General features: G+C 72.8%; 43 protein-coding genes (1 of these 43 running past the window's edge). 25 read left to right on the top strand and 18 right to left on the bottom strand.

Features of this window, described 5'->3' with window-relative positions; genetic code table 11:
• Window positions 1-1,066: the 5' portion of an oligopeptide:H+ symporter gene (locus ABZY13_RS09345; RefSeq protein WP_356628423.1), read on the bottom strand. Its footprint begins 431 nt before the window's first position; the window shows 1,066 of its 1,497 coding nt (coding positions 1-1,066); it begins with the start codon at window positions 1,064-1,066; its stop codon lies beyond the left edge, outside the window.
• Window positions 1,067-1,462: 396 nt separating this feature from the next.
• Between ABZY13_RS09345 and ABZY13_RS09350 the strand changes: the two genes are divergently transcribed.
• Entirely contained in the window at window positions 1,463-2,140 is a 678-nt protein-coding gene (locus ABZY13_RS09350; protein WP_356628425.1) for a response regulator transcription factor, read from the top strand.
• 26 nt (window positions 2,141-2,166) lie between these two features.
• Window positions 2,167-3,441, top strand: a complete 1,275-nt coding sequence (locus tag ABZY13_RS09355; RefSeq protein WP_356628427.1) for an ATP-binding protein — start codon at window positions 2,167-2,169, stop codon at window positions 3,439-3,441.
• Window positions 3,442-3,523: 82 nt separating this feature from the next.
• On the opposite strand, the gene ABZY13_RS09360 is transcribed toward ABZY13_RS09355, so the two are convergent.
• A complete protein-coding gene (locus ABZY13_RS09360) occupies window positions 3,524-4,138 on the bottom strand; it encodes a GtrA family protein (protein WP_356628429.1) in 615 nt (204 codons plus the stop codon).
• 142 nt (window positions 4,139-4,280) lie between these two features.
• Between ABZY13_RS09360 and ABZY13_RS09365 the strand changes: the two genes are divergently transcribed.
• From ABZY13_RS09365 to ABZY13_RS09380, 4 genes are all read left to right on the top strand, one after another.
• Window positions 4,281-5,420, top strand: a complete 1,140-nt coding sequence (locus tag ABZY13_RS09365) for a 5-(carboxyamino)imidazole ribonucleotide synthase (RefSeq protein WP_356628431.1) — start codon at window positions 4,281-4,283, stop codon at window positions 5,418-5,420.
• Window positions 5,417-5,941: a 5-(carboxyamino)imidazole ribonucleotide mutase gene (gene purE / locus ABZY13_RS09370; protein ID WP_356628433.1), complete on the top strand. Its 525-nt coding sequence runs from the start codon at window positions 5,417-5,419 to the stop codon at window positions 5,939-5,941. The genes ABZY13_RS09365 and purE overlap by 4 nt, the downstream gene beginning before the upstream one ends.
• 78 nt (window positions 5,942-6,019) lie before the next feature.
• Window positions 6,020-7,198 (top strand): dipeptidase, encoded by a 1,179-nt coding sequence (locus tag ABZY13_RS09375; protein ID WP_356628435.1) that lies wholly within the window; start codon window positions 6,020-6,022, stop codon window positions 7,196-7,198.
• Between the two features lie 168 nt (window positions 7,199-7,366).
• Complete coding sequence (locus ABZY13_RS09380) at window positions 7,367-8,641, top strand: membrane dipeptidase (RefSeq protein WP_356628437.1); 1,275 nt, start codon at window positions 7,367-7,369, stop codon at window positions 8,639-8,641.
• 81 nt (window positions 8,642-8,722) lie between these two features.
• On the opposite strand, the gene ABZY13_RS09385 is transcribed toward ABZY13_RS09380, so the two are convergent.
• Together ABZY13_RS09385 and ABZY13_RS09390 are read right to left on the bottom strand one after the other, a co-directional pair.
• Complete coding sequence (locus tag ABZY13_RS09385) at window positions 8,723-9,109, bottom strand: VOC family protein (protein ID WP_356628439.1); 387 nt, start codon at window positions 9,107-9,109, stop codon at window positions 8,723-8,725.
• Window positions 9,110-9,125: 16 nt separating this feature from the next.
• The gene (locus ABZY13_RS09390) at window positions 9,126-9,485 is read right to left on the bottom strand and encodes a VOC family protein (protein WP_356628441.1); all 360 of its coding nucleotides are present in this window, start codon (window positions 9,483-9,485) and stop codon (window positions 9,126-9,128) included.
• Window positions 9,486-9,580: 95 nt separating this feature from the next.
• On the opposite strand from ABZY13_RS09390, the gene ABZY13_RS09395 reads away from it, so the two are divergent.
• Window positions 9,581-10,087 carry a CGNR zinc finger domain-containing protein gene (locus ABZY13_RS09395; RefSeq protein WP_356628443.1) on the top strand — a complete coding sequence of 169 codons (507 nt, stop codon included), beginning with the start codon at window positions 9,581-9,583 and terminating at the stop codon, window positions 10,085-10,087.
• Between the two features lie 304 nt (window positions 10,088-10,391).
• On the opposite strand, the gene ABZY13_RS09400 is transcribed toward ABZY13_RS09395, so the two are convergent.
• Window positions 10,392-11,735, bottom strand: coding sequence for a UDP-glucose/GDP-mannose dehydrogenase family protein (locus ABZY13_RS09400; RefSeq protein WP_356628445.1), 1,344 nt, complete (start codon window positions 11,733-11,735; stop codon window positions 10,392-10,394).
• 174 nt (window positions 11,736-11,909) lie between these two features.
• On the opposite strand from ABZY13_RS09400, the gene ABZY13_RS09405 reads away from it, so the two are divergent.
• Window positions 11,910-13,067: an acyl-CoA dehydrogenase gene (locus ABZY13_RS09405; RefSeq protein WP_356628447.1), complete on the top strand. Its 1,158-nt coding sequence runs from the start codon at window positions 11,910-11,912 to the stop codon at window positions 13,065-13,067.
• 95 nt (window positions 13,068-13,162) lie between these two features.
• Window positions 13,163-13,525 (top strand): four-helix bundle copper-binding protein, encoded by a 363-nt coding sequence (locus ABZY13_RS09410; protein ID WP_356628449.1) that lies wholly within the window; start codon window positions 13,163-13,165, stop codon window positions 13,523-13,525.
• Window positions 13,526-13,607: 82 nt separating this feature from the next.
• Here ABZY13_RS09410 and ABZY13_RS09415 read toward each other — a convergent pair whose 3' ends face one another.
• Window positions 13,608-14,873: an LCP family protein gene (locus tag ABZY13_RS09415; protein WP_356628451.1), complete on the bottom strand. Its 1,266-nt coding sequence runs from the start codon at window positions 14,871-14,873 to the stop codon at window positions 13,608-13,610.
• Between the two features lie 119 nt (window positions 14,874-14,992).
• Between ABZY13_RS09415 and ABZY13_RS09420 the strand changes: the two genes are divergently transcribed.
• Window positions 14,993-15,559 carry an acyl-CoA thioesterase gene (locus tag ABZY13_RS09420; protein ID WP_356628453.1) on the top strand — a complete coding sequence of 189 codons (567 nt, stop codon included), beginning with the start codon at window positions 14,993-14,995 and terminating at the stop codon, window positions 15,557-15,559.
• Window positions 15,560-15,599: 40 nt separating this feature from the next.
• Here ABZY13_RS09420 and ABZY13_RS09425 read toward each other — a convergent pair whose 3' ends face one another.
• Entirely contained in the window at window positions 15,600-17,051 is a 1,452-nt protein-coding gene (locus ABZY13_RS09425) for an LCP family protein (RefSeq protein ID WP_356628455.1), read from the bottom strand.
• Window positions 17,052-17,191: 140 nt separating this feature from the next.
• On the opposite strand from ABZY13_RS09425, the gene ABZY13_RS09430 reads away from it, so the two are divergent.
• Window positions 17,192-18,235 carry a glycosyltransferase family 2 protein gene (locus tag ABZY13_RS09430; RefSeq protein WP_356628457.1) on the top strand — a complete coding sequence of 348 codons (1,044 nt, stop codon included), beginning with the start codon at window positions 17,192-17,194 and terminating at the stop codon, window positions 18,233-18,235.
• A 15-nt stretch (window positions 18,236-18,250) separates the two neighbouring features.
• Here the strand turns inward: ABZY13_RS09430 and ABZY13_RS09435 are convergent, their stop codons facing one another.
• The 4 genes from ABZY13_RS09435 to ABZY13_RS09450 all read right to left on the bottom strand — a co-directional run bounded on the left by ABZY13_RS09435 (window position 18,251) and on the right by ABZY13_RS09450 (window position 24,210).
• Window positions 18,251-19,861, bottom strand: coding sequence for an LCP family protein (locus ABZY13_RS09435; protein ID WP_356628459.1), 1,611 nt, complete (start codon window positions 19,859-19,861; stop codon window positions 18,251-18,253).
• A 139-nt stretch (window positions 19,862-20,000) separates the two neighbouring features.
• The gene (locus tag ABZY13_RS09440; RefSeq protein WP_356628461.1) at window positions 20,001-21,743 is read right to left on the bottom strand and encodes an LCP family protein; all 1,743 of its coding nucleotides are present in this window, start codon (window positions 21,741-21,743) and stop codon (window positions 20,001-20,003) included.
• Between the two features lie 248 nt (window positions 21,744-21,991).
• Complete coding sequence (locus ABZY13_RS09445; protein WP_356628527.1) at window positions 21,992-23,131, bottom strand: LCP family protein; 1,140 nt, start codon at window positions 23,129-23,131, stop codon at window positions 21,992-21,994.
• A 323-nt stretch (window positions 23,132-23,454) separates the two neighbouring features.
• Entirely contained in the window at window positions 23,455-24,210 is a 756-nt protein-coding gene (locus ABZY13_RS09450; protein ID WP_356628463.1) for a TIGR03089 family protein, read from the bottom strand.
• 130 nt (window positions 24,211-24,340) lie between these two features.
• Here ABZY13_RS09450 and ABZY13_RS09455 point away from each other — a divergent pair, with 130 nt between their 5' ends.
• Both ABZY13_RS09455 and ABZY13_RS09460 read left to right on the top strand, forming a co-directional pair.
• On the top strand, window positions 24,341-25,882 hold the full coding sequence (locus ABZY13_RS09455) for a peptidoglycan recognition protein (RefSeq protein ID WP_356628465.1): 1,542 nt from the start codon (window positions 24,341-24,343) through the stop codon (window positions 25,880-25,882).
• Between the two features lie 76 nt (window positions 25,883-25,958).
• Entirely contained in the window at window positions 25,959-27,041 is a 1,083-nt protein-coding gene (locus tag ABZY13_RS09460) for an NDP-sugar synthase (RefSeq protein WP_356628467.1), read from the top strand.
• Window positions 27,042-27,337: 296 nt separating this feature from the next.
• On the opposite strand, the gene ABZY13_RS09465 is transcribed toward ABZY13_RS09460, so the two are convergent.
• The 4 genes from ABZY13_RS09465 to ABZY13_RS09480 all read right to left on the bottom strand — a co-directional run bounded on the left by ABZY13_RS09465 (window position 27,338) and on the right by ABZY13_RS09480 (window position 31,512).
• A complete protein-coding gene (locus ABZY13_RS09465) occupies window positions 27,338-28,342 on the bottom strand; it encodes a DNA-3-methyladenine glycosylase 2 family protein (RefSeq protein WP_356628469.1) in 1,005 nt (334 codons plus the stop codon).
• A gap of 117 nt (window positions 28,343-28,459) precedes the next feature.
• On the bottom strand, window positions 28,460-30,004 hold the full coding sequence (locus ABZY13_RS09470; protein ID WP_356628471.1) for a coenzyme F420-0:L-glutamate ligase: 1,545 nt from the start codon (window positions 30,002-30,004) through the stop codon (window positions 28,460-28,462).
• Window positions 30,001-30,960: a 2-phospho-L-lactate transferase gene (gene cofD / locus ABZY13_RS09475; RefSeq protein WP_356628473.1), complete on the bottom strand. Its 960-nt coding sequence runs from the start codon at window positions 30,958-30,960 to the stop codon at window positions 30,001-30,003. Before cofD ends, ABZY13_RS09470 begins: the two co-directional genes overlap by 4 nt.
• Window positions 30,961-30,993: 33 nt before the next feature.
• Entirely contained in the window at window positions 30,994-31,512 is a 519-nt protein-coding gene (locus tag ABZY13_RS09480) for a cysteine dioxygenase family protein (RefSeq protein ID WP_356628475.1), read from the bottom strand.
• 717 nt (window positions 31,513-32,229) lie between these two features.
• Here ABZY13_RS09480 and ABZY13_RS09485 point away from each other — a divergent pair.
• The 3 genes from ABZY13_RS09485 (at window position 32,230) to ABZY13_RS09495 (ending at window position 37,846) form a co-directional block, all read left to right on the top strand.
• A complete protein-coding gene (locus tag ABZY13_RS09485) occupies window positions 32,230-32,493 on the top strand; it encodes a WhiB family transcriptional regulator (protein ID WP_003975777.1) in 264 nt (87 codons plus the stop codon).
• A 182-nt stretch (window positions 32,494-32,675) separates the two neighbouring features.
• Window positions 32,676-36,347 carry a glycosyltransferase gene (locus tag ABZY13_RS09490; RefSeq protein ID WP_356628477.1) on the top strand — a complete coding sequence of 1,224 codons (3,672 nt, stop codon included), beginning with the start codon at window positions 32,676-32,678 and terminating at the stop codon, window positions 36,345-36,347.
• Window positions 36,344-37,846: a DUF5719 family protein gene (locus ABZY13_RS09495; protein WP_356628479.1), complete on the top strand. Its 1,503-nt coding sequence runs from the start codon at window positions 36,344-36,346 to the stop codon at window positions 37,844-37,846. Before ABZY13_RS09490 ends, ABZY13_RS09495 begins: the two co-directional genes overlap by 4 nt.
• 238 nt (window positions 37,847-38,084) lie before the next feature.
• On the opposite strand, the gene ABZY13_RS09500 is transcribed toward ABZY13_RS09495, so the two are convergent.
• A complete protein-coding gene (locus ABZY13_RS09500) occupies window positions 38,085-38,534 on the bottom strand; it encodes a metallopeptidase family protein (protein WP_356628529.1) in 450 nt (149 codons plus the stop codon).
• A 339-nt stretch (window positions 38,535-38,873) separates the two neighbouring features.
• On the opposite strand from ABZY13_RS09500, the gene ABZY13_RS09505 reads away from it, so the two are divergent.
• From ABZY13_RS09505 to ABZY13_RS09530, 6 genes are all read left to right on the top strand, one after another.
• On the top strand, window positions 38,874-39,248 hold the full coding sequence (locus ABZY13_RS09505) for a DUF3499 domain-containing protein (RefSeq protein WP_356628481.1): 375 nt from the start codon (window positions 38,874-38,876) through the stop codon (window positions 39,246-39,248).
• Between the two features lie 162 nt (window positions 39,249-39,410).
• Entirely contained in the window at window positions 39,411-40,772 is a 1,362-nt protein-coding gene (locus ABZY13_RS09510) for a phosphomannomutase/phosphoglucomutase (RefSeq protein ID WP_356628483.1), read from the top strand.
• 242 nt (window positions 40,773-41,014) lie between these two features.
• Entirely contained in the window at window positions 41,015-41,185 is a 171-nt protein-coding gene (locus ABZY13_RS09515) for a Trm112 family protein (protein ID WP_079163527.1), read from the top strand.
• A 58-nt stretch (window positions 41,186-41,243) separates the two neighbouring features.
• Complete coding sequence (locus ABZY13_RS09520; RefSeq protein WP_356628485.1) at window positions 41,244-42,371, top strand: SIS domain-containing protein; 1,128 nt, start codon at window positions 41,244-41,246, stop codon at window positions 42,369-42,371.
• A 41-nt stretch (window positions 42,372-42,412) separates the two neighbouring features.
• Complete coding sequence (gene manA / locus ABZY13_RS09525; protein ID WP_356628487.1) at window positions 42,413-43,564, top strand: mannose-6-phosphate isomerase, class I; 1,152 nt, start codon at window positions 42,413-42,415, stop codon at window positions 43,562-43,564.
• Between the two features lie 108 nt (window positions 43,565-43,672).
• Window positions 43,673-44,653: a cation diffusion facilitator family transporter gene (locus ABZY13_RS09530; protein WP_356628489.1), complete on the top strand. Its 981-nt coding sequence runs from the start codon at window positions 43,673-43,675 to the stop codon at window positions 44,651-44,653.
• A 56-nt stretch (window positions 44,654-44,709) separates the two neighbouring features.
• Here the strand turns inward: ABZY13_RS09530 and lepB are convergent, their stop codons facing one another.
• On the bottom strand, window positions 44,710-45,375 hold the full coding sequence (gene lepB, locus ABZY13_RS09535; RefSeq protein ID WP_356628491.1) for a signal peptidase I: 666 nt from the start codon (window positions 45,373-45,375) through the stop codon (window positions 44,710-44,712).
• Window positions 45,376-45,732: 357 nt separating this feature from the next.
• Here lepB and ahcY point away from each other — a divergent pair, with 357 nt between their 5' ends.
• Both ahcY and ABZY13_RS09545 read left to right on the top strand, forming a co-directional pair.
• A complete protein-coding gene (gene ahcY, locus ABZY13_RS09540) occupies window positions 45,733-47,190 on the top strand; it encodes an adenosylhomocysteinase (protein WP_356628493.1) in 1,458 nt (485 codons plus the stop codon).
• Window positions 47,191-47,317: 127 nt separating this feature from the next.
• Window positions 47,318-47,932: a hypothetical protein gene (locus ABZY13_RS09545; RefSeq protein ID WP_356628495.1), complete on the top strand. Its 615-nt coding sequence runs from the start codon at window positions 47,318-47,320 to the stop codon at window positions 47,930-47,932.
• 4 nt (window positions 47,933-47,936) lie between these two features.
• Here the strand turns inward: ABZY13_RS09545 and ABZY13_RS09550 are convergent, their stop codons facing one another.
• Window positions 47,937-48,944 (bottom strand): RDD family protein, encoded by a 1,008-nt coding sequence (locus tag ABZY13_RS09550; RefSeq protein ID WP_356628497.1) that lies wholly within the window; start codon window positions 48,942-48,944, stop codon window positions 47,937-47,939.
• Window positions 48,945-49,084: 140 nt separating this feature from the next.
• On the opposite strand from ABZY13_RS09550, the gene ABZY13_RS09555 reads away from it, so the two are divergent.
• On the top strand, window positions 49,085-50,092 hold the full coding sequence (locus ABZY13_RS09555) for a stage II sporulation protein M (RefSeq protein WP_356628499.1): 1,008 nt from the start codon (window positions 49,085-49,087) through the stop codon (window positions 50,090-50,092).
• The last annotated feature ends 415 nt before the right edge of the window (window positions 50,093-50,507 follow it).

The following is a 50,507-nucleotide window of genomic DNA, read 5'->3' on the forward strand; positions in this document are numbered from 1 at the left end:
AGAACCAGGCGAAGACCGGGGCCAGCGCCATGATCAGGACCGGGTTGACCGACTGGTACCAGGAGACCGGGAACTCCCAGCCGAGGACGGTGTTGTCGGCGGAGGACTCGGCGAAGATCGACAGGGTCGAGCCGCCCTGGTCGTAGATCATCCAGAAGACGGCCGCGGCCACGAAGAACCAGATGTACGCGGACATCCTCGACTGCTCGGCGCGGTCGAGCTCCTTGTCGCGCTTGATGTTGACCAGCACCATCACCGGGATGATCACGCCGAGCAGGGTCAGCGGGACCAGGATCCAGTTCAGCGTGTAGACGCCGGACAGGCCCACGATCGCGTAGAAGACGACGGCGATGCCGGCCCAGACGGCGGCCTTGCGCAGGGTGGAGGTCTTCTCGGCGGCGGACAGCGGCTTCGGCACGACGCTGGAGCGGTCGGCCAGGTGTCGGCTGCCGAACAGGAACTGGCCGAGGCCCAGCGCCATGCCGAGCGCGGCGAGCGCGAAGCCCAGGTGCCAGTTGACGTTCTCGCCGACGGTGCCGATGATCAGCGGCGCGGCGAAGGCGCCCAGGTTGATGCCCATGTAGAAGACCGTGAAGCCGCCGTCGCGGCGCGGGTCGTCGGGGCCGTCGTACAGGTGGCCGACCATCGTGGAGATGTTGGCCTTCAGCAGGCCGGAGCCGATCGCGACCAGACCGAGACCCGCGTAGAAGGTGCCGGACATCGGCAGGGCCAGCGTCAGGTGGCCCAGCATGATGACCGCGCCGGCGACCGCGACGGTCTTGCGGGGGCCCCAGACCCGGTCGCCGAACCAGCCGCCGGGCATCGCCAGCAGGTAGACCAGCGACACGTACACGGAGTAGATCGCCGTCGCCGTCGCGGCGTTCAGGTGCAGGCCGCCCGGAGCGACGAGGTACAGCGGGAGCAGAGCCCTCATGCCGTAGTAGGAGAAGCGCTCCCACATCTCGGTCATGAAGAGGGTGGCCAGTCCGCGGGGGTGGCCGAAGAAGGTCTTCTCGGACCCGGGGATGCCCGGGGTGACCGAGTCCTTCGTCAGGCTGGACGCCATGGTCGATCCTTGCTGGTCGGGACGCGCTCCCAGATGCGAATGCGCGCCCGGTGGGGGACGGCCGGCGGCGGGGAGTACGCCCCGCCCGGCCGCGGTCGTTCCTTGTCGGGGCCGGCCTCGGCCGGCCCGCACACGCAAAAAGACCCTCGGCATCCAACTGTCGCCAAAGGTCCCCGCGGCGCTAAAGGCGTCCATCACCATACGTCAAGACACTGACGGAAATGGAAGGACTTGAGAGATGGATCACAGGTCACAGTGGAACCGGAGGCGGTCAATCGAAGGTCTTACCACTTTCTCACCCTGCATCCACAGGTTCGCGCCCATGCGTCCAAAGGTAAGAACCGCCGCCCCCGCATCGCGCCCCGGCGTAAGACCCCGGCGGACTACCATCACCCCATGACCCGTGTACTGCTCGCCGAGGACGACGCGTCCATCTCGGAGCCGCTGGCACGCGCACTGCGCCGCGAGGGCTACGAGGTCGAGGTACGTGAGGACGGACCCGCCGCACTGGACGCGGGCATGCAGGGCGGCGTCGACCTGGTCGTGCTGGACCTCGGACTGCCCGGCATGGACGGCCTGGAGGTCGCCCGCCGGCTGCGCGCCGAGGGCCACACCGTGCCGATCCTGATCCTCACCGCACGGGCCGACGAGGTCGACACCGTGGTGGGCCTGGACGCGGGCGCCGACGACTACGTCACCAAGCCGTTCCGCCTCGCCGAGCTGCTCGCCCGGGTCCGGGCTCTGCTGCGGCGCGGCTCCGCCGAACCCCTGCAGCCGCCCGCCACCCACGGCGTGCGCATCGACGTCGAGTCGCACCGCGCCTGGATGGGCGACGAGGAGCTGCAGCTCACGGCGAAGGAGTTCGACCTGCTGCGGGTGCTGGTGCGCGACGCCGGCCGGGTCGTCACCCGCGACCAGCTGATGCGCGAGGTGTGGGACACCACCTGGTGGTCGTCCACCAAGACGCTGGACATGCACATCTCCTGGCTGCGCAAGAAGCTGGGCGACGACGCGGCCAACCCCCGGTACATCGCGACCGTGCGCGGCGTGGGGTTCCGCTTCGAGAAGAGCTAGGCCGAAACCGGAACCGGTAAGAGGACATGCGCCGCCGACTGATCCAGTCCACGCTCGCCGTGGTGCTCGTCGTGATCGCCGTCTTCGGCGTCTCCCTGGTCGTGGTCGAGACCCGGACGATCAGCGCCAGCGCCCAGGAGCGCGTGGCGTCCGAGGCGGTGCGGCTGGCCAGCATCGTGGACAGCCGGATCCTCGGCGCCGAGAAGATCACCGCCGACATCCTCGCCGACCAGGTGGGCGACGACCGGTACGCCGTGGTCCGCATCCCCGGCCGGGCGCCCATAGAGGTCGGCGAAAAGCCGTCCGGCGACGTCATCGAGTCGTCGCGGGTCGGCGAGGAGGGCGAGACGGTCACCGTCCAGGAGGCCCGCTCGGCGGTGACCCGGGAGGTGGGCCGCACCCTGCTGATCATCGGCGCGGTGGCGCTGCTGGCCGTGATCGCCGCCGTACTGCTCGCACTGCGCCAGGCGAACCGCCTCGCCTCGCCCCTCACCGACCTCGCCGAGACCGCCGAGCGGCTCGGCTCCGGCGACCCCCGCCCGCGCCGCAAGCGCTACGGCGTCCCGGAGCTGGACCGGGTCGCCGACGTGCTGGACGCCTCCGCCGAGCGGATCGCCCGGATGCTCACCGCCGAACGCCGACTGGCCGCCGACGCCTCCCACCAGCTGCGCACCCCGCTCACCGCGCTGTCGATGCGGCTGGAGGAGATCACCCTCACCGACGACCCGGAGACGGTGAAGGAGGAGGCGACCATCGCGCTCACGCAGGTGGAGCGGCTCACGGACGTGGTGCAGCGGCTGCTGACCAACTCCCGCGACCCGCGCACCGGCTCCGCCGTCACCTTCGACCTGGACGAGGTCATCCAGCAGCAGCTCGCCGAGTGGCGCCCCGCCTACCGCAGCGCCGGGCGGGCCATCGTCAGCTCCGGCAAGCGGCACCTGGAGGCGGTGGGCACGCCGGGCGCGGTCGCCCAGGTGCTGGCGGCGCTGATCGAGAACTCCCTGATGCACGGCGGCGGCACGGTCGCCCTGCGCACCCGGGTCACCGGCAACCAGGCCGTCATCGAGGTCACCGACGAGGGCCCCGGAGTCCCCGCGGACCTGGGCGCCCGGATCTTCGAGCGGACGATCAGCGGACGCAACTCCACGGGCATCGGCCTGGCCGTCGCCCGCGACCTCGCGGAGGCCGACGGCGGCCGGCTGGAGATGCTCCAGGCCAAGCCGCCGGTCTTCGGCCTGTTCCTGTCCCGCAACCCGACGAAGCGGTCCGCCAAGGACGACGACAACCGCACGGTGCGCTGACGCAGCGCACGCTGCGCCGACCGGGGTCGCATCGGCCGCACCGGTCGCCTCGCGCCGGCGTCCCGCGGGGCCGGCCGCGGGGTCAGACGCGCGCCTTGTCCCTCGGCCTGCGCTGCGGCCCGACCCGCTCGGACTCCCGCACCGCCCCGGCGGCGTCCGGCTCCGGCGGCGCCCCGGCGGCGTCCGGTTCCCGCACCGCCCCGGTGGCCTCCGGCGGGGTCAGGGCGGCCGGCAGCGCGCGGAACACCCAGGTGCGGTACGACCAGAAGCGGAACAGCGTGGCCACGCCGATGCCGACGAACTTGAAGACGTTGCTCTGCAGCGGGCCGTCCCAGCCGAAACCGTAGGTCGCCGTGTACAGGACGCCGTTCTCGATGACCAGCCCGACCGCGCTGAACAGCACGAACAGGGTCATCTCGCGGGTGCGGCGGGTCTTGTCGCGGTCGCGGTAGGTGAAGTAGCGGAAACCGAGGTAGTTGGAGCCGATCGCCACCACCGTCGCGATCACGCTGGCCCGCACCACCTGGAGGTCGGTCGTGTGCCGCACCAGGTTGAACACGAGCAGGTTGACCAGCAGTCCCACCCCGCCCACGGCGCCGAACTTGGCCACCTCGCGCACCAGCCGCTCCAGACGCCGGCGCAGTACGCCGGGGGGTGAGGGGGGCGCCGAGCGGAGCCCCGATGAACCACGTCCCATGGTCGAGCAGGCCTCCGTCGGTCGGATGCGTCAACCCAGCCATGCTAACCATCGCCCCTTCGTGATCGCCCGCGACCGAGTGACGCCGGTCGCGGAAAGAGCCGGAATCAGGCCGTCCGGGCGCGCCGGATACCCTGGGGGAGTGACGTTTCCGGTAGTCGGCATGGTCGGCGGTGGCCAGCTCGCTCGTATGACACACGAGGCGGGCATCCCGCTCGGCATCAGGTTCAAGCTCCTCAGTGACACTCCGCAGGATTCCGCGGCGCAGGTGGTCGGCGACGTCGTCGTCGGCGACTACCGCGACCTGGAGACGCTGCGGTCCTTCGCGCGCGGCTGCGACGTGATCACCTTCGATCACGAGCACGTGCCCACCGAGCACCTCCGGGCCCTGGAGGCGGACGGCATCCCCGTGCGCCCCGGCCCGGACGCGCTGGTGCACGCCCAGGACAAGGGGGTGATGCGGGCGAAACTCGACGCGATCGGCATCCCCTGCCCCCGGCACCGGATCGTGAGCGACCCGGCCGACGTGGCCGCCTTCGCCGCGGAGGGCGACGGCTTCCCGGTGGTGCTCAAGACCGTGCGCGGCGGCTACGACGGCAAGGGCGTGTGGGTCGTGGACTCCGTCGAGGAGGCGGCCGAGCCGTTCAGGGCCGGGGTGCCCGTCCTCGCCGAGGAGAAGGTCGACTACGTCCGCGAGCTGGCCGCCAACGTGGTCCGCTCCCCGCACGGCCAGGCCGTGGCCTACCCGGTCGTCGAGTCGCGGCAGGTCGACGGCGTCTGCGACACCGTCATCGCGCCCGCCCCCGGCCTCGACGAGGACCTCGCCCTGAAGGCCGAGCGGCTCGCGCTGACCGTCGCCAAGGAACTCGGCGTCGTGGGCCATCTCGCCGTCGAGCTGTTCCAGACCCGCGACGGCCGCATCCTCGTCAACGAACTGGCGATGCGCCCCCACAACTCCGGCCACTGGTCCATGGACGGCGCCATCACCAGCCAGTTCGCCAACCACGTCCGCGCCGTCCTCGACCTGCCGCTGGGCGACCCCCGCCCGCGCGCCAAGTGGACGGTCATGGTCAACGTCCTCGGCGGCGACTACCCGGACATGTACTCCGCGTACCTGCACTGCATGGCCCGCGACCCCCAGCTGAAGATCCACATGTACGGCAAGGACGTGAAGCCCGGACGCAAGGTCGGCCACGTCAACACCTACGGCGACGACCTGGACGACGTGCTGGAGCGCGCCCGTCACGCAGCCGGCTACCTGAGAGGCACGATCACCGAATGAGCCCCCTCGTTGGCATCGTCATGGGGTCCGACTCGGACTGGCCCGTCATGGAGGCCGCCGCCAAGGCCCTGGACGAGTTCGAGATCGACTACGAGGTCGACGTCGTCTCCGCGCACCGCATGCCCCGCGAGATGATCGCGTACGGCGAGCAGGCCGCCGACCGCGGACTCAAGGCGATCATCGCGGGCGCCGGCGGCGCGGCACACCTGCCGGGCATGCTCGCCTCCGTCACCCCGCTGCCCGTCATCGGCGTCCCGGTGCCGCTGAAGTACCTGGACGGCATGGACTCGCTGCTGTCCATCGTGCAGATGCCGGCCGGCGTCCCCGTCGCCACCGTCTCCGTCGCCGGCGCCCGCAACGCCGGGCTGCTCGCCGCCCGCATCCTCGCCGCGCACGACGAGGAACTCCTCGCCCGGATGCGGGAGTTCCAGCAGGAGCTGAACGACCAGGCCACCGAGAAGGGCAAGCGGCTGCGCGCCAAGGCCGAGGGCGCCGGCAACGGCTTCGGGTTCGGCAAGTAGACGAGCGGACAGGTAGACCGGCAGACACACCGACGAGCAGGCAGACGGACGAGCAGACGAGCGAGACGGGGGACGGCGATGACCGCGATGGACGAGGCGACCGCGCTGCTGCGCGAGTTCCCGGTGGCGGACGGACACAACGACCTGCCCTGGGCGCTGCGCGAGAAGGCCCGCTACGACCTCGACGCCCTGGACATCGCCGTCCACCAGGGCGGCCGGCTGCACACCGACATCCCCCGGCTGCGGGCCGGCGGGGTCGGGGCGCAGTTCTGGTCGGTGTACGTCCGCTCGGACCTGCCCGACCCGGTCCCGGCGACGCTGGAGCAGATCGACTGCGTACGGCAGCTGCTCGACCGCCACCCCCGCGACCTGGCGCCCGCCGCGACGGCCGCGGACATGGAGGCGGCGCGCGCCGAGGGCCGTATCGCCTCCCTGATGGGCGCCGAGGGCGGCCACTCCATCGCCAACTCGCTGGCCACGCTGCGGGCCCTGTACGCGCTCGGCGTGCGCTACCTGACCCTCACCCACAACGACAACGTCGACTGGGCGGACTCCGCGACGGACGCGCCCGGCGTCGGCGGCCTGTCCGCCTTCGGCCGCGCCGTCGTCCGCGAGATGAACCGGGAGGGGATGCTGGTCGACCTCTCCCACGTGGCCCCGTCGACCATGCGGGACGCCCTGGACACCTCCGCCGCTCCGGTGATCTTCTCCCATTCCTCCGCGCGGGCCGTGTGCGACCACCCCCGCAACATCCCGGACGACGTGCTGGAGCGGCTGCCCGCCAACGGGGGAGTGGCGATGGTGACCTTCGTGCCGAAGTTCGTCCTCCAGGCCGCCGTCGACTGGACGGCCGACGCCGACGACAACATGCGCGCCCACGGCTTCCACCCCCTCGACACCACCCCCGAGGCGATGCGGGTCCACCGCGCGTTCGAGGAGCGCCGCCCGCGCCCCGTCGCCACCGTGGCCACCGTCGCCGACCACCTCGACCACATGCGCGAGGTCGCCGGCGTCGACCACCTCGGCATCGGCGGCGACTACGACGGCACCGCCTTCACCCCCGACGGACTCGCCGACGTCTCCTCCTACCCGAACCTCGTCGCCGAACTGCTGGAACGCGGCTGGTCCCGGCCCGACCTGGCCAAGCTGACCTGGCAGAACGCGGTCCGGGTGCTCGGCGACGCCGAGGACGTCGCCCGCGACCTGCGCGTCCGGCGCGGGCCGTCCAACGCCACGATCGAGGACCTCGACGGCTGAACAGGGGTCGCGGCCGTCCCACCGGCCCGGGCGGCACCGACGAACCCGCGCCTGGCCGGACCGGGGGACCGCGACCGTACCCCCGAACGCCCCGTCCACCAGGAGACGCCTGCCGGGGCGTGCGACGGTGACCGTACAGCGAACGCCGCGCAGGTACGGAGCCCCGCCATGGCAGACCTCCAGGAAGACGACCTGACCACGACGGCCGAGGCCGGCGCACTCGAGGTGTCGGCCCGGCTGACGGAGCCGTCCGGGCTGACGGAGCCGACTGGGCCGGTGGAGCCGACTGGGCCGGTGGAGCCGACTGGGCCGGTGGAGCCGACTGGGCCGGTGGAGCCGACTGGGCCGGTGGAGCCGTCCGCGCGCACCGAGCCGCCGGATCCCCCGCCCCCGGCGGTCCGCCCGGCGCACCCCTGCGGCCCGCCCGCCCCCGCGGACGACGCCGACCTGGAACGCGCCCGCGTCCTGCTCGCCGCCCACCCCGTCGCCGACGGCTACAGCGGCCTGGCCCAGGTGCTGGGCCGACTGCCCTGGTACGACCTGGAGGAGGGCGTCAGCGACATCGACACGGACGTGCCGCGGCTGCGCGAGGGCCACGTCGGCGCGCTGTTCTGCGCCCTTCAGCTCCCCGAGGGCCCGCCCGGCCGGGCGCTGTCCGCCACCCTGGAGCAGCTGGACCTGATCGGCTCGGTCGTCGGCGACCACCCCGAAGGGCTGCGCCCCGCCCGCACCGCCGGCGAGGTCCTCGACGCCGGCGCCTGCGGACGCACGGCCGTCCTCCTCGGGCCCGCCTCCGCCGTCGCCGTCGACGACTCCCTCGCCCTGCTGCGGGTCCTGCACACCCTCGGCGTGCGCGTGCTCACCCTGGCCGGCACCTCCTGGGCGGGCGAGGCGGGACTGACCCGCTTCGGCGAGGAGGTTGTCCGTGAGATGAACCGCCTGGGCGTGCTCGCCGACCTCTCCGGCGCCTCCGAGGCGACCGCGCACCGCGTGCTGGCCACCTCCAAGGCGCCGGTGCTCTGGGCCCGTTCCGGCGCGCGCGCCCTGCGCCCCCACCCCGCCAACCTCCCCGACGACCTGCTCGCCGCGCTGGGCGCCGCCAAGGGCCTGTGCATGGTGCCGCTCACCGCCGAGCAGACCGGCCCGACGGTCCGGGACGTCGCCGATCACCTCGACCACGTGCGCGCCCTGGCGGGGGCCGAGTGCGTCGGCCTGTCCGGCACCTTCGACGCCGACTGCGCCCACCCCAGGGAGCTGACCGACGTCTCCCGCTACCCGTACCTCGTCGCCGAGTTGCTCGGGCGGGGCTGGAGCGACGCCGACGTGGCCCTGCTGACCTGGGGGAACGCCCAGCGGATGCTGCGCAGCGCCGACTTCGCGGCCCGCGCCGCCCAGGAGCGGCGCGGGCCGTCGACGGCGCGGATCACCGACCTGGACGGATAGGCGGCCGGGTCGGGAACGGCGGCCGGGTCAGGGCCGGTAGCCAGGCGGGACCGAGGGCTCGATCCGGCGCAGGGCGGCCTGCTACGGATGCTCGATCCGGCACAGGCAGAACGGGTGCCCCGCCGGGTCGGCGTACACCCGGAAGTCGTCGTCGTCGACCGCCTCCAGGGCCTTGGCGCCCAGCTCCAGCACCCGCTTCTCGGCCGCGTCCACCTCCTCCCAGGTGGAGCCGGCGTCGAAGTCGATGTGGAACTGCTGGGAGTTGCGGTCGGCGCGCGGCCACTCCGGCGGGGTGAACCCCTCGGCCCGCTGGAAGGACAGCCGCGGGCCGCCGGGGACCTGGAGCACCACCCAGTCGGGGTCCTCCTCGGCCGGGACGCCCCCGACGACGCCGGCGTAGAAGCGGGCGAGGGCACGGGGGTCGGGGCAGTCGAGCACGATCGAGCGGAACCGGGCCGCGGAAGTCATCGGGAATCTCCTCCGGTCAGCAGGCGCACAGACAGAACGGGTGTCCCGCCGGGTCCGCGTAAACCCGGAAGGAGCGTGAGCGGTCGTCGGCGTCGAGCACCTTGGCGCCGAGCGCGAGCACGGCCTCCTCGGCCGCGTCCAGGTCCTTGACGAGCAGGTCCAGGTGGAACTGCTGGGAGTGCTCGGCGGACGGCCACTTCGGCGGCACGAAGCCCGGGGCGGCCTGGAACGCCAGGTCCCTGCCGCCGGGGACCTTCAGGTCGGTCCACTCGTCGTCGCCCTCCGCGGTGGCGCCGAGCACCTCGGCGTAGAAGCCGGCGAGTGCGCGCGGATCGGGGCAGTCCAGAACGACGGGGCCGAGTTCGGCGATGGCCATGGCTCTCCTCCTCATCGAGGGTCCGGTTACCTATAGATGCCGGGTAACCGGTAACGGTTACCTCATGCTCCCCCATGGGGGGTAACGTCGCAACCATGAATGACAGAGCGCCCGCGCCCGGCGGCCTCGCCCTGGTGGAGGCCCTGGTCAACACCGTCGACCTGGAGTCCGGACGGGACGCGCTCGACACACCGGAGGGCCGGGCGCGCTTCGGCGTACGGGAAGAGGACCTGCCGGACGTGCGGGAGCTGCGCGAGTCCCTGCGCGCGGCCTGCCTCGCGCACGCCGGGCACCCCCCGCACCGCGAGGTGACGCCGCTGGGTCGGCTGCTGGAGCGGGCGCCGCTGTACGTCGCCGTGGACGAACGGGACGGCTCGGCGAGCCTCGCCCCCCTGGACACGGGCCCCCTGCTGTCACGGGTGGCCGCCGCCGTGGCCGAGGCGCTCACGGCGGGCACCTGGCAGCGGCTCAAGGCCTGTGAGATGCCCAGCTGCCTGTGGGCCTACTACGACCGCAGCCCCGCCGGACGGGGCCGCTGGTGCTCCATGTCGGTGTGCGGGGCACGCGCGAAGATGCGCAGGTACCGCGCGAAGGCGCCCTGAGCGCCCGGCGCGTGGTGCAGAATGCGTGAAGACGCCGGTTCGGCCGACTGAGCCTCGGCCGAACCGGCGTCACTTGTCTTCGCACTTTTCGATCGCGCCGAGAAAACCGGCCGGAGACGCCTCGATCACGTCGGGAACCCGGCCGGGGACGCCTCGATCACGTCGGGAACCCGGCCGGGGACGCCTCGATCACGTCGGGAACCCGGCCGGGGACGCCTCGATCACGCCGGGAAGCCCGCCCAGGACTCCCCGGTCCGGCCGGGAGAACCGGCCCGAACCCTCCGGCCGGGCCGGGAGAGCCCGCTCAGGCGGTCGGACGCCCCATCGCCCGGTACGTCCACCCCGCCCGCCGCCACAGCTCCGGGTCCAGGGCGTTGCGCCCGTCGAGGATCACGCGGTCCTTCACGACCTCGCCCAGCGCCGCCGGGTCCAGCTCCCGGAACTCCCGCCACTCGGTCAGGTGCAGCACCACGTCGGCTCCCCGCGCGGCCTCCGCGGGCGAGTCGGCGTAGCCCAGCGTCGGGAACAGCCGGCGGGCGTTGTCCATGCCCTTCGGGTCGTACACCGTCACCTGCCCGCCCTGGAGGTGGATCTGTCCGGCGACGTTCAGCGCCGGCGAGTCGCGCACGTCGTCCGAGTCGGGCTTGAAGGTCGCGCCGAGCACCGCGACCCGCCGGCCCAGGAACGCCCCGCCGCCCAGCGCCTCCCGGGCCATCTCCACCATCTGGCCGCGCCGGCGCATGTTGATCGAGTCGATCTCGCGCAGGAACGTCAGCGCCTGGTCCGCGCCCAGCTCACCGGCGCGCGCCATGAACGCCCGGATGTCCTTGGGCAGACAGCCGCCGCCGAAACCGATGCCGGCACGCAGGAACTTGCGGCCGATCCGGTCGTCGTACCCGATGGCCTCCGCCAGCCTGGCCACGTCGCCGCCGGCGGCCTCGCAGACCTCCGCCATCGCGTTGATGAAGGAGATCTTCGTGGCCAGGAAGGAGTTGGCGGCGGTCTTCACCAGCTCGGCGGTCGGGAAGTCGGTGACGACGAACGGCGAACCCTCGGCGACCGGGGTGGCGTACACCTCGCGCAGCAGCTTCTCGGCGCGCTCGCTGCGTACGCCGACGACGATCCGGTCCGGGCGCAGGGTGTCCTGCACGGCGAAGCCCTCGCGCAGGAACTCCGGGTTCCAGGCCAGCTCCGCGTCCGCGCCGGCCGGGGCGTGCTCGGCCAGGTAGGCGGCGAGGCGGTCGGCGGAGCCGACGGGCACCGTGGACTTGCCGACGACGAGGGCGGGCCCGGTCAGGTGCGGGGCGAGCGAGGCGAACGCGGCGTCCACGTAGCTCATGTCGCAGGCGTACTCGCCGTGCTTCTGCGGGGTGTTCACACAGACGAAGTGCACGTCGCCGAACGCGGCGGCCTCGGCGTAGTCGGTGGTGAACCGCAGCCGCCCGCTGGACCCCTCGATCCCCGCGACGTGCTTGCGCAGCAGTTCCTCGAGACCCGGCTCGTACATCGGGACCTCGCCGCGCCGCAGGGTCTCGATCTTCTCCGGGACGACGTCCAGGCCCAGCACTTCGAAGCCCAGTTCGGCCATGGCCGCGGCGTGCGTGGCGCCGAGATAGCCGGTGCCGATCACAGTGATCTTGAGGGCCATGCGGTACTCCCGGGTGGACGTCGTCGGTGCGCTGCCTGAGCATAGTCGGGGCATGTCGGAGCCCCTCCGCGGGCAAGGTTTCCCCTGTCGCCAAGCTCACCTGTCACTCCTGTGGGCGGGCCCCTAAACTTTGTATTACTTAACGGTAATTAGCGTCCTTGGAGCGTGAGAGTCTTGGCGGGTTCGCCTGATTTCGACCTGTACCGCCCGTCCGAGGAGCACCAGATGCTCCGCGACGCCGTCCGCTCGCTGTCGGAGGCGAAGATCGCCCCGTACGCCGCCGCGGTGGACGAGGAGGCCCGCTTCCCGCAGGAGGCGCTGGACGCGCTGGTCGCGAACGACCTGCACGCCGTGCACGTACCGGAGTCGTACGGCGGCGCGGGCGCCGACGCGCTGGCCACGGTGATCGTCATCGAGGAGGTGGCCCGCGTCTGCGCGTCCTCCTCCCTGATCCCGGCGGTGAACAAGCTGGGCTCCCTGCCGGTGATCCTCTCCGGCTCCGAGGAGCTGAAGAAGAAGTACATGACGCCGCTCGCCAAGGGCGACGCGATGTTCTCCTACTGCCTCTCCGAGCCGGACGCGGGCTCCGACGCGGCCGGCATGAAGACGAAGGCCGTCCGCGACGGCGACCACTACGTGCTCAACGGCGTCAAGCGCTGGATCACCAACGCGGGCGTCTCCGAGTACTACACGGTGATGGCCGTGACCGACCCCGAGAAGCGCTCCAAGGGCATCTCGGCGTTCGTCGTGGAGAAGTCGGACCCGGGCGTCTCCTTCGGCGCCCCCGAGAAGAAGCTCGGCATCAAGGGCTCCCCGACCCGCGAGGTCTACCTCGACAACGTCCGCATCCCCGCCGACCGCATGATCGGCGCGGAGGGCACCGGCTTCGCCACGGCGATGAAGACGCTGGACCACACCCGCATCACCATCGCCGCCCAGGCCCTCGGCATCGCCCAGGGCGCCCTCGACTACGCCAAGGGCTACGTCAAGGAGCGCAAGCAGTTCGGCAAGCCGATCGCCGACTTCCAGGGCATCCAGTTCATGCTGGCCGACATGGCCATGAAGATCGAGGCCGCCCGCCAGCTCACCTACGCCGCCGCGGCCAAGTCCGAGCGCGGCGACGCCGACCTCACCTTCCAGGGCGCCGCCGCCAAGTGCTTCGCCTCGGACGTGGCGATGGAGGTCACCACGGACGCGGTCCAGCTCCTCGGCGGCTACGGGTACACCCGTGACTACCCGGTCGAGCGCATGATGCGCGACGCCAAGATCACGCAGATCTACGAGGGCACGAACCAGGTCCAGCGCATCGTCATGGCCCGCAACCTGCCCTGACGGCTTCCCCGAATGGCGTACGGGTGAGTACGGGCGTACGACGGAAGGGCGGCGGTCCGGGTCTGCCGGGCCGCCTCCCGTCCCGAGGAGGAGCCATGACCCAGCCCGGAACCATGACGCCGATGAGCCAGGAGATGCAGGACTGCGTGCGGGCCTGCATGGAGTGTCACAGCGTGTGCGAGGAGACGATGAGCTCCTGTATGCAGCGGGGCGGCCAGGCCCAGATGCAGGTCATGCGCGCGCTGATGGACTGCGCCGACACCACCCGCATGTGCGCGGACATGATGATGCGCCGCTCGTCGATGTCCGGCGAGATGTGCGCCATGTGCGCGACGGCCTGCGACAGGTGCGCGGAGGCCTGCATGGCCATGCCGGACGATCCGCAGATGATGCGGTGCGCCGAGGCGTGCCGCCGCTGTGCGGAGTCGTGCCGCGCGATGGCGGGCGCCGCGATGTGAGGCGCCGGACGTGAGGCGCCGGACGTGAAGGAGGGCGCGCCCCCTGCGGGGCGCGCCCTCCTCATGCCTCGTTCACGTCGCGTCAGTTCGCGGAGACGGTGACCTTCTCGTCGTTCTTGAGCTGGTTCACCAGCGTCTTCACCTTGGTCATGTCCCAGGCGAGGTTGCCGTTGGGGGCGTTGCCCGCGATCGGCATGTTCATGGACTTGCCGTCGCCGCCGCTGACGCCCTTCATCGCCCAGAACATGGACGCCAGGTCCCACAGGCCCATGTCCTTGTCGACGACGAGCGAGTCCAGGCCGGCGCCCATCGTCGGGTAGAGCTTGAAGGGATTGAGGACCGTGCTCGGGGTGGCCACCTGGTTGGCGAGGGCGGAGAGGAACTTCTGCTGGTTCTTGGTGCGGTCCAGGTCGGAGCCGGCGAGGGCGTAGCGGGTGCGGACGAAGGCGAGGGCCTCCTCGCCGTTCAGCGTCTGCTTGCCCTTCTTGAAGTCGGCGCCGGACTTGGAGTCCTTGATGTCCTGCGGGATGTCCATCTCGACGCCGCCGACCGCGTCCACGATGTTCGCGAAGCCGGCGAAGCCGATCTCGACGTAGTGGTCGATGTGCAGGCCGGTGTTGAACTCGACCGTGCGCACCAGCAGCGTGGGCCCGTCGATCGAGTAGGCCGCGTTCAGCTTGTTCGCGCCCATCGCGGCGCGGACCTTGCCCGACTCGGAGCCCTTGAACTCGGGGATCGTGACGTTGGAGTCGCGGGGCAGGGAGATCAGGGTCGGGCCGTTGTCGCCGGTGTGCAGGATCATCATCGAGTCCGTGCGCTTGCCCTCGGCGGACCCGGTGTGCAGCTTCTTCTTCTCCTCGTCGGTCATGCCCGCGCGGCTGTCGGAGCCGACGATGAGGTAGTTGGTGCCCTCGCCCTTCTCGGGCCGGTCGATGACCGTCGCGAGGTCGACCTCGCGGTTGAGCTTGGAGTCCGCCCAGAAGTAGGTGCCGACGAGTGTGACGATCAGCACGGTCGCCATGGTGATCGCCGTCACCTTGATCCGGCGCCGCCAGTTCGGCGCGGGCCGCGGGGCGCCGCCGCCGGCGGGACCGGCGGGGCCGCCGCCGTAGACCTGGCCGGTGTTGTAGCCGCTGTCGTACCCGTCGTGTCCCTGGCCGTCGACGTACGACGGCTGCTGCGGGATGCCGCCGTACGGCGCTCCGGCCTGGTCCCCGGAGTGCGGGGCCGCCGGGCCGCGCTGCACCTGGCGCATCACGCGGGCGCCTTCCGGCTGCGCGCCCGTGCTGCCGCGTCCGTAGCCGGTGCCGCGGTTGTCGTCGGACCATCCCTGGGGCCAGTCATTCATGGGCCCCAGTGTGCCGGTCGCGGGTGTGTGCCTCACAAGGCCTGGCGGAAAATAGGACCGGTGCTGTTGCGAAGCTGACACAAAGTCCCGAGTTGTCGCTTCGGCATAAGGTGGAGGCCATGACAGACCAGGCCAGCGCCGCAGAGCGGACGACCTCCGACACCTCCGGCATACCGGGCAAGCCGACCTCGGCCTCCCGGACCACTCTCAGCCACATCATGACCCACAACGACACCAATCTGCTCGGCACGGTGCACGGCGGTGTGATCATGAAGCTGGTGGACGACGCGGCGGGCGCGGTGGCCGGCCGGCACAGCGGCGGCCCCGCGGTCACGGCGTCCATGGACGAGATGGTGTTCCTCGAACCGGTCCGGGTCGGCGACCTGGTCCATGTGAAGGCCCAGGTCAACTGGACCGGGCGGACCTCGATGGAGGTCGGCGTCCGGGTCCTGGCGGAACGCTGGAACGAGTCCGCCCCGCCGACCCAGGTCGGCTCCGCCTACCTCGTCTTCGCCGCCGTCGACGCCGACGGCAGGCCGCGCGCGGTCCCGCCGGTGATCCCGGAGTCGGAACGCGACAAGCGCCGCTACCAGGAGGCCCAGATCCGCCGCACCCACCGCCTGGCCCGCCGCCGCGCCATCAAGGAGCTGCGCGAGAAGCGCGCGGCGGAGGGCATCGAGGACTGAGCGTTCCGTCACGGCGGCCCGCAGACGCCGCGCGACCGCCTCAGCCGCAGCTCACCTCGTCCCCCCGGACCACCCCCGGCTCCTCCTGCGTCCCCGTGACGCGCACCGCGCGCACCTCGCGGAAGTCGGTGCCGACGGTGACCTTGAGCGTGGCGCCCTGGCCCGCGACGGGGCGCAGGACGCTGCCGGGGAAGGCCGCCGCGAGGGTCCTGGCCGAGCGGTCCCAGCGGGGGTCGTAGGAGATGACCGTGCGGCGCGCGGACGGGTCGGCCGCGCTGGTCGCGCGGTGGGTGGTGCGGAAGCCGGCCGCGGTGAGGGCGGCGTCGACCCGGCGGCCCAGCCCCGGGGTCCGGGTGCCGTTCTCGACCTGGACCAGGATCTGCCGCGGGGCCACCTCCACCGGCGCCGACGGGCGGGTGCGGGGCCGGGTGGAGGACAGCGGCTTGTCGTCGCGCAGCGCGCGGAAGATCCGGCCGGCCTTGACGGGGTCCCACTTCAGCGTCGAGCCGAGGCCCTTCACGGGGTAGGCCATCTGCCCGATCGGCACGGTGGCGAACTCCGACGAGGAGGGCGAGAAGTTCCGCATCGCCCGGCCCAGGTCCAGCAGTTCGCCCGCGCCGAAGCCCTTGTCCGCCCGCACCGAGCCCAGCACGGCCCGGGTGACGTCCCGGAACTTCATCGGGTTCAGCAGCACCCCCGAGGACGTCGACCGGTCGATCAGCGCCGCCAGGAAGCGCTGCTGGCGCTGCATCCGGCCGAGGTCGGAGGCCCCGTCGACGTAGCGGGCGCGCACGTACTGGAGCGCCTGCCCGCCGGAGAGCCGGTGCGTCCCGGCGGGCAGGTCCAGGCCCGTGTAGGAGTCCTTCAGCGGCCGGGCGGTGCAGATCCGCACCCCGCCGAGCACGTCCACCGTCTTCATGAAGCTGCCGAAGTCGACCTCCACGTAGTGGTCGATCTTCACCCGGGTCATCTGCTCCACCGTCCGCACGGTCAGCTGCGGACCGCCCTCGGCGTACGCGGCGTTCAGCTTCACCGGGTGCGCCGCGTGCCGCTCGCCGGTGACGCGGTCGGTGTGCGCGGGCAGTTCGGCGTAGGAGTCGCGCGGCAGGCTGACCACGCTCGCCCGGTTCCGGTCCTCGGAGATGTGCACGATCATGATCGTGTCGGTGCAGTGGCAGGGCTCACCGCCCAGCCGGTACCTGCGCCGCTCGGCCTCGCCGATCCGCTCCCGGCCGTCCGTGCCGACCAGCAGCACGTTCATGCCGTGCCCGGCGCGCGGCCGGTTCTTCATGTCCTTGAAGGCGTCGACCCGGTCGATGTCCGCGTCCAGGCTGCTGATCACCGCGTGGCCGATCCCGGCGGAGGCGAGGATCGCCACCGACAGCGTGGTCACCGCCCGGACGGCCCAGCGCGGCCTCCCGCGCCGGACGGGCGGCCGGGCCGCCCCCCTCGGTCGCGACCGGACCGGGGGCCGGGGCGGTGTGCTGGGCATGGGGAACACCTCCGCTGGGACAAGCGCTGCGGCCGTACGCACGAGCCGTGAGCACCGTAGGCCGATACGATCTGCGGTCCGGCGCAGCGGCCCCGGCGGGGCGCACCGCTGTCCCCCGTTCGCGGTAACGTGAGCGTCCTATGAACGCCAAGCCCGACGTGCAGCTCCCCGCCGTGTCCGTGATCATGCCCGTCCTCAACGAGGAGCGGCATCTGCGCGGCGCCGTCCACGCGATCCTCGCCCAGGAGTACGCCGGCGAGATGGAGGTCGTGATCGCCCTCGGTCCGTCCACGGACCGCACGGACGAGATCGCCGCCGAACTGGTGCGCGAGGACCCGCGCGTGCACACCGTCCCGAACCCCACGGGCCGCACGCCCGCCGCGCTCAACGCCGCGATCAGGGCCTCCCGCCACCCGATCGTGGTCCGCGTCGACGGGCACGGCATGCTGTCGCCGAACTACATCGCCACGGCAGTACGGCTGCTGGAGGAGACCGGCGCGCAGAACGTCGGCGGCATCATGCACGCCGAGGGAGAAAGCGACTGGGAGCACGCGGTCGCCGCCGCCATGACGTCGAGGATCGGCGTCGGCAACGCCGCCTTCCACACCGGCGGCGAGGCCGGCCCCGCCGAGACGGTCTACCTCGGCGTGTTCCGGCGCGAGGCGCTGGAGCAGCAGGGCGGCTACAACGAGGAGTTCATCCGCGCCCAGGACTGGGAGCTGAACTTCCGCATCCGCGAGGCGGGCGGCCTGATCTGGTTCTCGCCCGAGCTGAAGGTCTCCTACCGGCCCCGGCCGAGCGTGCGCGCGCTGGCCAAGCAGTACAAGGACTACGGCCGTTGGCGGCACGTCGTCGCCCGCTACCACGCCGGCTCCATCAACCTGCGCTACCTCGCCCCGCCGACGGCCGTGTGCGCGATCGCGGCCGGACTGGTCGTGGGCGCCGTACTGACCCCGTGGGGCTTCGTGATCCCCGGCGGCTACCTCGCGGCGATCGTCGCGGGCTCGGTTCCGGCGGGCAAGGGGCTGCCGCTGAAGGCCCGCCTGCAGATCCCCGTGGCGCTGGCCACCATGCACATGTCGTGGGGGTACGGCTTCCTGACCAGCCCGCGCTCCCTGGCCAGGCGGGTCATCGCCTCCCGCCGGCCGGCGGTGCTCAGCTCCTCCGACAGCGCGGCGGGCTGAGCACCGACCCGGGGCTCAGAACGTGTAGTTCGGGTTCACCGGCATGCACGCCGAGGTGTCGGAGGCGTTGAGCGCCCCGGCCGACTCCGGCGTCCTGTCCTCCTTCTCCGGCGCCTCGTACGCCGTGCCCTCGCGCCAGTCGGCGCCGACGGTCAGCGTGACGCCGGAGACCTCCGTGGACTTCTTCACCGCGCTCGCCGGGATGCCGAGGGCCTCGGCCACCCGGCGGGCGTCGCCCTCCAGGTCGGCGCTCGGGTAGCGGACCGTCGTCGTCTCCTGGCCCGGCCAGGCCGAGGTGTCCGCGGCGGCCTGCGCGAAGCCCTCGTCGACGAGCAGTCCGGCGACCGTGTTGGCCCGCCCCGAAGCGGCGAGCAGGGTGTCGGTGGCGGTGCCGTTGCGGACCTGCACCGCGATCTCCCCGTCCGCCGCGGCCGGGTCCGACGGCTCCGGTTCCGCGCGGGGCGTCTTCTTCTTGTCCTTGCCGTCGAGGGCGATGTCCTCGCGCACCATCCGGAACACCGTCTCGGCGTCCTCGGTCGGCTCGACCTGGTTGCCGACGAGCCGGTTGGGCATCGTCGTCATGGTGATCCGGTCGGTCGGCACCTGCTGGAGGTCGGCGGCGAGGTCGTACATCTTCTTGATGGTGCCCAGGCCCTCGTCGACGGTGAGCGCCTGCGTCGCCGCCTCGGCCAGCTTGCGCAGCGAGTTGGGGTTGCTGAGCCGGGCCTCCGCGCGCAGCTGGCGGACCATCGCGTTCATGTACATGTGCTGCGCCTTGGCCCGGTACAGGTCGCTGTTGTCGCCGAAGCCGTAGCGGGTGCGCAGCCACTGCAGGGCCTGCTCGCCCTTGACCTTGGTGGTGCCCTCCCTCAGCCTCAGCCCGGAGCCGCGGCCGCGTGCGTCGCGGGAGTACACGTTGTCCTCGACGCACACCGGGACGCCGCCGATCGCGTCGGCCATCGACACCACGCCCGCGAAGTCGATCATCATGAAGTGGTCGATGTGGATGCCGGTCAGCTCCTGCCAGGTGGCCACCGTGCAGCCGGGGCCGCCGTTCTGCAGGCTCCGGTTCGTCGCCACCGGCACCGTGCTCGCCTCGTACACCTCGCCCGTGTCCGGGTCGGTGCACTTGGGGATCATCACCAGGGTGTCGCGCGGCATGCTCACGACCGATATGTGGGAGCGGTCGGCCGAGACGTGCAGCAGCATCTGGACGTCGGCGAGCGGCGGGCCGTTGAACGTCTCCCTCGCGCCGCCGAGCTTCTGGTTCTCGGCGTTGTCGCGGGCGTCCGAGCCGATCAGCAGGATGTTGAGCGGGGTCTGGCCCGCGGCGTTCGGCGTCGGCTTGGCGACCTTGTTGTCGCCGAGGTTGAGCTCTTCCTTCTTGATGTTGCTGTTGAGGTGCTCGTAGTAGAGATAGCCCGCGCCCGCGGTGCCGGCCATCACCACCGCCAGGAACGTCGCGCTCCAGCGCAGCACCCTGCGCCGGCGCGCCCGGTGGTCGGCGCCGCGGCGGCCCCCGCCCCGCCGGCCGCCGTGTCTGGCGCCGCCGGCGGCCGGATCCCCGTCCTTCTCGCTCTCGTCCTGCCCCTGGTCCTGTTCCTGGTCCTGCGGTGTCAGGGACATCGTCTCCTCCACCGCAGGCACGTCCCCCCGCACGCTGCTTCGCGTCACTGCCTGCCCTCCCACCCCTGCAGACCCGACACGGGTCCGTCCCGCGTCAAGTCAGACGCACGACGGACCCGTTGGGTTACCCCTCAATTTCCTATTCGGCGCAGACGACCTTGTCCGCCGTGGACTTCTGGACGCCTTCGGGTGCTTTCGTCGGCGCCGTCAGCGAGACGCCGGCACCCTTGAAGTCCTCGCCCAGCACGAGCGTCATCGTGGGCAGCCCCTGGGCGTTCTCCACGCTCTCGCCCGGCTTCATCGCGGATCCGGACAGACCCATGATGTCGGCGAGCCTGCGTGCCTGGTCCGCCTGGTCGGGCGCGTACTCCAGCGTCGTTCTGCTCTGCGCCGCGTCCGCGTTGCCCGCGTTCTCCGACTTGGTCACGCCCTCGTCGTTCTGCAGCCAGCTGAGAGTCTCCTGTGCGCTGCCGGCCGCGGCCCCGCCGTTGAGAATGCGCACCCGCACCTCGGACGGGTCCGCCTTGGTGCCCTTCAGCCGGGCCGCGACCGCCGCCTTCTCCTTGGCCTTCTTCTCCTTGACCTCGGTGAAGGACACGTCCTCCTTGATCATCTGGAAGACCTGCGGGGCCTTGCTCTTGTCGACCACGACCGTCGCCTTGACCGTCTCGGCCGGGTTGTCGACCACCGGCACGGTCGTGAATGTCAGGTTCTTGACGTTGAGCTTGCCCAGCTCCAGGCCGAGGTCCTTCAGCTTGCCGATGCTGTCCAGCTGGGAGTCGACCGTCAGCGCCTTGGTGCCCGCCTCGGCCAGCTTCACCATCTTCGACGGGTTGGTCAGGGTGTCGTTCGACTTCAGCTTGCGCATCAGCGCGCTGAGGAACTGCTGCTGGAGGTTGATCCGGCTCAGGTCGCCGCCGGTGCCCACGGAGTGCCGGGTGCGGACGAAGGCCAGCGCGTCCTCGCCCTCGATGACGTGCTTGCCCTTGGTCAGGTTGAGCTTGGAGTCCCTGTCGTTGATGTCCTTGTTCAGGCACACCTCGACGCCGCCCACCGCGCTGGTCAACGTCTTGACCGCGTTGAAGTCGGCCACCATGAAGTTGTCCGGCGTGATCCCGGTCAGCTCGGTCACCGTGCGCATGGTGCAGCTGGGCGTACGGCCGCTCTGGCCCAGGCTGGTGTTGAAGCGGACGCCCTGCGAGCCGGGGATGACCTCGGTGGAGCCGTCCTCCTGCGTGGTCGGGCAGTCCGGGATGTCCACGATCAGGTCGCGCGGGATGCTGAGCGCGGTCGCGTTGGAGCGGTCCTTGGAGACGTGCAGCAGGATCGTGGTGTCGGCGTGGCCGGGGCTGCCGTGGTCGCCGTAGGACTCGTTGCCCGCGCCGGTGCGTTTGTCCGTGCCGATCAGCAGGATGTTGATGGCCTTGTCCTTCTGGAAGCCACCGGTGCTCGCGCCGTCGTCGGAGACGGAGGTGATGTTGCCGTTGAGGTGCCGGATGTAGAGGTAGCCGGCGCCGGCCGTGGCGAGCAGGACGAAGGCCATGCCGCCGCCGGTCCACAGCACGGCCTTCTTCGCCTTCGCCGCCTTCGACTTCTTCGCCGGACGCCGCCCGCGCCGGGCAGCCGCGGGCTCGGGGGGCGCGCCCCGCCGTCGTCGCGGACCCGCCGCGTCCCCCTCGCGGGAGTCCTGCCGGTCGCGTGCCGGGGGCATGGAACGGGCGCTCGGCGCGGCGCGGCGGGAACCGGTCCGGCGGGGGGCGGGAACCGTCGGCTGCTCTCCGGAAGGGCTCAGTCGCAGTTCGTATTCACCGGTGTTCGGATTGAGTACCCACTGGTCTGCGGGGTCGATGTGCTCCGCCCGCCCACGGCCTTGCGCGTCCACGGTTGCCTGAATCCTCCGTCGGGGCCACGCGGCGCCTTCCCCCTTCGAGGCGCACGGGGTCTCGTACAAAGCTCGTACACAGTGCGCGACCCCAGAAACGTGTTCGTGGCCGGGAGTCGAGGTGCACCGGATCGCTCACACTATCCGCCCAGTTCAGCGCCAAGCGACGACGGTGACAAATTCCACGTCCCTACAACTGGGCAATCCGCCCATTTCCCAGGACGGAGAGGGCCTCCTTGCCCAGTGTTTTACCGGCAGCCGCCTTCCGCGGCGGTGTTTCCGCGGAACACGGGTAGACGTGAGTCGCCTCCGTCACGTTCACCGTCCGCACCGTTTTCTGTGGAATTCCGTGAAATGTCCCGTGCTTCCCGTGCCACTCCCACGGGCGCGTCCTGTCGCAGCCGGGCGAAAAGCCTTTCGGCCGCGGGCTCCACGAGCTGGTCGCGATTGGAGTCGCCGGCGTAGGACTCGCGCGGGACGGTCAGGAACTGCACCCGTTCGGTGGGGATGTCGCGCAGGCCGCGGGCGAGGTCGTACAGGCCGCGCAGGCTCGCCAGGCCAGGGTCGGTGGTGAGGGAGGAGGTGGCGGCGTCCAGCACCGGGTAGAGCTTCACCGGGTTGAGCAGCACGTCGTTGCCGCGCACCTTCTTGGCGAGCGCCGCGAGGAAGCGCTGCTGGCGCTCGATCCGGTCGGTGTCGCTGCCGTCGCCGAGCGACTTGCGGGCGCGGACGTAGCCGAGGGCCTGCTCGCCGTTGAGCGTCACGCGGCCTGCGGGAAGCCGCAGCTTGGCCGCTTTGTCGTGGATCGGCTTCTTCAGGCAGATCTGTACGCCGTCGAGAGCGTCGACCATGTTCTTGAACCCGCCGAAGTCGACGACGACGTGGTGGTCCACGCGGATGTCGGTGAGCTTCTCGACGGTCCGGATCGTGCAGGCCGAACCGCCCGCCTCGTAGGCGTGGTTGAGCATCGCGAACGCCGGCCGGGTGCGGCTGCCGTCCGGCCGCCGGCAGCTCGGCACGTCCACCATCAGGTCGCGGGGGAGCGAGACGGCGGTGGCGCTGCGCCGCCCGGCCGACAGGTGGAGCAGGATCGTGGTGTCGGAGCGCTCGGTGCCCAGGTCGCGGCCGTAGCGCCGGTTGTCCGCCCCGGAGCGGGTGTCCGACCCGATGAGCAGGATGTTCTGCGCGCCCCGCACCAGGGCGGTGGGCCGCTCCTTCTCGAACCGCGCCAGCTCGGCCGCGGCGGCCTCGTCCGGGGTGATGTTCCCGTCCAGCCTCGCGTAGAGCGCCCAGCCGCCCGCCGCGCCGCCCAGCACCAGCACGGCCGCCCCGGCGGCCCCGTACCGCACCCAGCGCCGACGGGGTGTGCGTCGGCCGCGCGAAGACATGCCCGCGGTGTCGCTCACGTCTGGCTCCACCCCTTCGCTGTACGAGCGGGTCGGCTGTACGAGCGGGCAGCCGGTGTACGGGCGGCCGGCTGGGCCGTCGTCGCCGCCGTCCGGTTCGCGCTGCCTGGTACGAGCGTGACCCGGGGGAGGCGGGGGCGCGGGCGGGGATGACCCGAACGGGTGAAGGGGGTGGGGTACGGCGCTGGACGTACGGATGAAGGGGCGGGTCACGGCCCCGGACCGACGGCGGATCGGAGGGGTGCCGTGCCGCGGGCGTCCGCCGCCGGCACGGGAAGCCGGACGCCTCTGTGAGGCGCCCGGCGTCAGCGGGCCGTCGCCGTGACCCGTTCCGCCTCGATGCGCTGGGCCAGGGACCGCTCGTCCAGCCGGTCCAGGTGCCGGCACAGCACCACCGAGCCGCCGGCCGCCAGCGGGGCGTACAGCCCCGCGCTCAGGCCCTCCCAGGTGTCGTACGGGAGTGCGGACAGGATCCGGGAACCCGGGCCCGTCAGGTCCAGCCCGGGGGCGTCGCCGAGCGCCCGCTCCACCACCTCCGCGCCCGTGAACTCCGCCCCGGCCACGATCAGCGCCGGCGCCTCCGGGTCGACCGGCGCGTACGGCGCGAACCGGTCCCCGTGGCTCGGCACGTCGACGGCGTAGTCGGCGTACCCGGCGGGCGGCGTCGCGAAGCGCCGTCCCAGCGGACCCAGCGACAGCGCGTACCGCTCCCCGGAGCAGGCCAGCCCCGCCTCGAACCGCCCCGGCCCCGCGACCACGAAGTCGGCCCGTCCGGGATCGCCCTCCACGTCCGCGACGACGCCCACCGACGAGCACGCCAGCAGCCACACCGCCGTCTGCCAGTGCGCCGGCAGCAGCAGCGCGACCCGGTCGCCGGGCTCGGCGGACATGCCGTCCTGGAGGAGGTTGGCGGTCTTGGCCACCCAATTGGCGAAGGTGGCCACGGAGAGTTCGACACGTTCGCCCGTGGCGTCGTCGTAGAAGGTCACCAGGGGGCGCGCGGAGTCCGCGGCGAGCGCGGAACGCAGCAGGTCGGCGGGGGTGCGATCGGTGGCGTTCACCCGCGCAAGCGTACGCGTGCGCCGGGTCGCCGATCGAGTCGCGCCCCTCACCGGTTCGGCCGAACGGCGGCCGACCGGCCGTCAATTCCCCGATGGACAGGTTTATATGACTATGTCCAGGATGTGGGGCATGCGTAAGCTCATCGCTCCCTCCATAGGCGTGACCTGCGCGGCAGCCCTCGCGCTGCCGCTGACCATTCCCGCGACGACCGCGGCGTCGGCCGCGATACCGGGCGCCTCGGCGACGGCGGCCACCGCGGCCACGTCACCCGGTGCCGTGCGCGCCGCCGGGCGCCCCGGTGCCGAACCCGCTGTCCCCGGCGGCACCCAGTCGCTGCCCCTCGTCCCCCTCGCCGCCGACCGTTCCCTCGGCTCGTCCGCCGTCCAGGGCCTGCCCAGCAAGGACGTACGGCCCTTCTCCCTCGTCGGCGTCGTCTGGGACGACCCGGACGACGAACTCCACGGCCGCGTCCAGGTCCGCACCCGCGCCGCGGGCACCGGCGTCTGGTCCGGCTGGCAGGACCTCGAGACGCACAACGCCGAGCACGCCCCCGACCCGGACGCCACCGAACGCGCCGCCTCCCGCGTGCGCGGCGCCACCGCCCCCCTGTGGGTGGGGAATTCGGACGGAGTCGAGGTACGTGTCGCGGCCTCCACGGCCGACGGGACCGGCGCCCCCGCATCCGCCACGCTTCCGGCAGGTCTGCGCCTGGAACTGGTGGACCCCGGCGACCCGCAGGAGTCGACGCCATCCGCGGCATCGGCCGCCGGCGCCCTCGGCGCCCTCGGCGCCTCCTTCGATCCCCCGCTCACCGCCCCCCTCAGTCCCGAGAGCGTCGACGCGGCCACCCCCAACGCCGACCTGGCCCCCCTGGAGGCCACCGAGATCCCGGAGCTTGACCGCCACCAGACGGAGCAGGACCTGCTCACCCTGCACGCCGAAGGGCTGGAAGGCGTCGAAAGCCCCGACGACCTCGATGACCTCGACGACATCGACGACATCGAGAACCTCGACGAGTTCGACAACCTCGACGGCCTGCCGGAGGAACAGCGGGCGAGGCCGTACATCGGCCCGCGCCCGCGCATCGTCACCCGCCGCGGCTGGGGCGCCGACGAGCGGCTGCGCGAACGGGGGTTCGTCTACACCAAGCGGATCAAGGCCGCCTTCGTGCACCACACGGCCACCGGCAACAACTACAGCTGCTCACAGGCGCCTTCCGTCATTCGCGGTATCTACCGCTACCACGTCCGCAGCATGGGCTGGCGCGACATCGGCTACAACTTCCTCGTCGACAAGTGCGGGAACCTGTACGAGGGCCGCGCGGGGGGCGTGGCGAAACCGGTCCTGGGCGCCCACACCTCCGGCTTCAACAGCAACACCATGGGCATCGCCGTCCTCGGCACGTTCAACCGGACCTCGCCCAGCACGTCCACCGGCAGGGCCATCGGCCGCCTGACGGCATGGAAGCTCGGCCTCTACGGCGCCAACCCGCGGGCGAAGACGTCCCTCAAGTCGGGTGGTGGCAATCTCTACCGAAAGGGTAAGAACGTACGACTGAACGTCATCTCCGGTCACCGCGACGCGTTCGTCACGGACTGCCCAGGACAGCAGCTCTACCGCAAACTCCCCAAGGCACGCTGGCACGCGGCACGCTTCCAGGGACGCTTCTGACCTCACGAGTGGCTCTGCATACACTGGCCGGCCGAAAGACAGTTCGGCCGGTCCCGGCAGGAAGCAGAGACGACAGGTGACAGAAGCGATCCTCCTGGTCGGCGGCAAGGGCACCCGGCTGCGCCCGCTCACGGTGCACACGCCCAAGCCGATGGTCAGGGCGGCGGGGGTGCCGTTCCTCACGCATCAACTGGCGCGGGCGAGGGCGGCGGGGGTCGACCACATCGTGCTCGCGACGTCCTATCTGGCCGAGGTCTTCGAACCGTACTTCGGCGACGGCGCGTCGCTCGGACTGCACATCGAGTACGTCACGGAGGAGGAGCCGCTCGGCACGGGCGGCGCGATCCGCAACGTGGCCTCGCGGCTGCGGTCGGGGCCGGAGGACCCGGTCCTCGTCTTCAACGGAGACATCCTGACGGGGCTGGACATCCGGGCCCTGGTCGACACCCACCGCAGGACGGGCGCGGACGTCTCGCTCCACCTGACGAAGGTGACGGACCCGCGCGCGTACGGGCTGGTCCCCACGGACGGCACCGGACGGGTGACGGCGTTCCTGGAGAAACCCCAGACGCCGGAGGAGATCGTCACCGACCAGATCAACGCGGGGGCGTACGTCTTCCGGCGCTCGGTCATCGACACGATCCCGGCGGGGCGGCCGGTGTCCGTCGAGCGCGAGACGTTCCCCGAGCTGCTGGCGGCGGGGGCGCATCTGCAGGGCATGGTCGACTCCACTTACTGGCTGGACCTCGGCACGCCGGCGGCGTTCGTCCGCGGCTCGGCGGACCTGGTCCTGGGCCGGGCGCCGTCACCCGCCGTCCCCGGCCGGTGCGGGGACCGGCTCGTCCTGCCGACGGCGAGGGTCGCGGCCGACGCCAAGCTGGCGGGGGGCACGGTGGTGGGGGAGGGCGCGTTCGTCGCGGAGGGGGCGCGCATATTCGGCAGCACGATTCTGCCGGGCGCGGTGATCGAGCCCGACGCGGTGATCACCGACTCCCTCGTCGGGACCCGGGCGCGGGTCGGCAGCCGTACGGTCCTGAACGGCACGGTGATCGGCGACGACGCGATCATCGGCTCCGACAACGAGCTGAACCCCGGCGCGAGAGTCTGGTGCAACGCGCACATACCGCCGGGGGCGCTCCGCTTCTCGCCGGACCAGTAGGGCGCGGCCTGTACGGGGCCGCGCGGGGCTGTCCAGGGTCGGCCGGCCGCTGCCCGCCGCCGGCCGTCCGGCCGACGCGGGGCCGGCGGTGGGTTTCCGTCCGGGGCTGTGACCTGCCGGCCGGGCCGGTGGCCCGTCTCGGAGGTCCGAGCCCCACCGCCGGCCGCCTGCCGTCTCGCCGACGCGGGGCTGTGCGGTGGGCTTCCGGCCGGAGCGCCGCCGCGCACCCCGTCCCCCGCGTCGACGCCGTACTCCCTGCGCCCGCTCCCCGGGACCCGCCCGCCACCCCACGCGTCTCACAGCCGCCCGATGTCCCCCCGCGTCATCCGCGGCCCCCTCCGCTCCGGCACCCTCCCGCTCAGCAGGACGAACCGCGCCGCCCGATGCCGCTGCCCCGCGTACGGCTCCAGCAGCTCCAGCATCACCGCGTCGTCCGCCGCCCGGTTCCCCGCCAGCGCCCACCCGACGATCCCCGGCAGGTGCAGATCCCCCACCGTCACCGCGTCCGGCGCCCCGTGACTGCGCTGCACGGTCTCCGCCGACGTCCACGGCCCGATCCCCGGCACCAGCTCCAGCCGCGCCCGCGCGTCCTCGGGGGACATGCCCACCGCCTGCTCCAGCCGCGCGGCGACCCGCACCGCCCGCAGGACCGTCGACGCGCGCTTGTCGTCCACGCCCGCCCGGTGCCACTCCCAGGACGGGATCAGCGCCCAGCCGCGCGGATCCGGCATCACGCACATCCGCCCGGGGGCGGGCCCGGGCGCCGGCTCCCCGAACGCGCGCACCAGCATCCGCCACGCCTGATACGCCTCGACCGTCGTGACCTTCTGCTCCAGGATCGACGGAATCAGCGACTCCAGCACCAGCCCGGTCCGCGTCAGCCGCAGCCCCGGACGCCGGCGCCACGCGTGCGCCACCACCCGGTGCCGCGGCACGAACGCCCCCGGATCGTCCGCCGCGCCGAGCAGCTCCGGAAGCCCGTCCAGCAGCCACTGCGCCCCAGGCCCCCAGGCCTCCCCGCGCACCGCGCCGCCCCGGACCGACACCCGCAGCGTCCCCGGCCCGGCCGGCGTACGGCTGGCCCGCCACACCGACCCGTCCGGCATCGCGCGGAACGTCGGATCACCGGGCCCGCGCCGCAGCGGCCCGAGCACCAGCCCCAGCTCCAGCGGCCCGTCCGGCACCCACTCCCGCACCAGCTCCGGCGCCGCGGACTGCTGCCGGGGCACCCCGGCGGGCACGGCGACCTCCCCACCGCGCACGGTCGTGCGCGTGGGCCTGGGAGCGAAACGTCCGGCCACCGGTGAGTCCCAACGAGAGGAAGGAGAAAGAAGCGGTCCTACGAGGGTAGGCGCACCCCCCGCGGTCCTCACCTCGCCCACCCCGCCTCATGTCGCCGCCCCCGCCCCCGCCTCACGTCACCGCACCGCGATGAACATCCCCGCGTCCCGCTCGCCCCGCGGCCTCGGCGCCTGCGCCGGATGCCCGACCGCCACCGCGCCCATCGGATCCCAGTCCCCGGGCAGCCCCAGCACCTCGCGCACCACGTCCCGGCAGAACATCGTCGACGACACCCATGCCGACCCCAGCCGCTCCCCGGCCAGCGCCACGAGGAAGTTCTGCACCCCGGCCCCCGCCGCGACCACGAACATCTCCCGCTCGGCCGCGTCCCGCCGGGCGTCGCCGTACGTGTGCGAGCCGTCCATGACCAGGCACGGCACCACGAGGTACGGCGCGTTGCGCAGCACGTCCCCGCGCCGCACCCGCTTGGCGATCGACTCCGGCGACTTGCCGTCCCGGCGCAGGTCGGCGATCCAGGCGTCCCGCATCGCGTCCAGCAGTCGTACGCGCGTGCGCTCCGACTCCAGCAGCACGAACCGCCACGGTGTCGTGTGGTGCGGCGCGGGGGCCGTCACGGCGGCGGCCACGGCGCGCCGTACCGCGCCGGGGTCCACGGGCTCGTCGGTGAAGGCGCGGATCGTGCGGCGCTGGGTCACCGCCTCCCGGACGGCCTCCGAGGCGCCCAGCCGGAACATGTCGTCGCGCGCGTCCCGGACCAGCGCCCGCGCCCCGGCCCCGTCCTCCTCGGCCACCACGTGCGGCAGCCCGCGCACGACGGCCACGGGCAGCCCGGCGGCCTTGCCCTTGACCAGGTCGCCCGCGGCGGCGAGTTCGTCGGCGGTGGCGACGACGGTGGCGGCGAGCGGATTGCCGTACGCGTCCGTGCCGCCGCGCAGATCGTCCAGGACGCGCACCCCGGCGGCGCCGATCGCCACGTCCGTGAGGCCGGAGCGCCAGGGCCGTCCGAAGGTGTCGGTCACGACGACCCCGACGTCGACGCCGAGAGCCTCGCGCAGCCCTGCGCGGATCGCCCGAGCGGAGGCGTCGGGGTCCTCGGGCAGCAGCAGGACCGTGCCGGCGGGGGTGTTGGAGGCGTCCACGCCGGCCGCCGCCATCACCAGGCCCTGGCGGTTCTCCACGATGCGCAGCGCACCGCGCCGCGCCACCACCCGTACCGTCTCCGCGTCGATCGCGGCCTCCCGGTCGGCCGCCTCGACGACCCGCCCCTCGGCCTTCGACACGATCTTGGAGGTGACGAGCAGCACGTCGCCGTCGGCCAGCCCGGGCTCGGCGGCGGCGATCAGCTTGGCGAGGTCGTCCCCGGCCGCCACCTCGGGCAGCCCCGGCACCGCCCACACCCGGTATTCCGGCGCGGACTGCTCCCCGGCGCCCGGCGCGGACCGCTCGGCGGCGTCCGGCGCGGACTGCTTCCCGGCGCCCGGCGCGGACCGCTCGGCGGCGTCCGGCGCGGACTGCTTCCCGGCATCCGGCGAGGACCCCCTCCCGGCGTCCCGCGCGGACTGCTCCCCGGCATCCGGCGAGGACCCCTCCCGTGCGTCCGCCGCCACGGTGGACCGCTCCCCGGCGTCCGGCGCCGAGGACCCCTTCCCGGTCTCCGTCACTCCGCCCGCACCTCCTCCGCCAGCGTGAGCGCCTCGCGGGCCATTCGCGCGGCGGCCTCCTCGTCGGTCATCATCAGCGGCACTGCCCGGCACCGGATGCCCGCCGCCTCGACCCGCTCGACCGCGCCCGCGTCGACGGTGTCGACCAGCCAGCCGTCGAGCAGTCCCGAGCCGTAGTGCTCGGCGACCGCGGCGGCCGTGGACTCGACGCCGACGGCCGCGAGGACCTTGTCGGCCATCCCGCGCACGGGCGCGTCCCCGACGATGGGGGAGAGGCCGACGACCGGGACCCCGGCGTCCGCGATGGCCTCCCGGATACCCGGAACCGCGAGGATCGTGCCGACCGACACGACGGGGTTGGACGGCGGAAAGAGGATCACGTCCGCCTCGGCGATGGCCTCCAGGACGCCCGGCGCCGGCTTCGCCTGCTCGGCCCCGACCGGCACGACCGCCTCGGCCGGCACCGACGCGCGCAGCCGCACCCAGTACTCCTGGAAGTGGATCGCCCTGCGCTCGCCGTCGATCTCCACGGCGACATGGGTCTCGACGCGGTCGTCGGTCATGGGGATCAGCCGCACCCCGGGCTGCCAGCGGTCGCACAGCGCCTGCGTCACCGCGCTGAGCGGATAGCCGGCGCCGATCATCTGCGTCCGCACGATGTGAGTGGCGAAGTCCCGGTCGCCGAGCCCGAACCACTCGGGCCCCACGCCGTACGCCGCGAGCTCCTCCTTGAGATGGAAGGTCTCGTCGGCCCGGCCCCACCCCTGCTCCTCGTTGATGCCGCCGCCGAGCGTGTACATCACCGTGTCGAGGTCCGGGCAGATCTTCAGCCCGAAGAGGTGGATGTCGTCCCCGGTGTTGCCGATGACGGTGATGTCCGCGTCCGGCGCGGCCCGCTTGAGACCACGCAGGAATCGGGCGCCGCCGATGCCGCCTGCCAGAACCACAATGCGCATGGACACAGTCTGTCAGCCGGGTACGACAACGCGTCAGCCGGACGCCCGGGAGGCGGCGGTCACGGCGCACCGGAGAGCGTCGGTCCCCGGTGCGGCGTGCATCGGCATCTGCGTGAGCCCCGGGTAGTAGATGTGCAGGCTGACGGCCGGCTCCAGCGTCTCGTTGACGATCTCGTGCGCGAAGCCCGGCGCGAACACGCGCTGCGCACCCGCGCGCAACGCGCGCGTGCCCCGCTCCGTCCGCTCGGTCAGGCCGCCGTCGAGGACGGTCAGCACGCCGGAGGAGGGGCCGTGGTCGTGCAGCCCGGTGCCCTGGCCCGGCACCCAGGACAGCAGCCAGACCTCGTAACCGGGCCCGGTGCGCAGCCGGTGGTACCAGCGGCTGGTCGCGTCGTAACGCACCAGGTGCTCCCACTGGGGGCGGTCGGCGGCGATCTCGCGGGCGAGTCCGGCGAAGTCGGCCACGGTCGACGGGTGTTCGCGGGGCGCCTGGAGCAGGTGCGGCACTTCGAGGAGGTCGCCGGCGATCTGCAGGTCGCTGTCGCTGTTCATGGGTGGGGGGTTCCTCGGCGGGAGTGCGGGGCGTGGAGCACGCGGTGCGGGAGACCGGAGCGTGGAGCGCGGGGGTGTGGACGGGGTCCCGGTGCGGGCGAGGCGGACGGGAGACCGGGTCACGGGGACCCGGGGACAGCCGGAGCGGGACGGCTCAACAGCTGGAACAGCGACAACAGCTGCGGCGAGCGTGGGCAGCGCCGAGGGACCCGGCGGTGCGGGTCGAGGTGGGCGCCAAGTTCGCGAGCATGCCCACAAGGACAGCGGTTCACACCCCCACTGTCAACTCGCCGCCCGGTATGTGGGACATGGTTCACCTCATCCGGTTCATTCCTCGGCTGAAAGGTTTGTTCAGGCGGTTGCCGGGACACATGGCGTCCAACCGGGAGCGCGGGCTCCGTTGCGATCCAGTGATCCGGCTGTGATCCGGTTCGCTTCGGGGGCGCGTGTCGGAACGGGATCGAACCGGCGGGCGTCTGTCTCCGTACAGCCTCTGTGCGGACGGACGTTCCCCGCGGGCTCCTTCCGGGTGTCAAGGTTTAGGCCGATTTGAACACTTTCCGCTTGGCCTTGGTTCCGCAGAGTGAATAAGGGGCCCAATAGCAGATCCCGGCTTGACTCGCCCGGAGCAGCACACTTGTAATTTCACTCGTGTCGTTCAGCCGGGACCGGTAACGGCTACATCACGGGGACGCGAAAGACGGACGAGGGGCGCACATGACCGAGCTGGTGCAGCAACTGCTGGTCGACGACGCGGACGAGGAACTCGGCTGGCAGGAGCGCGCACTGTGCGCCCAGACCGACCCCGAGTCCTTCTTCCCCGAGAAGGGCGGCTCGACCCGCGAGGCCAAGAAGGTCTGCCTCGCCTGCGAGGTCCGCTCCGAGTGCCTCGAGTACGCCCTCGCCAACGACGAGCGCTTCGGCATCTGGGGCGGCCTGTCCGAGCGTGAACGCCGCCGGCTGAAGAAGGCGGCGGTCTGACCCGCTCCTCGCACCGCACGCAGGACATACGGAGACGAACGGCCCGTCACGCCTGGGTTGTCCACAGGCGGCGGGCCGTCGTCGTGGCCAGCCGCTAGTGTGGGCGCTCGTCCGAGACGCCCCGCTGCCCCCGGAGGGCACAGGCGTCCACCGCAGTCCACCGAACCGGGGCCCGTACCTCGATGTCCGTGCACAGCCACCCGGCAGCGCAGCAAGACGCCGCCGCTCCGCAGTTCCCGCGCCATGTGGTGACCGCGGTCCTCGTCTCCCATGACGGCGCCCGCTGGCTGCCCGACGCGCTCGCCGGCCTGCTCGGCCAGGAACGGCCCGTCCAGTACGCCGTGGCCGCCGACACCGGCAGCGCCGACGACTCCGCCCAGCTGGTCACCGACGCCCTCGGCCCCGACCGGGTCCTGCACCTCGCCCGGCGCACCGGCTTCGGCCAGGCCGTCGAGGAGGCCCACCGCACCGCGCCCCTCCTCACCCCCGACGAACTGCCGTACCTGAAGCGGCCCAGCGGCTGGGACCCCGTCACGCGCACCTGGCGCGACGACGCCTACGACCTGCCCGAGCTGCCGTACGGCGAACCCGTGCAGTGGCTGTGGCTGCTGCACGACGACTGCGCCCCCGAACCCGACGCCCTCGCCGAACTGCTGCGCGTCGTGGAGAACGAGCACGAACTCGGCCGCGACGACATCGCCGTCGTCGGCCCCAAGCTCCGCGGCTGGTACGACCGCCGCCAACTGCTCGAGGTCGGCGTCAGCATCGCCAACTCCGGCCGCCGCTGGACCGGCCTCGACCGCCGCGAACAGGACCAGGGCCAGCACGACCACGTCCGCTCCGTGCTGGCCGTGTCCACCGCCGGCATGCTCGTGCGCCGCGACGTCTTCGAACAGCTCGGCGGCTTCGACCGCAGACTGCCCCTAATGCGCGACGACGTCGACCTGTGCTGGCGCGCCCACGCCGCCGGCCACCGTGTCCTCGTCGCCCCCGACGCCGTCGTACGGCACGCCGAGGCCGCCTCCCGCGAACGCCGCACCGTCGACTGCGTGGGCCGCACCGCCGCGTCCCCGCACAAGGTCGACAAGGCGGGCGCCGCCTACACCCTCCTCGTCAACACCCGCACCGCCGCGCTGCCCTGGGTGCTGCTGCGCCTGGTACTCGGCACCGTCCTGCGCACCCTCGCCTACCTCGTCGGAAAGGTCCCCGGACAGGCCGTCGACGAGATCCGCGGCCTGCTCGGCGTGCTGCTGCGCCCCGAGCGGATCGTCGCCGGCCGGCGACGGCGCGGCAGCCCGGCCGTCGACAAGGCCGAACTGCGCCCGCTGTTCCCGCCGCCCGGCGCGACCGTGCGGGCCACCGTCGAACAGGTCGCCGGCGACGTCCTCGGCCGCTCCGACGCCGAGGCCACCACGGGCGCCGGACGGCACGGCGGCGCGGTCGAGTCCGGACCCGGCGGCGACGACGCGGACTTCCTGGAGATCGAGCAGTTCGCCCGCCTCAAGCGCATCGCCCGCAACCCCGGCCCGATGCTCTTCCTGACCCTGCTGCTGATCTCCCTGGTCGCCTGCCGCGCGCTGCTCGGCCCGGGCGTGCTCGCGGGCGGCGCCCTGCTGCCCGCCCCGGCCGACTCCGCCGAGCTGTGGTCCCGCCACCTCGACGCCTGGCACCCGGTCGGCACCGGCGGCGACGCCACCGCGCCGCCCTACCTCGCCCTCGTGGCGATGCTCGGCTCCGTGCTGTTCGGTTCCACCGGGCTCGCGGTCGCCGTGCTGCTCGTCGGCTCCGTGCCGCTGGCCGGTTTCGCGGCGTACTTCGCCTCCCGCCCGCTCGTGCGGTCCCGGCTGCTGCGGGCGTGGGCCGCCGTCGCCTACGCCTTCCTGCCCGCCACCGCCGGCGCCCTGGCGGGCGGCCGCCTCGGCACCGCCGTCCTCGCCGTCCTGCTGCCGCTCCTCGCCCGCGCGGGCGTCGCCGCGAGCGGCCTCGCCGCCTCCCCGGGTGCCCGCGGAAGCTGGCGCGCCACCTGGGCGTACGCGCTGCTGCTGACGGCCGCCACCGCGTTCACGCCGATCGTCTGGCCCGTCGCGCTGGTCCTCGGCATCGCCCTGCTGGCCGTGCGCCGCAGCGACCTCCCCGGCCTGCGCTTCCTCGCCCAGCTGGGCGCGCCGCTGCTGGTCCTCGCCCCCTGGTCGCTGACGCTGCTGCCGTTCGGCTTCTTCCGCGAGGCCGGGCTGGAGTACGGCGCCTCCGCCGCCTCCGCCCTCGACCTGCTCGGCGCGAGCCCCGGCGGACCCGGCACGGTCGGCGGCCCGATGCTCCTCGGCCTCGTCCTGGCCGCGCTGGCCGCCCTGCTGCGCACCGAGCGGCGCCGCGACATCCTGACCGCCTGGACGGCCGCCCTCGTCGCTCTCGTCTTCGCCGCGCTGTCCAACGGCTCCGCCTGGGCCGGACCCGCCACCCTCGTCTACGGCATCGCCCTGCTGACCGCCGCCCTGATCGGCGCCGAGGGGGCACGCGCACGCGTGGCCGAGCAGAGCTTCGGCTGGCGCCAGCCGGTCGCCGCGCTGATCGCCTTCGCCTCGGCCGCGGGCCCGCTGCTCGTCGCCGCCGGCTGGATGCTGGGCGGCGCCGACGGACCGCTGGAGCGCCGGGCCGACCCCGCCCAGGTGCCGGCGTTCGTCGCCGAGGAGAGCGGCAACGGCGACCAGGCCCGCACCCTCGTCCTGAGCAGCGACTCCGCCGCCCATGTCCGCTACGCCCTGGTCCGCGGCGCCGGCGCCCGCCTCGGCGACGCCGAACTCGCCGCGGCCGCCGGCGCCGACGCCGCGCTCGACCGGGTCGTCGGCAACCTCGTCGCCGGTTCCGGCGCCGACCAGGCCAGTCAGCTCGGCGCCTTCGGCGTGCGCTACGTCCTGGTGCACAAGGGCGCGCCCCGCGAGGTCGGCCGCGTCCTGGACGCCACCCCGGGTCTTCGACGGCTCAGCGAGCAGGCCGGCGACGCCCTCTGGGAGATCGACCGCACCGTCTCGCGCGCGGTCGTCGTCCCGCCCACCGACTCCGACGAGCCGCTGACCGTCGCCGCGGGCCCGGTCGAGATCCACACGACCGTCCCGGACGGCCCCGAGGGCCGCCTCCTGCGCCTCGCGGACACCGCCTCCGAGGGCTGGACCGCGACCCTCGACGGCAAGCCGCTCACCCCGAAGAAGGTCGACGGCTGGGCCCAGGCGTTCGAACTCCCCGGCAAGGGCGGCCGGCTGGACGTCACCTACGACGCCCCGGTCACCCACACGGCCTGGCTGTGGACCCAGGGCGCCCTCGCCCTCGTCCTGGTCGTCCTCGCCCTGCCCGGCCGGCGCCGCGACGTCGACGACGACCTCCCCGAGGAGCAGGCCGTCCCCGCCCAGGCCGCCGCGGGCGAGGGCCGCCGCGCCCGCCGCCTGCGCGCCCAGGCCGAAGAGGCGGCGGACACCCAGGGGCCCGCCCCGGACGCACCGGGGGAGAACCCGGACCGGACCCCCGACGAAGCCCCCGCGATCCCGCAGCAGCACCCGTACGGCGAGTGGGACACCGCCGGCTACGCGGGCGCCGAGTACGGCGCCTACGGCGGCGAGCAGTACCGGCCCGCCGACGCCTCCCAGGGCTACGGCGCCGGCGGCTACGCGCAGTCCCCGGCCGGCCCGTACCCGGCGGACCCCTACCAGGGCGGCCACTACGACCCGTACGGATACGCGGCCCCCGCCCAGGGGACGCCGTACGACCAGCAGTACGAGCAGCAGCCGTACCCCGAGGGCTACGACCCCGCGTACGACCCGAAGGCCACCGGCGACGAGCGTCCCGACGGGAGCCAGCAGTGAACCGCACCACCCTGTCCCTGATCGCCGGCGCGAGCGCCCTCGCGGCCGTCACCGGGCTCGCCGCGGTGACCGCGCCGGACGCCTCCGGGGACGCCTCCCGCACCTCCGCCGCCGTCCAGGCACCCGTGGAGCGCACCAGCCTGCTCTGCCCGGCGCCCAGCACCTCCGACCTCGCCGAGACGACGTACACGTCGTTCACCCCCGTCACCGAGGGCGCCGGGGACGAGGGCACGGCCGCGCTCACGCCCGCCGGGGCCGACGTCAACGGCGCGGACGACGGCAAGAAGGCCACGCCCGCAAAGCCCGCCGAACCCGTGCTGAAGCCCGGCAAGCCGGGCACACCGGTCGAGGGGGAGACCACCGGCGGCGACACCCCCGCGATGATCGGCACCGCCGACGGCCTGTACGCCCCCGGCTGGACCGTGCAGCAGACCACCGAGGTCGCCGCCGGCGCCGGACGCGGACTGCTCGGCGTCAACTGCACCCCCGCGGACACCGATTTCTGGTTCCCCGGCGCGAGCACCGCCGAGGGCCGCACCGACTACGTCCACCTCACCAACCCCGACGACTCCGCGGCGCTCGTCGACATCGAGCTGTACGGCGAGGAGGGCGAGCTGCAGTCCACCGTCGCGGACGGCATCACCGTGCCGCCCCGGTCCACCGAGCCGGTCCTGCTGTCGACGCTGACCGACGCCGAGGAGACCGGCCTGACGGTCCATCTGAACGTCCGCGGCGGCCGGATCGGCGCGGCGGTGGAGGCCCTGGACGACGAACTGGGCGGCGACTGGCTGTCCGCGTCCGCCGACCCGGCCGCGAACCTGGTGATCCCGGGCATCCCGAAGGACGCCACCGAGGTGACGCTGGTCGCGTTCACGCCGGGCGACGCCGACGCGGATCTGAACGTGCGGCTCGCCGCGCCGTCGGGGGCCATCACCCCGGCCGGGCACGAGACGTTGCGCGTGAAGTCCGGCATGACCACCTCGGCCGACCTCGGCGACGTCACGCGCGGCGAGCCCGGTTCGCTGGTGCTGACGCCGACGGACCGCTCGGTGCCGGTGGTGGCGGCCGCCAGGGTCGTGCGCGGCAAGGGCGACTCCCGGGAGACGGCGTTCATCCCCGCCACGCGCGCGGTGGGCGCCCGGTCCACCTCGGTCGCCCACACCGAGAAGGGGGCCACCTTGTCGCTGACCGCGCCGGACGGCACGGCGAAGGTGCGGGTCACCGCCTCGGCGGGCACCGGGGGCGGCGAGCCGGTGACGAAGACGTACACCGTCGAGGGCGGGACCACCCAGGACGTCGAGGCGCCGGTGCCCAGCGGCCTCGAGGGGACGTACGCCCTGACCGTCGAGACCGTCTCCGGCGGCCCGGTCCACGCGGCCCGTACCCTCACCGCGACCCGCGACGGCGTCCCCGCGTTCACCGTGCAGACGCTCCCCGACGACCGGGGCATGGTCGCCGTGCCGGAGGCGGAACAGGATCTGTCGGTGCTGCAGAGGTAGGCGACCCCGGCGTCCCCGCGGACCGCGCGGGACGCCCCTCGGCCCTCGCCACGGCGTGGGGGGATGTCCGTTCAGCCTTCGCCACAGCGTGAGGGGGTGCCTTTCAGCCTTCGCCAAGCGGGCCGGGACGTCGCCCGGTCCGCGCCGCCGGGTGCCGTCGGCCCCAGCCGCCGGCGGCCGTCAGTCCTCGCCGTGGCGGGGGTCGACCGCCGTCGGAAACGGCTTCACGGAGATGGCGTCAGTCCTCGCCGTAGCGGGGGTCGACCGTCTCCGGCGTCAGCCCGAGCAGCTCGGCGACCTGTTCGACCACGATCTCGTGCACCAGCGCCGCGCGCTCGTCGCGGCCCTTGGTGCGGATCTCGACCGGCCGCCGGTAGACGACCACCTTCGCCGGCCGGCTCTCCCGCGCGGGAACCGTACCGCCGAGCGGCACCGACTCGTCGTTCCAGGTCCTTCCCGGGCCGTCCAGCCGCGGCACCTCCAGCACGACGAAGTCGATGTCCGCCAGCTGCGGCCAGTGCCGTTCCAGACGTTCCACGGAGTCCTGCACGAGATCCGCGAACGCCTCGGCGCGGCTCGCGGCGAGCGGCACCTGCGGGGGCGCGATCGGGCCGCGCATGCCCCGGCCGTGACGATCACGTCGGCGGGGCCCGGGGGCGGCGGCACGGGGCGGTACTCGGTTGTCCATCACTGCCGAAGCCTAGTCCCCGCCGCGCCCGGACGCCCCGTGTCCACGCGCCCCGCCGGCCTCGCCCGGCCGTCGCGGGACCGGTCGCCGGAGGCCGTTCCGGCCAAGGTTGGGCTCGATTGCATATCTCTCCGGGACCGGAGATCGCCAGGCGATTCATGGCCTTTGTGCCGAGTGGCGACCGCATCCCGGCGGGCGGGAGACCACCGACGGGCACGTCGGCGCAGGTCAGCGGCGCCCGCCGCAGGAGGGTGTGGGGCGTTTCACAGCCCGACACGGTGGGGTGAGCCGGGGCAGAGTCGTCGCGGCCCGCTCAAGAGTGCGGTACCGTCCAACGTCGTGAGCCCTGTACGTCGCTGTTCGCGCACCGCTTGCGGCCGTCCCGCCGTAGCGACGCTGACGTACGTCTACGCCGACTCGACCGCGGTCCTCGGCCCGCTCGCCACCTACGCCGAACCCCACTGCTACGACCTGTGCGCCGAGCACTCCGAGCGCCTCACCGCCCCGCGCGGCTGGGAGGTCGTCCGGCTCCTCGACGGTTCGGCCCCGGCCCGCCCCAGCGGTGACGACCTGGAAGCGCTGGCCAACGCCGTGCGCGAGGCCGCCCGCCCGCAGCAGCGCGCCGCCCAGGCCGGCGGCGCGGGCCGGTCGGCGGATCCGATGGAGGTCGCCCGCCGCGGCCACCTCCGCGTGCTGCGCTCCCCCGACAACTGACCCTCCCCACCCGGGGGATGACCCCGACGGCCGGTCGGGGCCGTCCCGGACATCCCCCTGACCTCTGGCTACGACCGAGCGTCGACAGGGGGACCGCGGAGCGTGCTGTCGGCGGGGGCGGGTAGTTTGAGGTGACCGACAGGACTTCCAGGAGGGTTGGCCGTGGCTGCTGATCTGTCACAGATCGTCAAGGCGTACGACGTGCGCGGAGTCGTCCCCGACCAGTGGGACGAGTCGCTGGCCGAACTCTTCGGGGCGGCGTTCGCCCAGGTGACCGGTGCCGACGCGATCGTGATCGGGCACGACATGCGGCCCTCGTCCCCGGGCCTGTCCCGCGCCTTCGCGCGCGGGGCCGCCGCCCGAGGCGTCGACGTCACCGAGATCGGGCTCTGCTCGACCGACCAGCTCTACTACGCCTCGGGCGCGCTGAACCTGCCGGGCGCGATGTTCACCGCCTCGCACAACCCGGCCCAGTACAACGGCATCAAGATGTGCCGCGCGGGCGCCGCCCCCGTGGGCCAGGACACCGGCCTCGCCGACATCCGCGAACTCGCCGAGCGGTGGAGCGAGTCCGGCGCCCCCGAGCCGGCCGCCACCGCCGGCGCCATCACGCAGCGCGAGACGCTCGAGGACTACGCGGCCCACCTGCGCGGCCTGGTCGACCTCACCTCCATCCGCCCCCTGAAGGTCGTCGTCGACGCGGGCAACGGCATGGGCGGCCACACCGTTCCCACCGTCTTCGCGGGCCTGCCCCTCGAACTCGTCCCGATGTACTTCGAACTGGACGGCACCTTCCCCAACCACGAGGCCAACCCGCTGGACCCGGCCAACATCGTGGACCTGCAGCAGCGGGTGCGCGAGGAGGGCGCCGACCTCGGCATCGCCTTCGACGGCGACGCCGACCGCTGCTTCGTCGTCGACGAGAACGGCGACCCGGTCTCCCCGTCCGCGATCACCGCCCTGGTGGCCGCCCGCGAACTCGCCAAGCACGGCGGAGGCACGGTCATCCACAACCTGATCACCTCCTGGTCGGTGCCCGAGGTCGTCAAGGAGAACGGCGGCACCCCGGTGCGCACCCGCGTCGGCCACTCCTTCATCAAGGCCGAGATGGCCCGCACCGGCGCCATCTTCGGCGGCGAGCACTCCGCCCACTACTACTTCCGCGACTTCTGGAACGCCGACACGGGCATGCTCGCCGCCCTCCACGTCCTCGCCGCCCTCGGCGAACAGGAGGGCACGCTGTCCGCGCTGGTCGACCAGTACGACCGCTACGCCGGCTCCGGCGAGATCAACTCCACGGTGGACGACCAGGCGGCCCGCCTCGCCGCGATCAAGACCGCCTACGAGGGCCGCGAGGGAATCACCCTCGACGAGCTCGACGGCCTGACCGTCACCTCCGCCGACTGGTGGTTCAACGTCCGCCCGTCCAACACCGAACCGCTGCTCCGCCTGAACGCCGAGGCCCGCGACGAGGCGACCATGGCCAAGGTGCGCGACGAGGTCCTGGCGATCATCAGAGGCTGACCGCGGGCGCCGCCACGGCCGGTCCACGGGGGCGGGCGCACCCCGCCCCCGCACGGCCCGCCGCGGCCCCGCGCGCCCCCCGCCACGGCGGTACGCTGACCAGGCACAACCGCATACGCACCACAGGACACGCAGCACCCCGGCGTCGTGCACGCATCAACACCAGTCGCACCGTCGCCGACGCCGCCGCCAAGCCGTCCGTGCGCCCCCGCGCACACGACCCGCCCCGAAGGGACGTTTCCATGCCGCTCGAAGCCGGCCTCCTGGAGATCCTCGCCTGCCCGGCCTGCCACGCACCCCTGGAGGAGCGGGACGCCGAGCTGATCTGCACCGGCCAGGACTGCGGCCTGGCGTACCCGGTCCGCGACGGCATCCCGGTCCTCCTCGTGGACGAGGCCCGCCGCCCCGCGTAAGGCCGCCGCCCGCGCACGCGCCCCACACCGTCCCGGCGAATCGGAGGCTGCCGCCCCCATGCTCGACGAAGCGCTGCTCGACAATGCCGAGGCCCTGGCCGCGGCCGACCACCGCGGACTGCTGCGCGGCGCCGCCGAGGCCGGCGCCCGCGTCCGCACGGCCACCCGGCACGCCGCCGAAGCCGGCGTCGGCTCCCTCGAGCCCGACGGCCGGCCCCGCGCCGTCCTCATCGCCGGCCCCGGCGCCGCCGCCACCCAGGCCGCCGACCTCCTCGGCACCCTCGCCGGACCCGGCAGCCCCGTGACCCGGCTGGCGCCCACCGGAGTCGCCCCCGCCGCGGGCGCCCTGCGCTGGGAACTGCCCGGCTGGGCCGGCTCCGTGGACCTCCTGCTGATCGCCACCCCGGACGGCACCGAGCCGGGCCTGTCCCTGCTCGCCGAACAGGCCTACCGCCGCGGCTGCACCGTCGCCGCCGTCGCCCCCGCCGGCACCCCGCTCGCCGAGGCCGCCGCCGGCGCCCACGGCCTCTTCGTCCCCCTGGCCACGGCCCCGTACGACCACGAGGAACCCCTCGCCGCGTCCGCCCCCGGCGTCCTGTGGGCCCTGCTCACCCCACTCCTCGCCCTACTGGACCGCATCGGCCTGCTCGCCGCCCCGCCCGACGCCCTGGACAAGGTCGCCGACCGCCTCGACCTCGTCGCGGAACGCTGCGGGCCCGCCATCGTGACGTACAGCAACCCGGCCAAGACCCTCGCCGCCGAACTCGCCGACGCGCTCCCCGTCGTGTGGACCGAGGGCACCTCCGCCGGACCGGCCGGCCGCCGCTTCGCCGCCGCCCTCGCCGAACTGTCCGGACAGCCCGCCGTCGTCGCCGAACTCCCCGAGGCGCTCGCCGCGCACAGCGCCCTGCTGGCCGGCCCGCTCGCCGCCGGCTCCGACCCCGACGACTTCTTCCGCGACCGCGTCGAGGAACCGCCCGCCCTGCACGCACGCGTGGTGCTGCTGCGGGACCGCCCGATCGGCGGCCTCACCGCCGCCCCGGCCGCCCGCGACCTCGCCCTCAGCCACGACACCCCGATCAGCGAACTCGAACCCGAGGCCGGCGGCGAGCTGGAGACCCTCGCCGAACTGATCGCCATCACGGATTTCGCCGCCGTTTACCTGGCGCTCGCTTCCAGGGCCTGACCTGGCCCAGGAAGCCCTGACCCACGCACCTGAGAGAACCCATGGACCGCCTGGACAACACCATCCGCCCCTACGCCTGGGGTTCCACCACCGCGATCCCGCACCTGCTCGGGACCGAGCCCACCGGTGAACCGCAGGCGGAGATGTGGATGGGAGCGCACCCGGGCGCTCCCTCGCGCACCGCGCGCGGCACGCTCGTCGACGTCATCGACGCGGACCCCGGCGGGGAACTCGGCGAGGCCGCCGTCGCCAAGTTCGGCCCCCGCCTCCCCTTCCTCCTCAAGATCCTCGCCGCCGGCGCCCCGCTCTCCCTCCAGGTCCACCCCGACCTCCGGCAGGCCCGCGAGGGCTACGAGGACGAGGAGCGCCGCGGCATCCCCGTCGACGCCCCGCACCGCAACTACAAGGACGCCAACCACAAGCCCGAACTCATCTGCGCGCTCACCGAGTTCGACGGCCTGTGCGGCTTCCGCGCCCCCCTGGCCGCCGCCGAACTCCTCGACGGCCTCGGCGTCGACTCCCTCAAGCCCTACGTCGACCTGCTGCGCGCCCACCCCGAGGACGCCGCCCTGCGCGAGGTCCTCACGGCCGTGCTCACCGCCGACCGCGACGAGATGGCCCGCACCGTCGCCGACGCCACCGCCGCCTGCACCCGCATCGGCGGTGTCTACGCCCCGTACGCCGGCATCGCCCACCACTACCCGGGCGACCCCGGCGTCATCGCCGCCATGCTGCTCAACCACGTCCGGCTCCAGCCCGGCGAGGCCCTCTACCTCGGCGCCGGCATCCCGCACGCCTACCTGAACGGCCTCGGCGTCGAGATCATGGCCAACTCCGACAACGTCCTGCGCTGCGGACTGACCCCCAAGCACGTCGACGTCCCCGAACTCCTGCGCATCGTCCGCTTCGAGCCGGGCGACCCCGGCGTCCTGCGCCCCGAGGCGTCCCCGGACGGCGAGGAGGTCTACGAGACCCCCATCGACGAGTTCCGCCTCTCCCGCTACGTCCTCCCGGAGGGCTCCGCCGCGCACGACCTCACGCGCGTCACCCCGCAGATCCTGCTCTGCACGGCCGGCGCCGTCCGCGCCGGCGAGCACGAACTGACGCCCGGCGGGTCCGTGTTCGTACCGGCGGGCGAGAAGGCGGAAGTCTCGGGAAACGGCACGCTCTTCCGCGCCACGGTCGTCGCCTGACGGCACGGCTGCAACAATGACCCACCGGCAAAGGACGGGCAAAGCCCCGAGCGGGGTACTCGACGTCTCCGGAACGGCACACGAGGTACGAAGGGACCACGCGAACACATGAGCGCGTCAGGCGGAACCAAGGCGATCGTGGCGGCACTGTTCGCCAACCTCTCGATCGCGGTAGCGAAGTTCGTGGCGTTTCTCTTCAGCGGCTCGTCGTCGATGCTCGCCGAGTCCGTGCACTCCCTCGCCGACTCCGGCAACCAGGGCCTGCTCCTGCTCGGCGGCAAGAAGGCGCAGCGCGAGGCGACCCCGCAGCACCCGTTCGGCTACGGCCGCGAGCGGTACATCTACGCCTTCCTCGTCTCCATCGTGCTGTTCTCCGTCGGTGGCATGTTCGCCATCTACGAGGGCTACGAGAAGATCAAGCACCCGCACGAGATCGAGCACTGGTACTGGCCGGTCGGCGTCCTGGTCTTCGCGATCATCGCCGAGACCATCTCCTTCCGGACGGCCATCAACGAGTCCAACGCCCTGCGGGGGAAGCAGTCCTGGAAGGAGTTCGTCCGCCACGCCAAGGCCCCCGAGCTGCCGGTCGTGCTCCTGGAGGACCTCGGCGCGCTCGTCGGCCTGATCCTGGCCCTGTGCGGCGTGAGCCTGGCGCTGCTGACCGGCGACGGCGTCTGGGACGGCATCGGCACCCTCTGCATCGGCATCCTGCTCATCGTGATCGCGATCGTCCTGGCCGCCGAGACCAAGTCGCTGCTGCTCGGTGAGGCCGCCGGCATCGCGGAGGTGCGCAACATCGAGGCCGCGCTCGTCGACGGCGACACGGTCACCCGCATCATCCACATGCGCACGCTCCACCTCGGCCCCGAGGAACTCCTCGTCGCCGCGAAGATCGCCGTGCGGCACGACAACACCGCCGGCGAGATCGCCTCCGCCATCGACGCCGCCGAGACCCGTATCCGTACGGCCGTCCCGATCGCCCGCGTCATCTACCTGGAGCCGGACATCTACCGCGAGGCCGAGGCCGCCAAGGGCGCCGACCCGGAGGCCACCCCGGGCGGCCCCGCCTCGCACCCCGCCGGCCACTGACCCACGCCACGAAAGGGGCCCGCCTCGCCAGGCGGGCCCCTTCGCCGTGCCCGGCCTCAGAGGTGCTCGGGCCACAACACGGTGTGCTGCGCCGGACTCCGCCGCGCACCCCGCCCCGCCAGCGCGCAGCACAGCCCCACGACCGCCGCCAGACCGAGCAGCCCCGCGACCGCGTACGGCGCCACACGCGCCCGGCCCTCCGTCACCCGCCCCCGCACCGCGTCCACCGGCACCGTGCCGTCGTGATCGTCGAGGAAGTAGCGGGAGTCCCGCGAGTTCAGCCGGTGGTCCCCCAGCAGAAACAGCCGCCCCTCCGGCACCCGCACGTCGTACTCCAGCGGGTGCGACCCGTTGGCGATCCCGTCCTTCACATACGGCTCGACCAGCGGCCTGCCGTCGACGCTGATCCGCTGCCCGGCCCTCTCACCCCGGCAGCACACGATCCGGTCGCCGCCGACGCCGATGACGCGCTTCACCACCGGATCGGGCCCGTAGCGCTCGGGCAGTGTGATGAGCACCACGTCACCGCGCCGCACCTCGCTCCCGCCGACCCGCTCGAAGAGGATCCCGTCGCCGGGCCCGTACGTCGGCGTCATGCTCTCCGACCGCACGGTGGCCGACCCGAATTCCCCCCTGAAGGCGAGCAGCGACGCCACGATCCCCAGGACCCCGACGCCCAGCAGCACCCACCCCACGACCAGCAGCCTTCGTCCCCTGCCCACACCCGTCCCCTCCCGCGCTCGTCCACCCGGCCGCAGGGAGGCCACCGTACCGATCAACGGCCCAACCCCCGCCCCCCGCCCGGCGATCAAGGCCGCGCCTCCCGGCCGGAACGGCGCGATCTGTTCGCAGACGGACTGGGGACCGCCCGCCCGATCGGTGTAGCTTGGGTGGGAGCCAGACGTCGCTGCTGATGGCGGTCGGGCGGCCCGACAGGGGCCGGCCGAGGGAGAGAGGGCCTCCGACGGACTGCGCTGCGCGCACGCGGGCATGCCTGTGTGCTCTTCGGGCACCCTGGTGTCCGCCGCCGCGCAGATCAGCCGTACCCACCTCGACCCAATCACCGAGGAGCAGCCCGAATGACCACTGTCGACAACCGACAGGACTTCAAGGTCGCCGACCTCTCCCTGGCCGAGTTCGGCCGCAAGGAGATCACCCTCGCCGAGCACGAGATGCCGGGCCTGATGGCGATCCGCAAGGAGTACGCCGAGGCGCAGCCCCTGGCCGGCGCCCGCGTCACCGGCTCCCTGCACATGACCGTGCAGACCGCCGTCCTCATCGAGACCCTGGTCGCCCTGGGCGCGCAGGTGCGCTGGGCGTCCTGCAACATCTTCTCCACCCAGGACCACGCGGCGGCGGCCGTCGCGGTGGGCCCGAACGGCACCCCGGACAACCCCCGGGGCGTCCCGGTCTTCGCCTGGAAGGGCGAGACCCTGGAGGAGTACTGGTGGTGCACGGAGCAGGCCCTGACCTGGCCGAACACCCCCACCGGTGGCCCGAACATGATCCTGGACGACGGCGGTGACGCCACCCTCCTGGTCCACAAGGGCGTCGAGTACGAGAAGGACGGCAAGGTCCCCTCGCCCGACACGGCCGAGTCCGAGGAGCACCGCGTCATCCTCGAACTGCTCACCCGCACGGTGCGCGAGACCCCGCAGAAGTGGACCCAGCTGGCGTCCGAGATCCGCGGCGTCACCGAGGAGACCACGACCGGCGTCCACCGCCTGTACGAGATGCACCGCGAGGGCACCCTCCTGTTCCCGGCGATCAACGTCAACGACGCCGTCACCAAGTCGAAGTTCGACAACAAGTACGGCTGCCGCCACTCCCTGATCGACGGCATCAACCGCGCCACCGACACCCTCATCGGCGGCAAGACCGCGGTCGTCTGCGGCTACGGCGACGTCGGCAAGGGCTGCGCCGAGTCCCTGCGCGGCCAGGGCGCCCGCGTCATCATCACCGAGATCGACCCCATCTGCGCCCTCCAGGCGGCGATGGACGGCTACCAGGTCACCACGCTGGACGATGTCGTCGAGACGGCCGACATCTTCATCACCACGACCGGCAACAAGGACATCATCATGGCCTCGGACATGGCCAAGATGAAGCACCAGGCGATCGTGGGCAACATCGGCCACTTCGACAACGAGATCGACATGGCCGGCCTCGCCAAGATCCCCGGCATCGTCAAGGACGAGGTCAAGCCGCAGGTCCACACCTGGACCTTCCCCGACGGCAAGAAGATCATCGTCCTCTCCGAGGGCCGCCTGCTGAACCTGGGCAACGCCACCGGCCACCCGTCGTTCGTGATGTCCAACTCCTTCGCGGACCAGACCCTGGCCCAGATCGAGCTGTTCACCAAGCCCGACGAGTACCCGACCGACGTCTACGTGCTGCCCAAGCACCTCGACGAGAAGGTCGCCCGTCTCCACCTCGACGCGCTCGGCGTGAAGCTGACCACGCTCCGCCCCGAGCAGGCCGAGTACATCGGCGTCAAGGTCGAGGGCCCGTACAAGCCGGACCACTACCGCTACTGAGCCCGCGGCAGTTCCCCCGCGCTTTCCGCGCATCCCAGGCGGTCCGTCCGCCGAGGCAGGCCCCCGCACCCCCGTGCCGGGGGCCTGCCCCTTGGGCGGAACGCCTTCGTCAGAACCCAGGACCCCGATGCCCCGCGGCCGTTATTCGCTCCATGATCCGCACGATCACACCCCCCTCGCGGAAGAGCACTTCCACTGCGCCCCCGGCCCCTCCGGCTGGCGCTACGTCTCCCAGCTGACCACCCCCGCCGGCGATCACCGCGGCTCGGTCGACCTGGCCCTCGACGACCTCGGCCGCCCCATCCGTCTCGAACTGCACGCGGCGGGCTGGCAGGTACGTGGCGCCGCCCTCGACGGCGTCACCTGGGTGCGCACGGACCCCACCGGCGCGCACGCCACCGAAGGCAACGTCCCCGCACACGCCTTCACCGGCACGTCCCCCGCGTTCCTCATCGCCACAGCACGCCTGCTGTCCCTCACCTCCCCGGGCGCCGCGACCCGCGTACGCCTCGTCGCCTTCACGGACCCGGTCCTCGCCCCGCGCACTCTCGACCAGTCCTGGGCCCTGGTGAAAAGCGAAGCACACGCCACTGACAACGGCCCCCTGACCGTGGACGAATACCAGGTCACAGCCCTGGACACGGGTGAGCAGCACCTCGTGCACCTCGCCGGCGACGTGGTCCTCGCCGCCCCCGGCATCGAGTTGGAAGACCTCGACTCGCCGCCGTCCGCGTTCCGCTGACCCGTCAGGCGGGCGGCGCGAACCCGGTGGAGGGCCGGTCGGCCGGCGACTCGGCGGAGGAGGGCTCCTGCCGCGGAGCGGAGGAAGCGGGCGGGGCGGCGTGAGGAGGAACGCCGTGAGGGGCGCCGTACCCGGCCGAAGGGGCGGAGGCGGGCGCGGACCGACCCTGCCCGGGAACCGGAGGGGCGGCGCTCGTGGCAGACCCGTGGGCGCCCGGCACCGCACCCGTCGCCGACGCCGACTGCACGCCCGCTGCCGTCGGCCCCCCGAACGCCCGCCGTGCCTCGCGGGCCTGCCGCTCGTGCACCACCGCCGCCAGGTATGCCGCCGGAGGCACGCCAGGCGGCACGGGAGTCCCCGTCCGCGCCGCCAGATCCCCGGCGAGCCGCTCCGCCATCGTCCAGCCGACCTGCGGGTCGAGCTGCCGCATCCGGGTCAGGTACTGACGGACGGCGAGCCACAGCCCGTCCGGGACCGCCGACAGATCCAGCTCCGCGAACCGCCCCGCAAGCCACGGCGGGGGAGGAGGCACGAACCCTCCCACCCGGGCGACCGGCACCCGCTCCCGTACGACGAGCGTTCCCGCGAACACGTCCCCCAGCCGGCGCCCGCGCGCCGAGACGAGCGAGGCGATGCAGGCGACCGTGCCGAACGTCAGCAGGATCTCCACCATCCCGATCGCCCCCCGCACCAGCGCGTGCCGGAACCGGATCGGCCCCCCGTCGTCCCGCACCACCCGCAGCCCGCACGCCATCTTCCCCAGCGACCGCCCATGACTGAGCGTCTCCACGGCGATCGGCGCACCCACCAGCACCAGCAGGAACGACGCGATGGACAGCGCGGTCTGCGCGGCGGCGTCCAGGGAAGCCGTGGAGACGATGAGCACCAGCGTCACGGCGACATACACGGCCAGCGCCAGCGCCAGGTCGAGCAGCACGGCCAGCGCCCTGCTGGGCAGCCTCGCGGGGCGCAACTCCAGCGCCACCGCCTCGCCCGTCACCAGCTCGCTCACGCCTGCCGCCCTTCCCCTGACCCAATCGAGAACAGCCAGTCTGCCAAGCTGAGGGCACATCGCGCCCCAGTACGACAAGCTGACCCTTACGACGAGTCTCCGGCACAGCGCCGACGATCAGCCGAGGAGCAGGAACACCGATGGACCTCGACGTCTTCGTCTCCGCCCACCGTGCGGAGTGGGACCGCCTGGAGGACCTGCTGCGGCGCCAGAACCGCCTCACCGGAGCCGAGGCCGACGAACTCGTCGCGCTCTACCAGCGCACCGCCACCCACCTCTCCCTGATCCGGTCCAGCGCCCCCGACCCCCAACTGACCGGCCGGCTCAGCCAGCTCGTCGCCCGCGCGCGGAGCGCCGTCACGGGGACCCGACGCGCCTCCTGGCGCGACGCCACCCGTTTCCTCACCCAAGGCTTCCCCGCCGCGGTCTACCGCTCCCGCCACTGGTGGGTGCCCACAGCCCTGCTGTCCACCCTGGTGGGGGCGCTCCTGGGCTGGTGGATCGGCACGGACCCCGCCGTCCGCGCCTCCATCGCCGCTCCCAGCGAACTGCGCGAGCTGACCCGCCCCGGCGGACAGTACGAGACCTACTACTCCAGCCATCCCGCGGCGTCCTTCGCCGCCCAGGTCTGGACGAACAACGCCCAGGCCGCCGCGATGTGCCTGGTCCTGGGCGTCTTCCTGGGGCTGCCGGTGATCTGGATCCTCTTCCAGAACATGCTCAACATCGGCATCGGTCTCGGCCTGATGTCCTCGGCCGGCAGGCTCGACACCTTCCTGGGCCTGATCCTGCCCCACGGTCTCCTGGAGCTGACGGCCGTCTTCGTCGCCGCCGGCACCGGCCTGCGCCTCGGCTGGACGGTGATCGACCCGGGCCCCCGCACCCGCCGCACCGCCCTCGCGGAGGAGGGCCGCGCGGCCGTCGGCATGGCGATCGGCCTGGCCCTGGTCCTGTTCGTCTCCGGAGCCATCGAAGGCTTCGTGACGCCCTCGGGTCTGCCCACCTGGGCCCGCATCACCATCGGCGTCGTCGCCGAGCTCGGTTTCCTCGCGTACGTCTGGGTACTCGGTGGTCGCGCGGTCCGTGTCGGCGAGACGGGCGACGTCGCGGAGTCGGAGCGCAGCGCAACGGTGCCCACCGCAGCCTGATGTGCGGAGGACCCTGTCGAGCTGCTAATCTCCTCTTCGCCCCGCAGGAGCTGTTGACACGGTTCGCGTGGGGAGGTAGATTCAACTAGTTGCCTGGAACTGGATCTGATCCGGTCGGCACCTTGAGAAACTATCCGCTTCTCGAAGCATCGCTTCCGAAGAAGCCTCTCCCGATGAAATCGGAAACGGATGGCCGGTCAATGCGGTCCGAAGCTTCTGATAAAGTCGGAACCGCCGGAAAGGGAAACGCGGAAGCGGGAACCTGGAAAGCACCGAGGAAATCGGATCGAAAAGATCTGATAGAGTCGGAAACGCAAGACCGAAGGGAAGCGCCCGGAGGAAAGCCCGAGAGGGTGAGTACAAAGGAAGCGGCCGTTCCTTGAGAACTCAACAGCGTGCCAAAAGTCAACGCCAG

Source organism: Streptomyces sp. NPDC006610 (genome assembly GCF_040611575.1).
In the GTDB taxonomy this organism is placed as follows: domain Bacteria; phylum Actinomycetota; class Actinomycetes; order Streptomycetales; family Streptomycetaceae; genus Streptomyces.

Excerpts from the sequence above, each read along its gene's own strand:
- ABZY13_RS09350 (WP_356628425.1), top strand. The coding sequence starts at position 1,463 with ATGACCCGTGTACTGCTCGCCGAGGACGACGCGTCCATCTCGGAGCCG.
- ABZY13_RS09355 (WP_356628427.1), top strand. The coding sequence starts at position 2,167 with ATGCGCCGCCGACTGATCCAGTCCACGCTCGCCGTGGTGCTCGTCGTG.
- ABZY13_RS09360 (WP_356628429.1), bottom strand. The coding sequence starts at position 4,138 with ATGGGACGTGGTTCATCGGGGCTCCGCTCGGCGCCCCCCTCACCCCCC.
- purE (WP_356628433.1), top strand. The coding sequence starts at position 5,417 with ATGAGCCCCCTCGTTGGCATCGTCATGGGGTCCGACTCGGACTGGCCC.
- ABZY13_RS09375 (WP_356628435.1), top strand. The coding sequence starts at position 6,020 with ATGACCGCGATGGACGAGGCGACCGCGCTGCTGCGCGAGTTCCCGGTG.
- ABZY13_RS09380 (WP_356628437.1), top strand. The coding sequence starts at position 7,367 with ATGGCAGACCTCCAGGAAGACGACCTGACCACGACGGCCGAGGCCGGC.
- ABZY13_RS09385 (WP_356628439.1), bottom strand. The coding sequence starts at position 9,109 with ATGACTTCCGCGGCCCGGTTCCGCTCGATCGTGCTCGACTGCCCCGAC.
- ABZY13_RS09390 (WP_356628441.1), bottom strand. The coding sequence starts at position 9,485 with ATGGCCATCGCCGAACTCGGCCCCGTCGTTCTGGACTGCCCCGATCCG.
- ABZY13_RS09395 (WP_356628443.1), top strand. The coding sequence starts at position 9,581 with ATGAATGACAGAGCGCCCGCGCCCGGCGGCCTCGCCCTGGTGGAGGCC.
- ABZY13_RS09400 (WP_356628445.1), bottom strand. The coding sequence starts at position 11,735 with ATGGCCCTCAAGATCACTGTGATCGGCACCGGCTATCTCGGCGCCACG.
- ABZY13_RS09410 (WP_356628449.1), top strand. The coding sequence starts at position 13,163 with ATGACCCAGCCCGGAACCATGACGCCGATGAGCCAGGAGATGCAGGAC.
- ABZY13_RS09415 (WP_356628451.1), bottom strand. The coding sequence starts at position 14,873 with ATGAATGACTGGCCCCAGGGATGGTCCGACGACAACCGCGGCACCGGC.
- ABZY13_RS09420 (WP_356628453.1), top strand. The coding sequence starts at position 14,993 with ATGACAGACCAGGCCAGCGCCGCAGAGCGGACGACCTCCGACACCTCC.
- ABZY13_RS09425 (WP_356628455.1), bottom strand. The coding sequence starts at position 17,051 with ATGCCCAGCACACCGCCCCGGCCCCCGGTCCGGTCGCGACCGAGGGGG.
- ABZY13_RS09430 (WP_356628457.1), top strand. The coding sequence starts at position 17,192 with ATGAACGCCAAGCCCGACGTGCAGCTCCCCGCCGTGTCCGTGATCATG.
- ABZY13_RS09435 (WP_356628459.1), bottom strand. The coding sequence starts at position 19,861 with ATGTCCCTGACACCGCAGGACCAGGAACAGGACCAGGGGCAGGACGAG.
- ABZY13_RS09445 (WP_356628527.1), bottom strand. The coding sequence starts at position 23,131 with ATGTCTTCGCGCGGCCGACGCACACCCCGTCGGCGCTGGGTGCGGTAC.
- ABZY13_RS09455 (WP_356628465.1), top strand. The coding sequence starts at position 24,341 with ATGCGTAAGCTCATCGCTCCCTCCATAGGCGTGACCTGCGCGGCAGCC.
- cofD (WP_356628473.1), bottom strand. The coding sequence starts at position 30,960 with ATGCGCATTGTGGTTCTGGCAGGCGGCATCGGCGGCGCCCGATTCCTG.
- ABZY13_RS09480 (WP_356628475.1), bottom strand. The coding sequence starts at position 31,512 with ATGAACAGCGACAGCGACCTGCAGATCGCCGGCGACCTCCTCGAAGTG.
- ABZY13_RS09485 (WP_003975777.1), top strand. The coding sequence starts at position 32,230 with ATGACCGAGCTGGTGCAGCAACTGCTGGTCGACGACGCGGACGAGGAA.
- ABZY13_RS09490 (WP_356628477.1), top strand. The coding sequence starts at position 32,676 with ATGTCCGTGCACAGCCACCCGGCAGCGCAGCAAGACGCCGCCGCTCCG.
- ABZY13_RS09500 (WP_356628529.1), bottom strand. The coding sequence starts at position 38,534 with ATGGACAACCGAGTACCGCCCCGTGCCGCCGCCCCCGGGCCCCGCCGA.
- ABZY13_RS09515 (WP_079163527.1), top strand. The coding sequence starts at position 41,015 with ATGCCGCTCGAAGCCGGCCTCCTGGAGATCCTCGCCTGCCCGGCCTGC.
- ABZY13_RS09520 (WP_356628485.1), top strand. The coding sequence starts at position 41,244 with ATGCTCGACGAAGCGCTGCTCGACAATGCCGAGGCCCTGGCCGCGGCC.
- manA (WP_356628487.1), top strand. The coding sequence starts at position 42,413 with ATGGACCGCCTGGACAACACCATCCGCCCCTACGCCTGGGGTTCCACC.
- ABZY13_RS09530 (WP_356628489.1), top strand. The coding sequence starts at position 43,673 with ATGAGCGCGTCAGGCGGAACCAAGGCGATCGTGGCGGCACTGTTCGCC.
- ahcY (WP_356628493.1), top strand. The coding sequence starts at position 45,733 with ATGACCACTGTCGACAACCGACAGGACTTCAAGGTCGCCGACCTCTCC.
- ABZY13_RS09545 (WP_356628495.1), top strand. The coding sequence starts at position 47,318 with ATGCCCCGCGGCCGTTATTCGCTCCATGATCCGCACGATCACACCCCC.
- ABZY13_RS09555 (WP_356628499.1), top strand. The coding sequence starts at position 49,085 with ATGGACCTCGACGTCTTCGTCTCCGCCCACCGTGCGGAGTGGGACCGC.